50 protein-coding genes (1 of these 50 only partly in view) are annotated in these 56,991 nt (G+C 74.9%); 27 read left to right on the forward strand and 23 right to left on the reverse strand.

Annotated features, from left to right (window positions below; genetic code table 11):
• Positions 1-142 precede the first annotated feature (142 nt).
• Together proC and ACZ6S5_RS14210 are read left to right on the forward strand one after the other, a co-directional pair.
• Positions 143-961, forward strand: a complete 819-nt coding sequence (proC, locus tag ACZ6S5_RS14205) for a pyrroline-5-carboxylate reductase (protein ID WP_466000544.1) — start codon at positions 143-145, stop codon at positions 959-961.
• A 123-nt stretch (positions 962-1,084) separates the two neighbouring features.
• The gene (locus ACZ6S5_RS14210) at positions 1,085-1,435 is read left to right on the forward strand and encodes a DUF2203 family protein (RefSeq protein WP_466000546.1); all 351 of its coding nucleotides are present in this window, start codon (positions 1,085-1,087) and stop codon (positions 1,433-1,435) included.
• A gap of 160 nt (positions 1,436-1,595) precedes the next feature.
• Here ACZ6S5_RS14210 and ACZ6S5_RS14215 read toward each other — a convergent pair whose 3' ends face one another.
• A complete protein-coding gene (locus tag ACZ6S5_RS14215) occupies positions 1,596-2,282 on the reverse strand; it encodes an NADPH-dependent F420 reductase (protein ID WP_466000547.1) in 687 nt (228 codons plus the stop codon).
• A 237-nt stretch (positions 2,283-2,519) separates the two neighbouring features.
• Between ACZ6S5_RS14215 and ACZ6S5_RS14220 the strand changes: the two genes are divergently transcribed.
• Positions 2,520-3,323, forward strand: coding sequence for an SGNH/GDSL hydrolase family protein (locus ACZ6S5_RS14220; protein ID WP_466000548.1), 804 nt, complete (start codon positions 2,520-2,522; stop codon positions 3,321-3,323).
• A gap of 69 nt (positions 3,324-3,392) precedes the next feature.
• Here the strand turns inward: ACZ6S5_RS14220 and ACZ6S5_RS14225 are convergent, their stop codons facing one another.
• The gene (locus tag ACZ6S5_RS14225; protein WP_466000549.1) at positions 3,393-3,881 is read right to left on the reverse strand and encodes a glutathione peroxidase; all 489 of its coding nucleotides are present in this window, start codon (positions 3,879-3,881) and stop codon (positions 3,393-3,395) included.
• A 144-nt stretch (positions 3,882-4,025) separates the two neighbouring features.
• On the opposite strand from ACZ6S5_RS14225, the gene ACZ6S5_RS14230 reads away from it, so the two are divergent.
• The 4 genes from ACZ6S5_RS14230 to ACZ6S5_RS14245 all read left to right on the forward strand — a co-directional run bounded on the left by ACZ6S5_RS14230 (position 4,026) and on the right by ACZ6S5_RS14245 (position 8,935).
• On the forward strand, positions 4,026-5,669 hold the full coding sequence (locus ACZ6S5_RS14230) for a glycosyl hydrolase family 18 protein (protein WP_466000550.1): 1,644 nt from the start codon (positions 4,026-4,028) through the stop codon (positions 5,667-5,669).
• 226 nt (positions 5,670-5,895) lie between these two features.
• Entirely contained in the window at positions 5,896-6,393 is a 498-nt protein-coding gene (locus ACZ6S5_RS14235) for a hypothetical protein (protein WP_466000551.1), read from the forward strand.
• A gap of 114 nt (positions 6,394-6,507) precedes the next feature.
• Positions 6,508-7,914, forward strand: coding sequence for a class II 3-deoxy-7-phosphoheptulonate synthase (locus ACZ6S5_RS14240; RefSeq protein ID WP_466000552.1), 1,407 nt, complete (start codon positions 6,508-6,510; stop codon positions 7,912-7,914).
• A complete protein-coding gene (locus tag ACZ6S5_RS14245; RefSeq protein ID WP_466000553.1) occupies positions 7,907-8,935 on the forward strand; it encodes a threonine aldolase family protein in 1,029 nt (342 codons plus the stop codon). Before ACZ6S5_RS14240 ends, ACZ6S5_RS14245 begins: the two co-directional genes overlap by 8 nt.
• A 138-nt stretch (positions 8,936-9,073) precedes the next feature.
• Here ACZ6S5_RS14245 and ACZ6S5_RS14250 read toward each other — a convergent pair whose 3' ends face one another.
• Together ACZ6S5_RS14250 and pknB are read right to left on the reverse strand one after the other, a co-directional pair.
• Positions 9,074-9,934, reverse strand: coding sequence for a deoxyribonuclease IV (locus ACZ6S5_RS14250; RefSeq protein ID WP_466000671.1), 861 nt, complete (start codon positions 9,932-9,934; stop codon positions 9,074-9,076).
• Positions 9,935-9,942: 8 nt separating this feature from the next.
• On the reverse strand, positions 9,943-11,925 hold the full coding sequence (gene pknB / locus ACZ6S5_RS14255) for a Stk1 family PASTA domain-containing Ser/Thr kinase (RefSeq protein WP_466000554.1): 1,983 nt from the start codon (positions 11,923-11,925) through the stop codon (positions 9,943-9,945).
• A gap of 165 nt (positions 11,926-12,090) precedes the next feature.
• On the opposite strand from pknB, the gene ACZ6S5_RS14260 reads away from it, so the two are divergent.
• Entirely contained in the window at positions 12,091-12,477 is a 387-nt protein-coding gene (locus ACZ6S5_RS14260; RefSeq protein ID WP_466000555.1) for an Rv2175c family DNA-binding protein, read from the forward strand.
• 123 nt (positions 12,478-12,600) lie between these two features.
• On the opposite strand, the gene ACZ6S5_RS14265 is transcribed toward ACZ6S5_RS14260, so the two are convergent.
• The gene (locus ACZ6S5_RS14265; RefSeq protein ID WP_466000556.1) at positions 12,601-13,683 is read right to left on the reverse strand and encodes a polyprenyl synthetase family protein; all 1,083 of its coding nucleotides are present in this window, start codon (positions 13,681-13,683) and stop codon (positions 12,601-12,603) included.
• 9 nt (positions 13,684-13,692) lie between these two features.
• On the reverse strand, positions 13,693-15,132 hold the full coding sequence (locus ACZ6S5_RS14270) for a helix-turn-helix domain-containing protein (protein ID WP_466000557.1): 1,440 nt from the start codon (positions 15,130-15,132) through the stop codon (positions 13,693-13,695).
• Between the two features lie 212 nt (positions 15,133-15,344).
• Here ACZ6S5_RS14270 and metF point away from each other — a divergent pair, with 212 nt between their 5' ends.
• Entirely contained in the window at positions 15,345-16,262 is a 918-nt protein-coding gene (gene metF / locus ACZ6S5_RS14275) for a methylenetetrahydrofolate reductase [NAD(P)H] (protein ID WP_466000558.1), read from the forward strand.
• A gap of 45 nt (positions 16,263-16,307) precedes the next feature.
• The gene (locus ACZ6S5_RS14280) at positions 16,308-16,997 is read left to right on the forward strand and encodes a CDP-alcohol phosphatidyltransferase family protein (RefSeq protein ID WP_466000559.1); all 690 of its coding nucleotides are present in this window, start codon (positions 16,308-16,310) and stop codon (positions 16,995-16,997) included.
• Between the two features lie 22 nt (positions 16,998-17,019).
• On the opposite strand, the gene ACZ6S5_RS14285 is transcribed toward ACZ6S5_RS14280, so the two are convergent.
• From ACZ6S5_RS14285 to ACZ6S5_RS14315, 7 genes are all read right to left on the reverse strand, one after another.
• The gene (locus ACZ6S5_RS14285) at positions 17,020-18,507 is read right to left on the reverse strand and encodes a phytoene desaturase family protein (RefSeq protein ID WP_466000560.1); all 1,488 of its coding nucleotides are present in this window, start codon (positions 18,505-18,507) and stop codon (positions 17,020-17,022) included.
• 12 nt (positions 18,508-18,519) lie between these two features.
• Complete coding sequence (locus ACZ6S5_RS14290; RefSeq protein WP_466000561.1) at positions 18,520-19,644, reverse strand: glycosyltransferase family 2 protein; 1,125 nt, start codon at positions 19,642-19,644, stop codon at positions 18,520-18,522.
• Positions 19,641-20,489: a carotenoid biosynthesis protein gene (locus ACZ6S5_RS14295; RefSeq protein WP_466000672.1), complete on the reverse strand. Its 849-nt coding sequence runs from the start codon at positions 20,487-20,489 to the stop codon at positions 19,641-19,643. The genes ACZ6S5_RS14290 and ACZ6S5_RS14295 overlap by 4 nt, the downstream gene beginning before the upstream one ends.
• On the reverse strand, positions 20,489-21,055 hold the full coding sequence (locus ACZ6S5_RS14300) for a GNAT family N-acetyltransferase (RefSeq protein WP_466000562.1): 567 nt from the start codon (positions 21,053-21,055) through the stop codon (positions 20,489-20,491). The genes ACZ6S5_RS14295 and ACZ6S5_RS14300 overlap by 1 nt, the downstream gene beginning before the upstream one ends.
• The gene (locus ACZ6S5_RS14305; RefSeq protein ID WP_466000673.1) at positions 21,052-21,786 is read right to left on the reverse strand and encodes a monooxygenase; all 735 of its coding nucleotides are present in this window, start codon (positions 21,784-21,786) and stop codon (positions 21,052-21,054) included. Before ACZ6S5_RS14305 ends, ACZ6S5_RS14300 begins: the two co-directional genes overlap by 4 nt.
• A 26-nt stretch (positions 21,787-21,812) precedes the next feature.
• Entirely contained in the window at positions 21,813-22,301 is a 489-nt protein-coding gene (locus ACZ6S5_RS14310; RefSeq protein WP_466000563.1) for a YbaK/EbsC family protein, read from the reverse strand.
• A 77-nt stretch (positions 22,302-22,378) separates the two neighbouring features.
• Positions 22,379-23,107, reverse strand: coding sequence for a TetR/AcrR family transcriptional regulator (locus ACZ6S5_RS14315; RefSeq protein ID WP_466000564.1), 729 nt, complete (start codon positions 23,105-23,107; stop codon positions 22,379-22,381).
• A gap of 83 nt (positions 23,108-23,190) precedes the next feature.
• On the opposite strand from ACZ6S5_RS14315, the gene ACZ6S5_RS14320 reads away from it, so the two are divergent.
• A complete protein-coding gene (locus ACZ6S5_RS14320; protein ID WP_466000565.1) occupies positions 23,191-24,381 on the forward strand; it encodes an FAD-dependent monooxygenase in 1,191 nt (396 codons plus the stop codon).
• Here the strand turns inward: ACZ6S5_RS14320 and ACZ6S5_RS14325 are convergent.
• From ACZ6S5_RS14325 to ACZ6S5_RS14335, 3 genes are read right to left on the reverse strand one after another with little or no spacing between them, the layout of a single operon-like run.
• Positions 24,363-25,175: an FAD:protein FMN transferase gene (locus ACZ6S5_RS14325; protein WP_466000566.1), complete on the reverse strand. Its 813-nt coding sequence runs from the start codon at positions 25,173-25,175 to the stop codon at positions 24,363-24,365. The genes ACZ6S5_RS14320 and ACZ6S5_RS14325 overlap by 19 nt on opposite strands.
• Before the next feature lie 8 nt (positions 25,176-25,183).
• On the reverse strand, positions 25,184-25,681 hold the full coding sequence (locus tag ACZ6S5_RS14330; RefSeq protein ID WP_466000567.1) for an FMN-binding protein: 498 nt from the start codon (positions 25,679-25,681) through the stop codon (positions 25,184-25,186).
• A gap of 20 nt (positions 25,682-25,701) precedes the next feature.
• Positions 25,702-27,099, reverse strand: a complete 1,398-nt coding sequence (locus ACZ6S5_RS14335) for a ferredoxin reductase family protein (protein WP_466000568.1) — start codon at positions 27,097-27,099, stop codon at positions 25,702-25,704.
• A 549-nt stretch (positions 27,100-27,648) separates the two neighbouring features.
• Between ACZ6S5_RS14335 and ACZ6S5_RS14340 the strand changes: the two genes are divergently transcribed.
• From ACZ6S5_RS14340 to ACZ6S5_RS14355, 4 genes are all read left to right on the forward strand, one after another.
• Entirely contained in the window at positions 27,649-28,152 is a 504-nt protein-coding gene (locus ACZ6S5_RS14340) for an SAV_6107 family HEPN domain-containing protein (protein ID WP_466000569.1), read from the forward strand.
• Between the two features lie 151 nt (positions 28,153-28,303).
• Positions 28,304-29,077 carry a hypothetical protein gene (locus ACZ6S5_RS14345; RefSeq protein WP_466000570.1) on the forward strand — a complete coding sequence of 258 codons (774 nt, stop codon included), beginning with the start codon at positions 28,304-28,306 and terminating at the stop codon, positions 29,075-29,077.
• Positions 29,074-30,789, forward strand: coding sequence for a DNA polymerase Y family protein (locus tag ACZ6S5_RS14350; RefSeq protein WP_466000571.1), 1,716 nt, complete (start codon positions 29,074-29,076; stop codon positions 30,787-30,789). Before ACZ6S5_RS14345 ends, ACZ6S5_RS14350 begins: the two co-directional genes overlap by 4 nt.
• 315 nt (positions 30,790-31,104) lie before the next feature.
• Positions 31,105-34,470 carry an error-prone DNA polymerase gene (locus ACZ6S5_RS14355; RefSeq protein WP_466000572.1) on the forward strand — a complete coding sequence of 1,122 codons (3,366 nt, stop codon included), beginning with the start codon at positions 31,105-31,107 and terminating at the stop codon, positions 34,468-34,470.
• Positions 34,471-34,500: 30 nt separating this feature from the next.
• On the opposite strand, the gene ACZ6S5_RS14360 is transcribed toward ACZ6S5_RS14355, so the two are convergent.
• A complete protein-coding gene (locus ACZ6S5_RS14360; RefSeq protein ID WP_466000573.1) occupies positions 34,501-35,220 on the reverse strand; it encodes a sulfite exporter TauE/SafE family protein in 720 nt (239 codons plus the stop codon).
• A 178-nt stretch (positions 35,221-35,398) separates the two neighbouring features.
• Here ACZ6S5_RS14360 and ACZ6S5_RS14365 point away from each other — a divergent pair, with 178 nt between their 5' ends.
• The 5 genes from ACZ6S5_RS14365 (at position 35,399) to ACZ6S5_RS14385 (ending at position 39,305) form a co-directional block, all read left to right on the forward strand.
• Entirely contained in the window at positions 35,399-35,575 is a 177-nt protein-coding gene (locus ACZ6S5_RS14365; RefSeq protein ID WP_466000574.1) for a hypothetical protein, read from the forward strand.
• A 14-nt stretch (positions 35,576-35,589) separates the two neighbouring features.
• Positions 35,590-36,339, forward strand: coding sequence for a methyltransferase domain-containing protein (locus ACZ6S5_RS14370; protein ID WP_466000575.1), 750 nt, complete (start codon positions 35,590-35,592; stop codon positions 36,337-36,339).
• Positions 36,336-37,499 (forward strand): alkaline phosphatase family protein, encoded by a 1,164-nt coding sequence (locus ACZ6S5_RS14375; protein WP_466000576.1) that lies wholly within the window; start codon positions 36,336-36,338, stop codon positions 37,497-37,499. The genes ACZ6S5_RS14370 and ACZ6S5_RS14375 overlap by 4 nt, the downstream gene beginning before the upstream one ends.
• A 38-nt stretch (positions 37,500-37,537) precedes the next feature.
• Complete coding sequence (locus ACZ6S5_RS14380; RefSeq protein WP_466000577.1) at positions 37,538-38,797, forward strand: DNA polymerase IV; 1,260 nt, start codon at positions 37,538-37,540, stop codon at positions 38,795-38,797.
• A 115-nt stretch (positions 38,798-38,912) separates the two neighbouring features.
• Entirely contained in the window at positions 38,913-39,305 is a 393-nt protein-coding gene (locus ACZ6S5_RS14385) for a DUF3040 domain-containing protein (protein ID WP_466000578.1), read from the forward strand.
• 160 nt (positions 39,306-39,465) lie between these two features.
• Here the strand turns inward: ACZ6S5_RS14385 and ACZ6S5_RS14390 are convergent, their stop codons facing one another.
• From ACZ6S5_RS14390 to ACZ6S5_RS14400, 3 genes are read right to left on the reverse strand one after another with little or no spacing between them, the layout of a single operon-like run.
• Positions 39,466-41,937, reverse strand: coding sequence for a transglutaminase TgpA family protein (locus ACZ6S5_RS14390; protein ID WP_466000579.1), 2,472 nt, complete (start codon positions 41,935-41,937; stop codon positions 39,466-39,468).
• Positions 41,938-41,953: 16 nt separating this feature from the next.
• The gene (locus ACZ6S5_RS14395; protein WP_466000580.1) at positions 41,954-43,252 is read right to left on the reverse strand and encodes a DUF58 domain-containing protein; all 1,299 of its coding nucleotides are present in this window, start codon (positions 43,250-43,252) and stop codon (positions 41,954-41,956) included.
• Position 43,253: 1 nt separating this feature from the next.
• Positions 43,254-44,303 carry an AAA family ATPase gene (locus ACZ6S5_RS14400; RefSeq protein WP_466000581.1) on the reverse strand — a complete coding sequence of 350 codons (1,050 nt, stop codon included), beginning with the start codon at positions 44,301-44,303 and terminating at the stop codon, positions 43,254-43,256.
• 392 nt (positions 44,304-44,695) lie between these two features.
• Between ACZ6S5_RS14400 and leuS the strand changes: the two genes are divergently transcribed.
• The gene (gene leuS / locus ACZ6S5_RS14405; protein WP_466000582.1) at positions 44,696-47,536 is read left to right on the forward strand and encodes a leucine--tRNA ligase; all 2,841 of its coding nucleotides are present in this window, start codon (positions 44,696-44,698) and stop codon (positions 47,534-47,536) included.
• Between the two features lie 88 nt (positions 47,537-47,624).
• On the opposite strand, the gene ACZ6S5_RS14410 is transcribed toward leuS, so the two are convergent.
• Genes ACZ6S5_RS14410 through ACZ6S5_RS14420 form a run of 3 tightly spaced genes read right to left on the reverse strand, consistent with a single transcriptional unit; the run spans position 47,625 to position 50,300 of the window.
• Positions 47,625-48,344 (reverse strand): TVP38/TMEM64 family protein, encoded by a 720-nt coding sequence (locus ACZ6S5_RS14410; RefSeq protein ID WP_466000583.1) that lies wholly within the window; start codon positions 48,342-48,344, stop codon positions 47,625-47,627.
• The gene (locus ACZ6S5_RS14415) at positions 48,341-49,063 is read right to left on the reverse strand and encodes a type 1 glutamine amidotransferase (RefSeq protein WP_466000584.1); all 723 of its coding nucleotides are present in this window, start codon (positions 49,061-49,063) and stop codon (positions 48,341-48,343) included. Before ACZ6S5_RS14415 ends, ACZ6S5_RS14410 begins: the two co-directional genes overlap by 4 nt.
• Positions 49,053-50,300, reverse strand: coding sequence for a MurT ligase domain-containing protein (locus ACZ6S5_RS14420; RefSeq protein ID WP_466000674.1), 1,248 nt, complete (start codon positions 50,298-50,300; stop codon positions 49,053-49,055). The genes ACZ6S5_RS14415 and ACZ6S5_RS14420 overlap by 11 nt, the downstream gene beginning before the upstream one ends.
• Before the next feature lie 354 nt (positions 50,301-50,654).
• Here ACZ6S5_RS14420 and mraZ point away from each other — a divergent pair, with 354 nt between their 5' ends.
• The 6 genes from mraZ to ACZ6S5_RS14450 all read left to right on the forward strand — a co-directional run.
• On the forward strand, positions 50,655-51,086 hold the full coding sequence (gene mraZ, locus ACZ6S5_RS14425) for a division/cell wall cluster transcriptional repressor MraZ (protein ID WP_466000585.1): 432 nt from the start codon (positions 50,655-50,657) through the stop codon (positions 51,084-51,086).
• Between the two features lie 207 nt (positions 51,087-51,293).
• Positions 51,294-52,403, forward strand: a complete 1,110-nt coding sequence (rsmH, locus tag ACZ6S5_RS14430; RefSeq protein WP_466000586.1) for a 16S rRNA (cytosine(1402)-N(4))-methyltransferase RsmH — start codon at positions 51,294-51,296, stop codon at positions 52,401-52,403.
• A complete protein-coding gene (gene ftsL / locus ACZ6S5_RS14435; RefSeq protein WP_466000587.1) occupies positions 52,400-52,993 on the forward strand; it encodes a cell division protein FtsL in 594 nt (197 codons plus the stop codon). Before rsmH ends, ftsL begins: the two co-directional genes overlap by 4 nt.
• A gap of 3 nt (positions 52,994-52,996) precedes the next feature.
• Positions 52,997-55,213, forward strand: coding sequence for a peptidoglycan D,D-transpeptidase FtsI family protein (locus tag ACZ6S5_RS14440; RefSeq protein WP_466000588.1), 2,217 nt, complete (start codon positions 52,997-52,999; stop codon positions 55,211-55,213).
• 52 nt (positions 55,214-55,265) lie between these two features.
• The gene (locus ACZ6S5_RS14445; RefSeq protein WP_466000589.1) at positions 55,266-56,828 is read left to right on the forward strand and encodes a UDP-N-acetylmuramoyl-L-alanyl-D-glutamate--2,6-diaminopimelate ligase; all 1,563 of its coding nucleotides are present in this window, start codon (positions 55,266-55,268) and stop codon (positions 56,826-56,828) included.
• A protein-coding gene (locus ACZ6S5_RS14450) for a UDP-N-acetylmuramoyl-tripeptide--D-alanyl-D-alanine ligase (RefSeq protein WP_466000590.1) crosses the window boundary here: on the forward strand, positions 56,825-56,991 show its start. Its footprint extends 1,231 nt past the window's final position; 167 of the gene's 1,398 nt are visible here — the first part of the coding sequence; the start codon lies at positions 56,825-56,827; its stop codon lies off the right edge, out of view. Before ACZ6S5_RS14445 ends, ACZ6S5_RS14450 begins: the two co-directional genes overlap by 4 nt.

The raw sequence follows: 56,991 nt of genomic DNA on the forward strand, positions 1-56,991 counted from the left end.
TCCCCTCATCCCCCCCCCCCACCCCCTCCCCCCCCCCCCCCCCCCCCCCCTCCCCCCCCCCCCCCCCCCCCCCCCCCCCCCCCCCCCCCCCCCCCCCCCCCCCCCCCCCCCCCCCGCCGCGAGGCGAGAGGGGTACGGCGTCATGGCACCCGAGGTGCACACCGTCGCGGTGATCGGCGCGGGCAAGATCGGCGAACTGATGCTCTCCGGGCTGCTCCGCTCCGGCTGGCCGGTGGAGCGGCTGCTCGCCACCGCCCGGCGGCGCAGCCGCGCCGAGGAGCTGACCGCCCGGTACGGCGTACGGGTGGTGGACAACCTCACCGCGGTGGACGAGGCGGAGGTGCTCGCCATCTCGGTCAAGCCGCAGGACGCGGCCGCGCTGCTGGACGAGATCGGCCTCAAGGTGCCCGCCGACAAGCTGGTCATCTCGCTCTGCGCCGGCCTGCCCACCAGCTTCTTCAATCGGCGGCTGCCCGAGGGCACCCCGGTCGTCCGGGTGATGACCAACACGCCGGCGCTGGTCGACGAGGCGATGAGCGCCATCTCCGCGGGCGCCCACGCCACCGGCGCGCACCTGGCGCTGGCCGAGGAGATGTTCAAGCCGCTCGGCGCCACCCTCCGGGTGCCCGAGTCGCAGCAGGACGCGGTGACCGCCCTCTCCGGCTCCGGGCCTGCCTACTTCTACCTGCTGGTCGAGGCGATGATCGACGCCGGCATCCTGCTCGGGCTGCCGCGCCAGGTGGCGCACGAGCTGATCGTGCAGACCGCCATCGGCTCGGCGGTGATGCTGCGCGACTCCGGTGAGCACCCGGTCAAGCTCCGCGAGGCGGTCACCTCGCCGGCCGGCACCACCATCTCCGCCATCCGCGAGCTGGAGAACCACGGCGTACGCGCGGCCATGCTGGCGGCGCTGGAGGCGGCCCGGGACCGGGCCCGCGAGCTGGCCGCCCAGGCCGACTGAGCCGCTCGCACTCCAGTTCGGCGACATCGGGGTGTCCGACGTCGGCCGACACCCCCACCTCGCCGACCCGAAGCTGATCCCGAGGAAGCGGCGACGGGCACGGTCGTGCCCCATACTGGCGCGGTGTTCACTCTCGCCCAGGCGCGTCACCTGGTGGCCACCCTGCGACCACGCGTCGACGAGCTGATCCGGCTCCGGGCCGACCTGGCCGAGCTGCGCGCCGACCTGGCCGATCACGGGGTCAGCGTGCTGGGTGGCCGGGCTGAGCTGAAGTCCCTGGAGGCGCGGCTGCATGCCGTGCTGGAGGATCTCCACCAGCACGACATCCAGGTCAAGGGCATCGCCCCGGTGTTGCTGGACTTCCCCGGCGAGCGCGACGGCCGCGCGGTGCTCTGGTGCTGGCTGGAGGGGGACGACGACGTGCGCTGGTACCACCGCGCCGAGTGCGGCTTCGCCGGCCGCCGCCCGGTCTGAACCTCACCCGCCCCCGGACCGGCGCCGCGGCCCGCTTGATCCACCCGACCCGCCGTAAGCCGGGGCATCCGCGGCCCTCGACGCCCCGACATGCCGCGAACCGGTGTCGAGCAGGCGGTCCGGAGGGCGGGAAGGCCGGCCCACCCTCCGGACCGGACGGTCAGCTGTCGGCGTACCGGCGGGCGGCGGCGAGGGCGGCGCGCAGCTCGGCCGCGTCCACCGGCGCCGGCCGCTCCCAGTCGGCCGGGTCGGCCGCGTAGAGGGCGGCGTACGCGCTGGTGTCGCGCTGGAACCGCCAGCCCTCGGCGAGCGGGCCGACGTCGACCGCGTCGTAGCCGATCGAGTCGAGGAACGTGGTGACGCTGTCCTTGGCCGCCGCGTCGTCGCCGGCGATCGGCAGGGCGCTGCGGTCCGCCGCGCCGGCCGGCCGGGCCAGGGCGAGCAGGTGCCGGAAGAAGATGTTGTTGAAGCCCTTGACCACCCGCGCCTCGGGCAGGTGCCGCTGGAGCAGTTCGCTGGTGGTGGTCGACTCGTCGTCCAGCTCCGGGAACCGGCCGTCCCGCTCCGGGTAGTAGTTGTTGGTGTCGATGACCACCTTGCCGGCGAGCGGCCCGGCGGGCACCTCCCGGTAGGCGCGCAGCGGGATGGTGACCACCACCAGGTCACCGGCCGCCGCCGCCTCGGCCGGGGTGGCCGCCCGCGCCCGCGGGCCCAGCTCATCGACCAGTTCCTTGAGGGTCTCCGGGCCGCGTGAGTTGCTGAGCACCACGTCGTGGCCCGCGGCCACCGCGAGCCGGGCCACGGTGCCGCCGATGTTGCCGCTGCCGATCAGTCCCACAGTCGTCATGTCCGGTGCCAACCGGCCCGCGCCGCCCCGCATTCCCGACCGCGCCGGTGGGTTGTCCGCCCGGATGGTCGACAACGGACAGTGATGGCGGAAACCTTCACAGCTCGGTCATAGGATGGCAATGTTTTGTATCCATTAGGGTCTATCGGCATCCTGTGCGAATTGTTGATCTTCCGTGAGTGTCCTATCTATTGATATCTATCTCCCACCACCACTTCCCACCCCCAGGAGTGCGACGTGCGGAGATCCCGTCTTGCCACCCTCGCCCTGACGTTGGCCTCGTCCCTTGGCGTCATGTTGACGCTGGCCGCCCCCGCCCAGGCCGCCGCCACCGACCGGTACGTCGCGCTCGGCGACTCGTACGCCTCGGGCGTCGGCGCCGACAGCTACACCACGGAGAGCGGGTCCTGCCTGCGCAGCACCAACGCCTATCCGGCGCTCTACGCCACCAACGTCCAGCCGGCCTCGTACCGTTCGGTGGCCTGCTCGGGCGCGACCACGGCGACCGTCATCAACGGCCAGCTCTCCGCCCTGTCGTCGACCACCACGCTGGTCAGCATCACGGTCGGCGGCAACGACGTCGGCTTCTCCAACATCATGACCACCTGCGTGCTCTACGGCGAGACGCAGTGCGTCGCCGCCGTCCAGGCGGCCGAGGACAAGGCCCGCACGGAGCTGCCCGGCAAGCTGGCCAACGTCTACAACGGGATCAAGAGCCGGTCGCCGTCGGCGCGTGTCGTGGTCGTCGGCTACCCGGTCTTCTACCAGCTCGACACCCTCTGCGTCGGGCTCAGCTACAACTCGCGCGCCAAGATCAACGAGGGCATCAACCTGGTCGACGACATCACCCGGTCCGCCGCCACCTCGGCCGGCTTCAAATTCGCCGACGTGCGCTCGATCTTCATCGGGCACCAGCTGTGCAGCTACGGCGAGAAGTGGCTGCACGCGTTGAACTACCTCAACCTGACCATCTCGTACCACCCGACGGCGGCCGGGCAGTCCGGCGGCTACTACCCGGTCTTCAAGTCCGTCGCGGGCTGACCGGTCCCACGCGCGACCGCGCCCACCCGACCGGGTGGGCGCGGTCTTTGGTGTGGGTCGTCGGGTGGATCAGGCCGGCAGCACCTTCTCGATCGCGGCCCGCAGCTCGGGGGAGTCCGGGGTGACCTGCGGGGCGAACCGGGCCGCCACCGTGCCGTCCGGCGCGACCAGGAACTTCTCGAAGTTCCACCGGATGTCGCCGGTGTGGCCTTCGGCGTCCGGCGTGGACACCAGCTCCGCGTAGAGCGGGTGCCGGTCGGGGCCGTTGACGTCGATTTTCTCCGTCAGCGGGAAGGTCACCCCGTAGTTGACCTGGCAGAACTCCTCGATCTCGGCGGCCGTGCCGGGCTCCTGCCCGGCGAACTGGTTGCACGGCACCCCGAGCACGGTCAGCCCCCGGTCGGCGTAGGCGTCGGCGAGGGTCTGGAGGCCGGCGTACTGCGGGGTCAGCCCGCACCGCGAGGCCACGTTGACCACCAGCAGGGCGCGGCCCCGGTACCGCGCGAGGTCCGCCGGGCCGCCGGAGAGGGCGTCGATCCGTACGTCGAAAACGCTCATGCGCCGAGGCTACGCGCCCGGCGGCGGGGGGCGGGGCCGGGCGACCAGAGATCGAAGCATCTACATCTTGACGAAGTGATGACGGCGTGAGTAGCGTCTCAGCATTCAATCAGGAAAGTTTCCTAACTATTGGGGAGACGCCGTATGAAGAGATCGCTCCGCCGGGCCCTCTGGGCCACCGGCGCCGTGGTCGCGCTGGTGGCCGCGGCGATGCCTCTGGCGACCGCCTCCGCCGCGGGCAGCGTGACCGCCACCTTCACCAAGGTGCAGGACTGGGGGACCGGTCACGAGACGAAGGTGACCGTCACCAACGGCACCAGCGCCAGCGTGGACACCTGGCGTATCGAGTTCGACCTGCCGGCCGGCACGACCATCAGCAGCTTCTGGGACGCCGACGTCACCAGCAGCGGCACCCACTACGTGGCGGTCAAGAAGAGCTGGGCCGGGCCGCTCGCCCCCGGGGCCAGCTTCAGCTGGGGCTACAACGGCACCGGCCCGTACGCGGCACCGCTGAACTGCACGGTCAACGGCGGGTCCTGCTCCGGCGGCGGCACCCCGACCACCAGCGCCCCGTCCCCGACCACCTCGCCGACCGCGTCCCCGACCCCCTCGCCCACGGTCTCGCCGACCCCCTCGCCCACCACCCCGCCGCCCACGACCCCGCCGCCCTCGGGCGGGAAGAAGGTCGTCGGCTACTTCACCGAGTGGGGCGTCTACGGCCGCAACTACCACGTGAAGAACGTCCACACCAGCGGGTCGGCCGCCAAGATGACCCACCTGCTGTACGCCTTCGGCAACACCACCGGCGGCCGGTGCACCATCGGTGACAGCTACGCCGACTACGACAAGGCGTACACCGCGGCGGACAGCGTGGACGGCGTGGCCGACACCTGGGACCAGCCGCTGCGCGGCAACTTCAACCAGCTCCGCAAGCTGAAGAAGATGTACCCGAACCTGAAGGTGATCTGGTCCTTCGGCGGGTGGACCTGGTCGGCCGGCTTCACCCAGGCCGCGCAGAACCCGGCCGCGTTCGCCGACTCGTGCTACGCGCTGATCAAGGACTCCCGCTGGGCCGACGTCTTCGACGGCATCGACATCGACTGGGAGTATCCGAACGCCTGCGGCCTGCAGTGCGACGCCAGCGGCCCGAACGCCTTCAAGAACGTGATCAGCGCGCTGCGGGCCAGGTTCGGCTCCAGCTTCCTGGTCACCGCGGCGATCACCGCCGACGGCAGCAGCGGCGGCAAGATCGACGCCACCGACTACGCCGGCGCCGCGCCGTACCTCAACTGGCTCATGCCGATGACGTACGACTACTTCGGCGCCTGGGCGGCCCAGGGTCCGACCGCGCCGCACTCGCCGCTCACCTCGTACACCGGCATCCCGCAGCAGGGCTTCTGGTCCGACGCGGCGATCCAGAAGCTCAAGTCCAAGGGCATCCCGTCCGACAAGCTGCTGCTCGGCATCGGCTTCTACGGCCGGGGCTGGACCGGGGTCACCCAGACCGCCCCGGGCGGGACCGCCACCGGCCCGGCGCCCGGCACCTACGAGCAGGGCATCGAGGACTACAAGGTGCTCAGGAACACCTGCCCGGCGACCGGCACGATCGCCGGCACCGCGTACGCCAAGTGCGGCTCGAACTGGTGGAGCTACGACACCCCGGCCACCATCGGCGGCAAGATGACGTACGCGAACAACCAGGGCCTCGGTGGCGCGTTCTTCTGGGAGCTCTCCGGTGACACCAGCAACGGTGAGCTGATCAGCGCCATCAAGGGCGGTCTCGGCTGAGCCGAGGGCCGACGCACCACCCACCCGGCGGGGAGGGGCCGCACCGGCCCCTCCCCGCCCGCGTCTCCGACCACCGGCCCGCGCCGGGCGGCCGCCGCGTGCCGTCCGGCCGGTCGAGGCGTCCGGGGTGAGGATGGGGAGGGAGGTCGCCGACCGCCGCGCGGGTCGATGTGACACACTCGCGGCTCGGCACGTCTCGATGCCCCGGGCTCGATGGGAGGGACCGATGGGTCAGCCGCACCGGAGGGTGGCCACCGGCGCTGCCCTGCTCGCGCTCCTACCGGTCGCCCTGACCGGCTGCGGCCTCACCGGCGGGGGCGATTCCGGCGGCGGTGCCGGCTCCGGCGCGCCGCAGAAGGCCCCGGCCGAGGAGGCCGCCGCCAAGAGCCGGGAACGGGTGCAGGCGTACCTCGACGCGATGGCCGCCAAGGACGTCGACGCCGGCCGCAGCCAGCTCTGCGCGCCCGCGCAGGCCGCCTTCGACGCCGATGCCACCGGCCCGAACGGTGACTTCGCCGACCACTTCACCGTGCCGGCGGCCACGATCACCGACGTCCGGTCCGGCCCGCACGGCCAGGAGGTCAGCACGGCCGTGACGGTCGCCGTCAGCGGCCGCAAGGCCACCCGGCCGCTGCTGTTCACCGTCACCCGCAGCGGGGCCGACTGGTGCATCGACGGCGAGGCGCCGGGCGGCAACACCCCGGAGCCGGCCACCACCCCGTGACCCGCCACCCGGGCTGACCTGCGTTCCCACCCCGGTGTGGCGGGCGTCTCCCAGTGGCCGGAACCCTCCCCCTCGGCGGCGGGTCGCCCCGGCGGTCGCCGTACGCTTTCTGTCATGCGCCATGAGTGGCATCAACTGAGTCACCCCGCGGTGGGCAGCCCGAGCCTGCAGACCAGCCGTCCGACCGTCGACTCCGCCGAGGACGCGGCCCTCGGCCTGGACCGCTGGCGGGACCTGCCCCGCGCCCAGACCCCGCCCTGGCCGGACCCGGTCCGGGTCGCCGAGGTCTGCAAGGTGCTCGACACGGTGCCCTCGGTGGTCGCCCCGTACGAGGTCGACCAGCTCCGGCAGCGCCTCGCGCTGGTCTGCGAGGGCAAGGCGTTCCTGCTCCAGGGCGGGGACTGCGCGGAGACCTTCGCCGACAACACCGAGAGCCACCTGCTGGCCAACGCCCGCACGCTGCTCCAGATGGCGATCGTGCTGACCTACGGCGCGTCCCTGCCGGTGGTGAAGGTGGCCCGGGTCGCCGGCCAGTACACCAAGCCCCGGTCGCTGCCCACCGACGCGCGCGGTCTCCCCGCGTACCGCGGCGACATGATCAACTCGCTGGAGGCCACGCCGGAGGCGCGGGTCGCCGACCCGCAGCGCATGATCCGGGCGTACGCCAACTCGGCCGCCGCGATGAACATGCTCCGGGCGTACCTGGCCGGCGGGCTGGCCGACCTGCACGCGGTGCACGACTGGAATAAGGACTTCGTCCGGCAGTCGCCGGCCGGCGAGCGCTACGAGGCGATCGCCCGGGAGATCGACCGGGCCATCGCGTTCATCCGGGCCTGCGGGATGACCGACGACGAGGCGCTGCGGACGGTCACCCTCCACTGCTCCCACGAGGCCCTCGCGCTGGAGTACGACCGGGCGCTCACCCGGATCTCCGGCAACCGGGCGTACGGCCTCTCCGGGCACTTCCTCTGGATCGGTGAGCGCACCCGGCAGATCGACGGCGCGCACATCGACTACATCTCCCGGATCGCCAACCCGATCGGCGTGAAGCTCGGCCCGACGACCACCCCGGACGAGGCCATCGAGCTGTGCGAGAAGCTCAACCCGGACAACATCCCCGGCCGGCTCACCCTGATCAGCCGGATGGGCAACCACCGGGTCCGGGACGCCCTGCCGCCGATCGTCGCCAAGGTCACCGCGGCCGGCGCCAAGGTGGTCTGGCAGTGCGACCCGATGCACGGCAACACCCACGAGTCCTCGAACGGCTACAAGACCCGGCACTTCGACCGGATCGTCGACGAGGTGCTCGGCTACTTCGAGGTGCACCGCGGCCTGGAGACCCACCCGGGCGGGCTGCACGTCGAGCTGACCGGCGAGGACGTCACCGAGTGCCTCGGCGGCGCCCAGGGCATCGAGGACCTCGACCTGCCCGACCGGTACGAGACCGCCTGCGACCCGCGACTGAACACCCAGCAGTCGCTGGAGCTGGCCTTCCTGGTTGCGGAGATGCTGCGTGGCTGAGTTTGTTGATCTGCGTTCGGACACCGTGACCCGGCCCACCGCCGGGATGCGGGAGGCGATGGCCGCCGCCGAGGTCGGCGACGACGTGTACGGCGAGGACCCCACCGTCGCCGCGCTGGAGGCCGAGGTCGCCGCGCTCTTCGGGCACGAGGCCGCGCTCTTCGCCCCGACCGGCTCGATGGCCAACCAGATCGCCCTCCAGCTGCTGGTGCCGCCCGGGGACGAGCTGCTCTGCGACGCCGACGCGCACGTCGTCACGTACGAGATCGGCGCGGCGGCCGCGTACGGCGGGATCTCGTCGCGGACCTGGCCGGCGGTCGGCGCGGAGATCGACCCGGACGTGGTGGCCGGGATGGTCCGCCCCGACGGCTACTTCGCGGTGCCGACCCGGGCGATCGCCGTCGAGCAGACCCACAACCGGGGCGGCGGTGGGGTGATCCCGCTGGCGACCCTGCGCGAGCTGCGCCGGATCGCCGACGAGCACGAGCTGGCCCTGCACTGCGACGGTGCCCGGATCTGGCACGCGCACGTCGCCGACGGCGTCCCGCTGCACGAGTACGGCGCGCTCTTCGACACCCTGTCGGTGTGCCTCTCCAAGGGCCTCGGCGCGCCGGTCGGCTCGGTGGTGGTGGGCAGCGCGGAGAAGATCGCGCGGGCCCGGTTCGTCCGCAAGCGGATGGGCGGCGGCATGCGGCAGGTCGGCCTCCTCGCCGCCGCCGGCCGGTACGCCCTGGCGCACCACGTGCGGCGGCTCGCCGAGGACCACGCCAAGGCGGCCCGGCTGGCCGAGGCGGTCGCCCCGTTCGGGGTGCTGGCCACCCCGGTGCGGACCAACATCGTCCCGCTCGACCTGACCAAGCACCCGCTCGACGCGAAGGCCCTGGCGGCCGCCGCCCGGGCGGAGGGCCTGCTGATCTCGGTGCTCGGCCCCCGTACCGCCCGCCTGGTCACCCACCTCGACGTGTCGGACGAGGCCGTCGACCGGGCCGCCGACATCCTCGCGGCCACCCTCCGCGGCTGACGGCATGTGCGGCAGCGCCGCGTCGGCCGCCGCGCCCTTGTTGATCAAGAAGTTTGCGTCGAAGTCCGCTGGCCGGGTGACGCAAACTTCTTGATCAACGCCATGGGTGCGGCGCGGGGTGCCCTGGGTGGGGATCGGTCAGGGGTGGAGGCGCTTGAGGGCGGCGATGTCGGCGGCGTGGCCGACGTGCTTCTCCGTGGGGGTCTCCACCAGCACCGGAACGCCGGCGGTGGCCGGGTGGCGCATCAGCTCGGCGAACGCCGGCTCGCCGATGGTGCCCTTGCCGATGTTCTCGTGCCGGTCCCGGGTCGAACCGCACAGGTCCTTCGAGTCGTTCGCGTGCACCAGCTTCAACCGGTCCGCTCCCACCGTGGTGACCAGGGTGTCCAGCGTCGCGGTCATCCCGCCCTCGGCGGCCAGGTCGTGCCCGGCGGCCCAGGCGTGGCAGGTGTCGAAGCAGACGCCCATCATCGGGTGCCGCTCCACCGCGTCCAGGTAGGGGCCCAGGTGCTCGACCCGGCTGGCCAGCGACCGGCCGCCCCCGGCGCTCGGCTCCACCAGCAGCATCGGTCCGCCGGCCGCCGCGGTCTCCTCGAGCAGCGGCAGCAGGGCCTCGCGTACCTGCCGCATCGCCGCCTCGGCGTGCCCGGCGTCCACCGCGCTGCCCGCGTGGAAGACCACCCCCTCGGCGCCGATCGCCCGGCCCCGGCGCAGCGCGTGCGCCAGGGTCTGCGCCGACCGCTCGACCGTGGCCGGGGTGGGGGAGCCCAGGTTGACCAGCAGCGAGGCGTGGATGAAGACCGGCACGCCGCGCTCGCCGCAGCCGTCCCGGAACAGCGAGTCCTGCGCCGGGTCGCCCGCCGGCAGGGCCCAGCCCCGTGAGTTGGCGACGTAGACCTGCACCACCTCGGAGGCGGCCGCGTCGACGTACGGCAGCGCCGCCTTCGCCAGGCCGCCGGAGGTGAGGGTGTGCGAGCCGACCCGCCGCCGCGCGCTCAACGGGCCGCTCACAGGCAGGTCACCGTGACCGTGGTGCCGGGGGGCACCGGCGTGTTCTCGCCCGGGTTCTGGAAGCGGGCCACCCCGTTGGGATTGAGCTGGATGTTGACCGGGAAACCCTGGCTCTCCAGCACCTGCTTGGCCTGCTGGCACGGCATGTCGACGACCCGGGGCACGACCACCTGCGCCGGGCCCTTGCTGATCTCCAGCTTGACCTGGGCGCCCTTCTCCACGCCGGTGCCGTCGGCCGGGCTCTGGCCGAGCACCTCGTCCTTGGGCTTGTCGGAGTCCTTGTACGTCTCGACCGGGGTCAACCCGAGCTGGGCGAGGATCCCCCGTGCCTCGTTGATGTTCTTGCCGACCAGGTTCGGCACGCTGATCGGCGCGCGGCCCTTGCTCAGCACCAGGGTCACCTTGGCGCCCGGCTTGACCACCGTGCCCACCTTCGGGTTGGTGTCCAGCACCACCCCGGCGGGCAGCTCGTCGCTGTACCGGGCGGCGCCCTTCACCGGGACCAGCTTGGCGTCGGTCAGCTGGGTCTTGGCCAGCTCGAAGTCCTGGCCCACCACGTCCGGCACCGGCAGCTGCTCCGGGCCGAGGGAGAGGGTGAGGGTGATCGTGCCGCCCTTGAGGATCCGCGCCGCGGAGGCCGGGTTCTGCCCCAGCACGCTGTCCTTGGGGACCTTCTCGTCGTAGTGCGGTTCGGCGTAGCGGACGGTGAAGCCGCCCCGGGCGGCCTGCGCCTGCGCCTCGGCCTTGGTCAGGCTGACCAGCTGCGGGGCGACCGTGTAGCGGCCCACCCCGAACCACCAGCCGCCGACCGCGGCCACCAGGCCGAGCACCACGGCCGCCGCGGCGACCGCCAGCCGGCCGCGGGGGGAGCCCATCACCCGGGTACGCACGCCGGTCAGCCGGGAACCGAGGCTCTCGTCCTCGGTGGCGGCCCGGCGGCGGTGCGGGCGCGGCCCGCCCCCCTCCGGCAGCCGGGCCCAGGCCGGGCGGTCGGCCGGCCGGACCGCCGCCACCACCATGGTCGGCTGGGACACCGGGGCGGTGTCGTCCACCCGGCGCAGCACCGCGGTGTGCGAGTTGGAGTTGCCCAGATCGTCCCGCACCACCTGCACCTCGGCCAGCAGCGCGCCGGCGTCGGTGGGCCGGGCGCCCGGATCCCGGCGGGTGGCCCGGCCGACCAGGTCGTCGAGGACCTTGGGCAGCCCCGGGACCAGCGTCGAGGGGGCGGGCACGTCCCGGTCGACGTGCTGCCACGCGACTTCCACCGGGCGGTCGCCGTCGTACGGCACCCGGCCGGTGAGCATCTCGAACAGCACGATGCCGGCCGAGTAGACGTCGGTGCGCGGGTCGGCGCGGCCCTCGGTGACCAGCTCCGGGGCGACGTACGCCACGGTCGCCATCAGCTGGTTGCCGTTCTCCTCCTCGGCGCTCGCCTCGACCGCCCGGGCCAGCCCGAAGTCGGCCACCTTGACCACGCTGTCCACCAGGTTGGCGGGGCCGCCGGTGGGCGCCTCGGCGACCAGCACGTTCTCCGGCTTGACGTCACGGTGCACCAGGCCGGCCCGGTGTGCGGCGGCGATCGCGGCGAGCATCTGCTCGGCGATGGCCAGCGCCTCGTCCGGGTCGAGCCGCCGCCGCTCGATCAGCACGTCGCGCAGGGTGCGCCCCCGCACGTACTCCATCACCAGATAGGGGAGGCCGGCGTGGGTGCCCTGGTCGTAGACCGCCACCACGTTGGGGTGGGTCAGCCGGGCGATGGTCTTCGCCTCGTCGGTGAACCGCGTCACGAACCCGGCCAGGCGGGCCCGGGCCTCGGGCGCCTGGGTCGGATGAATGATCTTGACCGCCACGGTGCGCTCCAGGCGCTCGTCGGTGGCGGTGTACACGGTCGCCATGCCGCCACGGGCCACGCGACCGCGGATGCGGTAGCGCCCGTCGATCAGCGAGCCCAGCAACGTGTCGGCGACCTGTGTGTCCATCGGCAGGAAGTCTATGTGTCCATCGGGTGAAGGTTGAACAGGATGCTACAGCGGGGGTGCGACCCGGCGGTCCCGACGCGCACGCGGGACCCTCCGACCAGGGCCGTCCCGCGCCGGACGGGGTGCCGGTGCGAGGACCGGCGCGGCACGTGGCAGGGTGGTCGGGTGACCGATTCCGTACCCGCCGACCAGGCCGCCGCCGGCCTGCCCGGGCCCACCGATCCGGCCGGCTGGCTGACCCTGCCGGACGTGGCCGAGCGCCTCGACCTGTCGATCAGCAAGGTGCACCAGATGATCCGGGACCGCGAGCTGATCGCGGTACGCCGGGACGGCGTACGCCGGGTGCCGGCCGACCTGGTGGCCAACCGCACCGTGCTCAAGCACCTGCCCGGCGTGCTCAACCTGCTCGCCGACGCCGGGTACGACGACGAGGAGGCGCTGCGCTGGCTCTACGAGGAGGATTCCACCCTCCCCGCCGGCACGCTCGCCGCCACCCTCGCCAGCGACCAGGCCCGCGAGGTCAAGCGCCGCGCCCAGGCCCTCGGCTTCTGACCCACCCAGCGCCCCCTCCGCGGGGCCCTCGTCGATCATGAGGTTGGCGGCGCCGATGGAGATCCACTTCGCCGCCAACCTCATGATCGACCGTCGGTGGGCGGGGCGGGCGGGGGCGGGGGGTCAGTCGGTGCGGCGGGTGGCGGCGATGGCCAGGTCGACCAGGGCCTGCCGGGCCTCGGTGTCCAGGTCGACCGTGGTCAGGGCGGCCAGGGCGCTCTCGGTCAGCGCGGCGATGCGCCGCTCGGTACGCTCCAGCGCCCCGCTCGCCGTGATCAGTTCGCGCAGCCGGGTCACCCCGTCGGCGTCCAACCCCGGATCGCCGAGCCCGCCGAGCAGCAACTCCCGGCCGGCCTCGTCGAGCGCCTCCAGGGCCGCCGCCACCAGGTAGGTCCGCTTGCCCTCGCGCAGGTCGTCGCCGGCCGGCTTGCCGGTGCGCTCCGGGTCCCCGAAGACGCCCAGCACGTCGTCGCGGAGCTGGAACGCCTCGCCCAGCGGCAGCCCGTACGCCGAGTACGCGGCGTGCACCTCGGCCGGCGCGTCGGCCAGCGCGGCGCCCAGCAGCAGCGGCCGCTCGACCGTGTACTTCGCCGACTTGTAGCGGGCCACCTTGCCGGCCCGCTCCCGCGAGGTGTCCCCGGTGGCCTGGGTCAGCACGTCCAGGTACTGCCCGACGGTCACCTCGGTGCGCATCTCGTCGAAGACCGGCCGGGCCCGGGCCACCGTACGTGGATCGAGGCCGGACGAGTGCAGCAGCTCGTCCGACCAGACCAGGCAGAGGTCGCCGAGGAGGATCGCCGCCGCGTCCCCGAACCCGTCCGGGTCGCCGCCCCAGCCCGCCGCCCGGTGTCGGGCCGCGAACCGCCGGTGCACCGCCGGCTCGCCGCGCCGGGTGTCGGAACGGTCCATCAGGTCGTCGTGGATCAGGGCGCTGGCCTGCACGAACTCCAGCGCCGCCAGGGCGCTCACCACCTGGTCGGAGTCGACCCCGCCGGCGCCCCGGTAGCCCCAGTACGCGAAGGCCGGGCGCAGCCGCTTCCCGCCGCCCAGCACGAACGCCTCGATCGCCTCGGCGACCGGCACCAGGCCGTCGTCGACGGCCGTCAGCCAGCCCCGCTGGCCGGCGAGGAACTCGGTGAGCGACTTGTCGATCCGCTGGCGCAGGCCGGCGCGGTCGACGGGGGAGACGGGAGCAGCGTGGGTCACGCCAGAACGCTAGCCGGTCCCCACCGGTCCCGTCGTGTCGCCGGGTCGGCGTGGCGCGCGGGGGGTGGCCCGGGAGTGTCGCGACCGGGGCGCGCCGGGCCGGTTCTCCGGCCGCAGCGGCAACCAGGGGCGGGCCGCGGCGAGCAGGTCGGCGTACCGCCGGGCCGCCGGCTCGTCGCGGTGCGCGGCCAGCCGGCGGCGGACCTCGGTGAGCTGGCCGACCGCCCGGGGCGAGCCGGACCGGACCGCGTCGAGCAGCGCGGCGCCGGCCACCGCGCAGGCCGCCTCGACGTCGCCGAGCTGAAGGTGCCCCCGAGCCAGCCAGCCGCCGTAGACCGCCGCCCGGCGGGGGCGGCCCGGAGCGTCCGCGACCGGTGCCAGCAGCGGCATCGCCGGCCCGGGCCGGCCCAGCGCGACCAGGGTGCGACCGGCCAGCGCGGCCAGCTCGGCCGGGTCGAGCCAGTAGAGCCAGGGCGGCTCCCGGCCCGGTGCGGGATCCCCGGTCCGCCCGGCCGCGTCAAGGGCCCCCCGGGCGGCCCGGGACCGCCCGGCGAGCGCGGCGGCGAACGCCACCCGGTGCAGCAGCAGCGCCCGCAACCCGGGTGAGGCGGCGTCCCGGCAGCCCGCGTACCCGGCGCGGGCCAGCGCCAGCGCCCCCGCCGGGTCGCCCACGCCGGCCAGCAGGTGGCTCGCCGAACCGAGCACGTGCCCGGCGAACGCCCGATCGGCGGCGGCCGCCGCGCGCAGCGCCAGCCGGTAGGCGTCCAGGGCGCCGGTCACGTCCCCGGCGTCGGCGGCGAGCCAGCCGGCGAGCTGGGCGGACTCGGCCAGTTCCGGCAGCAGTCGGCGCCGGCCGGCGGGCCCGGTGGCCCGGTAGACCCGGACCGCGCGGTGCAACCGGCGGGCGCCGTGCCCAACCAGGTCCGCCCCGCCCAGCAGGTCGTCCCAGCGGCGCAGTTCGGTCAGATCGTCCCCGGGCCGCCCGGCCGCTCCCGGCCTGCCCGGTGTCCGCCCGTCCGCTCCCGACCCGTCCGGTATCGGCGCTTCGTCGGGCGTCACCGGGACGGCCGCGGCGAGCGGGCCGCCGAGCGACGCGCCGTCCGGGTCGGCCGCCCAGCGGTGGGCCAGGGTGAGCAGGGCGATCCGGGAACGGGCGCCGACCCGGTCGACCGCCGCCGGCACCGTGCCCAGCCGGCGGCTGTGCGCCGCCGCGTCGACGAGCAGGCCACCCGGCACGCCGAGAACCACCGCGAGCCAGCCCAGCCAGAAGTCGCCGGGGAGCCGGCGCTGACGCTCCCAGCGGGAGACCTCGTGCCGGGTCAGCGCCGGCACGCCGGAGGTGGCGCAGAGCGCCGCGGCGAGCCGCTGCTGGCTCCAGCCGCGCGCGGACCGCAGCTCGGCCAGGAGCGGCCCGAGCGGGCGCGGGTCGGCGGGCGGGAACGGGCTCATCGGTCCTCCGGCGGGTTTCGGCGCGGTGACGGCGCGGGTGCCCGGCGCGCCGCCGATCGTGCTGACCCCCGCGCGGGCCCCCGGGCGCCGGCCGCCGGCCGGTCCCACCGCGCTGCCCCGTTTCTACCCCTGGGGTACGACGCTCCGCCGTGCCGTGCTCGCGGGCTGGGAATGTCCTGGGTACGGCGGGACGCGGCGACTACAGTCGGGGCGTGGCGCTCGGTCTTCCCTCCGTCCTCCCCAATCCGCAGCCGGCGATCGGGGAGCTGATCCGCGACGGCCAGCCGACCTTCTCCTTCGAGTTCTTCCCGCCGAAGACCCCGCAGGGGGAGCGGCTGCTCTGGCAGGCCATCCGCGAGCTGGAGTCGTTGCGCCCCTCGTTCGTCTCGATCACCTACGGCGCCGGCGGCTCGACCCGGGACACCACGGTCTCGGTGACCGAGCGGATCGCCACCGAGACCACCCTGCTGCCGATGGCGCACCTGACCGCGGTCAACCACTCGGTCGCCGAGCTACGGCACGTCATCGGCCGGCTGGCCTCGGTCGGCGTCCGGAACGTGCTGGCCGTCCGCGGCGACCCGCCGGGCAACCCGGGCGGCGAGTGGGTCCGGCACCCGGAGGGCGTGCGGTACGCCGAGGAGCTGGTCCGGCTGATCCGCGACGCCGGCGACTTCAGCGTCGGAGTGGCCGCCTTCCCGTACAAGCACCCGCGGTCCCCGGACGTGGCCAGCGACACGGCGCACTTCGTCCGCAAGTGCCGGGCGGGAGCCGCGTTCGCGATCACCCAGATGTTCTTCGACGCCGACGACTACCTGCGGCTGCGGGACCGGGCGGCGGCGGCCGGCTGCGACACCCCGATCCTGGCCGGGGTGATGCCGGTGACCCAGATCGGCACCATCGAGCGGTCCGTGCAGCTCTCCGGCGCGCCGTTCCCGCCCGCGCTGGCCGCGCGGTTCGAGAAGGTGGCCGACGACCCGGAGGCGGTCCGGCGGCTCGGCATCGAGCAGGCCAGCGAGATGTGCGCCAAGCTGCTCGACGAGGGCGTGCCGGGGATCCACTTCATCACCCTCAACCGGTCCACCGCCACCCGTGAGGTCTGGCAGCACCTGCGGGCCGACGCACGGGTGTGACCACCCGGCCCGCGACACCCGCCCCGCCCTTCTACGGTTGATCCCGTGGTGGGCACACAGCTGAACTGGGACCAGTACGCGACCGCGTGGGCGCGACTGCACGGCGGCTTCGACCCCCGGGCGGCGGCCCCGGTGGTCCGCGCGTGGCTGCGCTTCGCCTACCACGTGGGCTACCTCCTGGGCCGGCTCCGGGTCGGCCCGACCGCGGTGACCGTGGTCGGGGTGCTGCTCTGCTTCTGCGTACCGCTGCTGGTCGGGCGGGAGGGCGACGGGCCGTTCCTCGGCGCGCTGTTCGTGCTGCTGGCCGCCGTGGCGGACAGCGTCGACGGCGCGGTGGCGGTGGCCACCAACCGCACCACCCGGCTCGGCTACGTCTACGACTCGGTCGCCGACCGGCTCGGCGAGGCCGCCTGGCTGATCGCGTTCTGGCTGCTCGGCGCGCCGGGCGCGCTGGCGGCCGCGGCCGGTGGGCTGTCCTGGCTGCACGAGTACGTCCGGGCGCGGGCGGTCTCGGCCGGGATGCGGGAGATCGGCGCGGTCACCGTGGGGGAGCGGCCGACCCGGGTGTGCGTGGCCCTGGTCGGACTGCTGGTCACCGGGCTCACCGGGCTGATCGACGCCGACCTGATCGCCGGCACCATCACGATGACGACCACGGTCTGGGTGCTGCTGGCCGGGTTCGGCCTCGGGCAGCTCCTCTCCGCCGTCCGCCGCGCCCTGATCGACGCCGGCTGACCGCCGCCGATCCGCCGGGCCGCTACCAGGCGACGCCGATCTCGTCGGCGACGATCTGCGCGGACAGGGTGACCATGGGGAGGCCGCCGCCGGGATGGGTGGAGCCGCCGACCAGCCACAACCCCGCCGCCGGGCCCCGGTTGGCCGGGCGGAGCAGCCCCCCGGCCGTGCCGTAGATGGCCCCACCCGGCGCGCCGGTGGCGGCGCCCAGGTCGGCCGGGGTACGGATCTCCCGGAACGCCAGCCGGTCCCGGACGTCCACGCCCCGCTCGGCGAGCACGTCGAGGATCCGGTCGGCGTACGCCTCGGCGAGCCCCGGCCGGCGCCAGTCGACCGCGCCCGCGGCGGTGCCGTGGCGCGCGGCGTTGACCAGCACGAACCACGCCTCGTGCCCGTCCGGCCGGACCGTCGGGTCGTCGGCCACGGTGACGAAGACCGTCGGGTCGAGGGCCGGCCGGGCCCGGACGCCCCGCCCCGGGTCGCCGAAGACCGCGTCGAACTCGGCGTCGTGGTCGCGGGGGAAGAACACGTTGTGGTGGGCCAGCCCGGAGTCCCCGCGTACGCCGAGCAGCAGCACGAAGCCGGCCAGGCTGCGGTCGGTGAGCCCGGCCAGCCGGCGTGGGCTGGGCAGCAGGTTCCGGTAGAGGGTGAGCGCGTCCACGTTGGCCACCACCACGTCGGCCGGGACCGGCGCGGCCACCCCGGCGAGGCGTACCCCGTGCACCCGGCCGCCGGTGGCGTCGATCCGGGTGACCGTGGTGCCGGTCTCCACCACCACGCCCAGGTCCAGGCAGCGCGACAGCAGCGCGTCGGCGAGGGTGCCCAGCCCGCCGCGCAGGTACCAGCCGCCGAACGCCAGCTCCGCGTAGGGGACGGCGACCAGGGCGGCCGGGGCGCGACGCGGGTCGGCGCCGGTGTACGTGGCGTACCGGTCGAGCAGCATCCGCAGCCGCGGGTCGGACAGGTGGCGGCGGCCGAGGCCGCGCAGGGTGCGGCCGGGGCCGATGGCGGCGAGGTCGCCGAGCCGCCAGGCCAGCGCGGCCAGGTCCCGCGGGGAGTCGATGGCCCGGCCGAGGATGTCCCGGTGCGACGCCGCCCAGACCCGGGTGGCCCTCCGCCAGAGCCGCTGCCAGTCCGCGGCGGCCCGGTCGCCGAGGGCCGCGCCGATCCGGGCGGTGAACTCGGCCGGGTCGGCGCAGGAGTCCAGGGTCGGCCCGCCACCGGGAAAGACGTGCCGGACGATCGGGTCCAACGGCACCAGGTCCAGGTATTCGTCGAGCTTCGCCCCGGTCGCCTCGAACAGGTCGTGGAAGACCTGGGGCAGAGTGACCAGGCTGGGACCGGTGTCGAACCGGTACGTTCCCTCCGGGGTGTCGTGGGCGTACCGGCCGAGCTTGCCGCCGACCGTGTCGGCCTGCTCGAACACGGTGACCTCGTGTCCGGTGACCGCCAGCCGGGCGGCGGTGGCCAGGCCGCCCACGCCGGCGCCGATGACCACGATCCGCGCCATGACGTGCCCCTCCTAGCTGACCGGGCGACCCCGCCAGGTGAGCCGGCGTCGCTTCCGCAGATGGTACGACCGCAGGGTCAACCATCCGAGGACCGCGATGGATACGGGGTGTGCCAGCGCGTCGGGCCAGCCGCGCCCGCCGGTGGCCCGCGCGGTGACCACCCGCCCGGCGACCCCGAGCAGGTATGCGACGAGCGCAACCATTGACACCAGTGGCGCCGTCGGGGCGAGCACCACGGCGATCAGCGGGGGAGCGGTGTAGAGCAGGAGCAGCAGGGCGATCACCAGGGCGGCGGCGACCGGGTGGCCGAACGACGCCCAGAGCGACTTGCTGTAGCCGTCACGCAGCTGTGGCCAGGTCTCGTACATCCGGCAGGTGGCCAGCCGGGAGCCGTCGGCGAGGGCGATCCGGCCACCGGAGCGCTTGACCGCCCGGGCCAGCTCGATGTCCTCCAGAACCTTGTCGGCCACCGCCGCGTGCCCGCCGGCCCGCAGGTAGCCGGCCCGGTCGACGACCAGGAACTGGCCGCCCGCCGCCGCGAGGGACGGCCGCGGCGAGCGTTCCATCGCGCGCAGCGGCAGGAAGGTCAGCCACAGCCACTGCAGCAGCGGCTGCACCAGCCGGTCGGCCACCGTCCGCACCACGATCCGGGGGTACGGCGACAGCAGCGCCGCGTCCGCCGCGCGCAGCTCGGTCACCGCGGCCGCCACGGCGTACGGGTCGAGCACCACGTCGGCGTCGACGAAGGCGAGCACGGTCGGCGCCGGGTCGGTCCGGGTGGCCAGCTGCCAGCAGGCGTGTGGCTTGCCGAGCCAGCCGGGCGGCGGGGCCACCCCGGTGAGCAGGGTGAGCCGCCGGTCGTCGCCGGCCACCGTACGCACCACGGCGGCGGTGCCGTCGGTCGAGCCGTCGTCGAGCACCACGATCCGCAGGTCTGGTACGCCCCGCTGGGCGAGCAGCGCGCGCAGGCAGGGGGTCACCCGGGCGGCCTCGTCGCGCAGCGGCAGCAGCACCGCCACCGCCTCGGTCACCTCGACCGGGCCGGCGGCGGGGCGGCGCAGCCAGCGGGTGGCGTTGACCAGGGTGTGCGCGGTGAGCGCTGCGACCGCGACGGCCAGGGCGAGGGTGGCGCTCATGCCGGCGCGTCAACGCCGGGGCGGGTCGCCGGCTCCACCGCCCGGAGCGGGGTGCCGGCGCGCCGGGCGCGCAGCAGCGTCACGGCCAGCGGCACGGCGGTCACCGCCATGCCGGCCGCGCCCCAGGCCGCCGAGGCGGGCAGCCGGAGGAAGACCGCGTGTGCCAGCACGCTGGAGGCGTACGTCCACAGGTAGAGCGCGAACATCGGCTCGTCCCGCCCGTCGACGCGGTCCGCGGCCGGCCCGGCGAGCGGGCGCAGCGCGGTCATCAGCAGCACCGCGAAGAGCAGCCAGCCGAGGTAATTGCTGGCCGGGACGCCGGACAGGCCGGGCAGCGCCGGAGTGGCATCCCGCCAGACCCAGTAGCCCTCGGCCACCATCTGCGGGTCGAGGAAGAGGTCCCAGGCGGCCAGCCCGACCGCCGCGAGGGCGATCCGGCCGAGGCGGCGAACCCGTCCGGGTGCCGCCCGGCCTGCGGCGGGTCGGGTGAGCCGGACCGCGGCGAGCCAGGCCGGCCAGGCCATCCAGGTCCAGGCCAGGGGGATGATCAGCGGCACTCCGGCCAGCTTCGGCCCCAGCTCGCCGGAGTAGTCGTAGCTGCCGAACGGGACGCCGGTGGCCACCCCGAGCGCCTCGACCGCGAAGCCGCCGCCGGTGGCCACCGCGATCAGCGCGAGCGCGGCGCGCGGCCCCCGGCTGAGCAGGGCGTGCCCCACGGAGAGCAGGTAGCCGAGCAGTACCGTGGCCACGGTCAGCCCGGCCCGGGGGGCGCCGGCGGTGAGCGGGTAGCAGATCTGGGCGAGGACCAGGACGGCCAGCAGCGCCCAGGGCAGCCGGCGCCGGATCACGGGGTGGCCGGGCCGGGGGCCGGCGGGGGCAGCGGCAGGTCCCGGCCGAGCACCCCGAACGGCCGTTCGTCGCCGGGGAAGTGGAAGTGGCGCAGGACGTCGACGAAGCCGAACCGGCGGTACAGCCGCCAGGCGCGGGACTTCTGCTCGTCCGCCTCGGGGGTGGAGAGCAGGGTGGTGGTGCCTTCCGCCATGGTGAGCAGGGCGCGCAGCTGGCCGGCGCCGAGGCCGTGCCCCTGCGCGGGCGGCCGGACGTGCAGCTCGACCACCTCGAAGCAGTGGGTCAGCCAGCGCTGCCGGGACTCGGCGTCCAGCGCCCGGTGCACCTGGTCGTGCCACCACTGGCCGGCGGCGCCGAGGTAGCCGTACCCGAAGCCGACCAGGTGCCCCTCGCTGGTGAGGCTGGCGACGGCGCGGAAGCCGGGCCGGCGGACGTGGGTGGCGATGTAGCCGCGCCGCGCCTCCAGCAGGTCGGTGCGGTAGCCCATCGCCTCGCCGTAGACGGCCACCACGTCGTCCAGCCGCCGGACCAGATCGTCCGGGGTCCAGCGCACCAACCTCATCCGTGTCCTCTCGCCGTTTCCGGGTCGACCTCGGCCGCCCAGCCCAGCACCGCACGGTCGCCGACCACGGCACGCACCGCGAACCGGGCGAACAGCTCCTCCGCGTACCACCCCTCGGTGGGGGTCCGCGTGATCGCGGCGCGGTGCTCCGGGTGACGGTACGCGAACGCGACCAGGTCCGCCGGGGCGCGCCACACACTCACCGTGCCCTGCCAGCCCAGCGGGGCCTCGCCGACGCCGAACCGGGCGAGCAGCCCGGGCGCGGCGTGCAGGGCGGCGGCGACGGGGGGGATCGCCCGCCAGAAGGTGGCCGCCCGGCGGGCCCGCAGCCGGGCCCGGGTCAGCGCCAGCACGGGCCCGTCGACCGGGCCGCCGGACGGCTCGCCGAACGGCCGCCGGCCGGACCACTCGCCCCGGCTGGTCAGCGGGCGCAGCTCCACCCGGGCGGCGGCGCGCGCGATCCGGGCCCAGGAGCGCCCGACCGGCGAGGCGTCGAAGCCGGCCGCGGCGGCGGGGGAGTCCCAGACCACCAGGGCGGCCCAGCGGGTCGGGTCGGCGTCGCCCGGGCCGAAGCCGGTGCCGGTCCCGGTGCCGAGCAGCTTGGCGAACCGGACGCCGGGCAGGCGGCGCAGCCGCCACGGGTGGGTCGCCATCCGCCGCAGCGCCCCGGGCGCCGCCGTCCGGGGGATCCGCCACACGTGCAGCGTGACCAGGCCGGGAACGGTGCTCATGCCGCTGAGCTGAGCGGTTCGCTCGCTCACGCCACCTCGGCCGGCGTGCCGGCGGTGATCCGCAGCAGCTCCGCGTACGTGGTGGGGAAGACCGCCTGCGGCACGCCGCCGGCCGCCCACACCTCGTCGTACTCCGCCAGGGCGGTGTCCACCAGGGTGCGCAGCGGCCCGGGGTGGCCGACCGGGGCGACGCCGCCGATCACCTGTCCGGTGTGCCGCTTGACGAACTCCGGGGTCGCCCGGCGCAGCCGGGTGACGCCGAGGGTCGCGGCCAGCCCGGCGGTGTCCACCCGGTGCGCGCCGGAGGTGAGCACCAGCAGTGGCGCGTCGTCGGCGTCGAAGATGAGCGAGTTGGCGATGGCGCCGACCTTGACGCCGAGCGCCTCGGCCGCCGCCGCGGCGGTGTGCACCGCCTCGGGCAGCAGGCGGACCTGGCTGACCCCGCCGGAACCGTCCCGCGCGCCCGCGTCGTCGAGCGCCTGCTGCACCGCCTGCACGTTCGGGTGTGACTGCATGCCGGTCATTCTCCCCGCCGCGTCCGGTCCGGCACCCCCGCCCCACCCGCCGAGGTCGGCGGCGGCCAACTTCATGATCAGCGAGCTGGGCGGCCGGCGGCGCGGGTGGTGATAAGGGCCTGGATGCCGTCGAGGATGCGGGCCAGGCCGAAATCGAGGGCCTGGTCGCCGGGGGCCTCGGTGGGGATCGCGCGCAGCGCGGCGTCCAGGGCGGGGAACCGCTCCTCCCGGCCGCGTACCAGCACCGTGAACGCGGCCTCCCGGCCCTGCTCCGGGGCTGTGCCGGCGGCCGAGTGCTGGGCCAGGTTGCGGGCGTGGCCGACCAGGAGTACCGCGACGTCCAGCTGCTCGCCGGCGGTGAGCCCGGTGCCGGCGAGGGCCGCGACGACCCGCTCCAGCCAGGCCAGCTCGTTCGGGCCGGGCACCCGCGGCATGATGGTCGCGGCGTGCGCCCACGGGTGGCGGCGGAACCGGTCGAACAGCTGCCGGGCCCAGTCGTCGAGCTGGCCGCGCCAGTCGGCGTCGGCCGGGGGCGGGGGCGGCTCGCCGATCGCCGCCTCCAGCATCAGGGCGACCAGCTCGGTCTTGCCGGGCACGTACCGGTAGAGCGCCATCTTGGTGACGTCGAGCGACTCGGCGACCCGCTGCATGATCAGCCTGTCGAGCCCCTCGGCGTCGGCGATCGCGACGCCGGCCCGGGCGATCGCGTCCAGGGTGAGGGTGGGGCGGGGTCCGCGCCGGGGCCCGCTGGGGGTGCCCCACAGCAGCTCGTACAACCGCCGCTTGTCGACGCCACCGGTCTCCACACGCACCCCTCTTGTTCGTGGACCACAGCCGTGTCTACAGTAATCTGTATCCAAGAGACACAGTTTCGTTTCCGGGGGTGGACATGTCCTCTTCACTGCGCGGCTTCCGCGTGCTCGTCTCCGGCGCCGGGGTGGCCGGCCCGGCGATGGCCTGGTGGCTGGCCCGGTACGGGGCCGAGGTCACCGTCGTCGAGGCCGCCCCCGCGTTGCGGACCAGCGGCTTCGCGGTCGACTTCCGGGGCCCGACCCACCTCGGCGTGCTCGCCGCCATGGGGGTGCTCGACGAGTTGCGTGCGGTGCAGACCCACGCCGGCGCGATGAGCCGGGTGGACGAGCACGGCCGGGAGATCTTCCGGCTGCCGGCCGAGTTCGCCGGGGGCGAGCTGGAGGTCCGCCGGCGCGACCTGTCCCGGATCCTGTACGAGCGCGGCGCCGACCGGGTGGAGTACCGGTTCGGCGACCGGATCGTCGCGCTCACCGAGACCGCCGACGGGGTGCGGGCCGAGCTCGCCCGGGGCGGCGACCGCACCGTCGACCTGGTGGTCGGCGCGGACGGCATGCACTCCGGGGTGCGCCGGCTCGCCTTCGGCCCGGAGTCGGCGTACCTGACCCACCTCGGCTACCACCTGGCCGGCTGGGACCTGCCCAACGACCTCGGGGCGGACGTCGTCCCCCGGCAGTACAACGTGCCCGGCCGGATGGCCAGCGTCTCCGCCGACCCGCGCGAGCCGGACCGGGCCACCGCCTTCGTGGTCTTCGCCGGGGCCGGGCAGGACCACGACCGGCTCGACGTCGAGTGGCAGAAGGCACTGATCGCCGACGCCTTCACCGGCCTGGGCTGGCACGTGCCGCGGCTGCTGGCCGGGCTGCGCGCCGCGCCGGAGCTGTACTTCGACGCCATCGCCAAGGTGGCGGTGCCCCGCTGGCACACCGGCCGCAGCGTGCTGCTCGGCGATGCGGCGTGGGGCGTCACCCTGGGCGGGATGGGGGTCGGCACCGGCCTCGTCGGGGCGTACGTGCTCGCCGGCGAGCTGGCCCTGGCCGACGGCGACCACCGGGCCGCGCTACCCGCGTACGAGCGGCGGATGCGCGGGTACGCGGCCCGTTGGCAGCGCGGCGCCAACCCCGGCCACTTCCTCGCCCCGGCCAGCGGCTGGGGGCTGTGGCTGCGGGACCGGCTGCTGGCCGCCCGCCCGGTGCAGTCGATGCTGATCCGCAGCACCGGCGCGCTGGCCACCGAGGCCGACCTGCCCGACTACGCGGCGCGGGTCTGAGTCGCCGGCCGGGAACCGGGCCAGTTCGGGGTGGCCCGGACCCGCCCCGCGGCGTCCACCAGCAGGGCGGCGTACCCGTCCAGGGTGGCCAGCCAGTCCAGCGCGTCCGCGCCCCGGGCGACGGCCGCGGTCGCGTACACGTCGGCCCAGAGCAGCTCGGGACCGACCACGGTGACCGACCGGACGGCCTCGGCCGGCCGGCCGGCGCGCGGGTCGGTGATGTGCGCGCCGCGCCGCGCGGTGCCCGAGGTGGCGACGGCGCCGTGCGCCCGCTCGACGACGTCGAGCATGCGTTCGGGGCGGTCCGGGTCCTCGATCCCGACCCGCCAGGCCGGCCGGCCCGGCGCGGTCCGCAGCAGCACGTCCCCGCCCGCGTTGAGGCAGAGGTCGTGCCCGGGCAGGTCGGCCAGGTGCCGCGCGGCCCGCTCCACCGCCCACCCCTTGACCAGGCCGGACGGGTCGAAGCCGGTGCCGCCGCCGGGCAGCGGCAGGCGCCGCGCGTCGAACCACCCGCCGGTCCGCAGGCGGGCCTCCTCGCAGCGCGCCACCACCTCGCGCACCAGCGGGTCGGCGGTGGCCGGGTCGGGCAGCGCGCCGCCGAGGCGGCCCAGCACGCTGTCCGGCCGGTACGTGCTGAACACCGCGTCCATCCCGCGCAGCTCGGTGAAGACCCGCTCCACCCGCTCCGCCACCGCGTCGGCGCGCACCTCGGGCCCGCGCAGGTGCACGCTGACCGGCAGCCCCATCACCTGCACCACCCAGGCCCGGCGGTCGAGTTCCACGGTCAGGTTCATCGCGTCCCTCACTTCAGGTGCGCCGCGTCGATCGCGGACTGCAGCGATTCCCGGTAGCCGTCGCTGGTCACGGTGGCGCCGGAGACGGTGTCGATCCGGGCGCTCTGCGCGGCCAGGGCCTCCTGCCGCAGGATCGGCACCGCGTAGTCGTTGATCTCCTGGTCCCGGTGGTTGTTGTCGGGCACCTGCACCGTGGTGACGTCGGTGATCTTCCCGTTGGAGACGCTGATCTTCACCTGCACCGGCCCCCACCGGGTCTGTGCCACCGACCCGGTGGCCGTGCCGCTGCCGCTCGACGTGCCGCTGCCACCGCTCGACGTGTCGCCGCTCGACGAGCCCGATCCGTCGTCCGTGCCGGTCCAGGAGCTGCCGCTGCCGGCCGAGCCGTCCGAACCCGAGGCGATCGCGCTGGTCTCCCCGCCCGCGCCCATGGTGCTGGTCTTGTAGCTGAACAGCAGCACCAGCGCGGCCACCGTGGAGAGCAGCCAGATGGTGATCCGTCGCACGGATCCTCCTTTCGCGCCTGTCACCAGGCGAAGCGTTCGTGGTGGGTGTGCGCGTCCGGGACGCCCGCCGCGCGGGTCGCGGCGCGGGCGGCGTCGACCCAGCCGTCCGGTCCGCAGAGGAAGACGTCGTGGGCGGCGATGCCGGGGGAGAGCCGGCGCAGGGCCTGCGCGTCGGACATCCCCTCGGCGTACGCCGGCAGCCAGTTCGGGCGCGCCGCCCGGGGGCCGACCAGGTAGTGCACGACCAGCCCGCGCTCCGCGGCGAGCCGGTCCAGCTCCGCCCGGAAGGCCAGGTCGTCGGAGGTACGCGCGCGGTAGAGCAGCACCGCCTCGCCGGGGGCGTAGGGCAGTTCCCAGAGCAGCGCCAGCAGCGGGGTGATCCCGACCCCGCAGGCCAGCATGGTGATCCCACCGCCCCGCCAGTGCTCCCCGGTCAGCCGCCCGTACGGCCCCTCGACCAGCACCTTCGTGCCGGGGCGCAGGGTGGTCACCCGGGAGCTGTCGTCGCCGAGGTCCTTGACCGTGATCCGCATCAGGTCCCCGTTCGGCGGCGCGGACAGCGAGTACGGGTGCGCCCGGGACCAGCCGGGGCCGTCCAGGAACCGCCAGAGCAGGAACTGCCCGGCCCGGGCGGGCAGCCGGTGCAGGTCGCGCCCGCGCAGCCAGACCGAGGTGACCCCCGGCGCCTCGGGGACCACCGCGGCCACCTCGATCCGGTGCCGCAGCGACCGCCAGGCGGGCAGCCCCAGCCGGTAGACCAGCACGCTGGCCAGCGCCAGCAGGTAGACGGTCCACCAGTAGGCGCGGGCCAGCGGCGAGGCGAGGAAGTCGGCGCCGGTCCAGAGCTGGTGCGGCAGCGCCAGCGCGATGCCCAGGTACGCGTACAGGTGCAGCAGGTGCCAGGACTCGTAGCGCAGCCGGCGGCGCGCGGCGCGCACCGAGGTCACCACCACCAGCACCAGCAGCGCCAGCGCCGCGGTGGCCAGCAGCATCCCCGGGTACGTGACGACCAGGTCCCAGGTCTCGGCCAGCACGCCCTGCCGGGCGGTGCCGGCGTAGCCGAGGACGGTCAGCACCACGTGGGCGAGGAGGAGGTTGAAGGAGGTGAAACCGGCGAGCCGGTGCCAGCGGGCGATCCGGTCCTGGCCGAAGCTCCGCTCGATCAGCGGCACCCGGGCCATCAGCACCACCTGGATGAGCATCAGGTCGGCGCTGACCAGGCCGGCGAGCCGACCGAGCGAGGTGAGCCCGGTGGCCACCCCGCCCAGCAGCTCCTGCACCCCACGGTCGGCGGTCCAGAGGGCGGTGACGACCAGCAGGCTGAGCACCGCGAGGCTGCCGGCGACGTCCGCCCACCAGGCGGGGACCGCCGGCAGGCCGCGGCGCACGGCCCGTCGGTCGGCCACGGCGGCGGTCACCGCAGGTTCTTTTCGGTACGGCTGACGTTCATGACCTCAACCTTGGGGTGGGGAGTTCTGTGCCCCCTTTGCGGATGCTGTGCCCCGGCTGAGAATCCGAACCCCCTTCGGTGTGTCCGCGGCGGCGCGCCGGCCCGGGGGCGATCGGCGCCGTCGGCGCGTCACACGTTGCATTTTCGTCGGTGGGGAGGTGTACTGTCGGGGTAGTTAGAACGAGTGTTCGATTCAGTCGTACGCTCGTTCCAACGCCCGGGAGAGGTGTTTCGCGGCGCCGGCTCCCGGGAGGTGCGGTTTCGCGGACCGCACCGGGCTCCGGACAGTCGCGAGTCCGGGCCCGTCAGGCAGGATCGTCGCCCGCCGCCCACGACCCCCGGGCGGCGGGCGACGAACCCGCCGGTACGCCGGCCGGGTGTGGTGTGGGGAAGCGTCCACACCCGGCCGGCCCCCACCCGGTGCGTCTTCCTCCGCACCGCCCGCTCCGGGCGTTCCCACTGGCGGATCCGATCCGTCGCGCGGCCCGCCCGCCCCGGCCCACGCGGAGGAGAGACCATGCCGACCAGTCCGGCCCAGGCGCCGACGGTGCCCGCGCACGTGCTGCCGCACCGCACCCCCGCCCAACTGCTCGTGGTGGCCCGCCACGGGCTGGTCGAGGCCACCCGGACCCGTCCCGACGGCCTCCGGTACGCCGCCGCCCACCTCGCCGCGCTGCGCGCCGCCGCCGCCCTGCTCGCCGCCCGCGCCCGCCCCGCACCCACCCGGCGCAACCGGATCACCAGCGTCTGGGTGCTGCTCGCCGCCGTCGCCCCCGAGCTCGACGAGTGGGCCGGCTACTTCGCCGCCGGGGCCGGCAAGCGGGCCGCCGCCGAGGCCGGCATCCCCCGGGTGGTCACCGCCCGGGAGGCCGACGACCTGCTCCGTGCCGCCGAACAGTTCGTGACCGTGGTGGAGACCGCGCTCGGCCTGGCCCACCAGCCGACGCTCGACGGCCTGCACCGGCCCCTCCGGCTCGGCGTGTCCGACGCCACGCCGCGACCCGGAGCAGCCGCCGCCTGAGTCGTGGCGTCCGGCCGCCACCACCGGCGGGACCCCGGGTGGTGGCCGGACGCCGCTTGGCGTCACCCGGCGCACTGTCCTGATCCAGCACTCAGCACACCCAGCACCTGACGGGGGACGACCCCGCGCGACACGACGGGGGGTAGGTCCGATGGCGGGCCGCATGGTGGTCGGTTCCGCCGCACTGGCCGAGCTGGTGCGCCCGGCGAGCGCGCCGGACCCGGCGGGCGGCCACCGGGTGCTGCCCGTCCGACGCGAGTTGACCGGGCTGCTGCCCCACCGTGGGCTGCGGCGCGGCAGCACCATCGCGGTCGGCGTCGGGCAGCCCCGGCGCAGTGGCGGGACCTCGCTGATCCTCGCCCTGCTCGCCGAGGCGTCCCGGGCCGGCTCGTGGTGCGCCGTGGTCGGGGTGCCCACCTTCGGGGCGGGCGCGGCGGCCGAGGCCGGGATCGCCCTGGACCGGCTCGCCCTGGTGCCGAACCCCGGCCCCGAGTGGCCCACCGTCGTCGCCGCGCTCATCGACGGGGTGGACGTGGTGGTCACCGCCGTGCCGGCCACGGTCTCCGCCTCCGTCGCCAACCGGCTGGCCGCCCGGGCCCGGCAGCGCGGCAGCGTGCTCGTCCCGTACGGCCGGTGGGACGGCGCGGACGTCACGCTCCAGGTGGTCCGCGGGGTCTGGGAGGGGCTCGGGGCGGGTCGGGGCCGGCTGCGCCGCCGGGAGGTGACCGTCTCGGCGCGCGGGCGGGGCGCCGCCGCCCGCCCCAAGGAGATCAAGGTCTGGCTGCCCGGCGACGAGCTGACCCGGGTCATCCCCCGGGCGGCCGGGGTCGCCGTCACCGCGCAGGCCACTCCGCCCCGGCGGTTCCGGGTGGTGGCGCCCGCCGGGGCGGCTCCCCGCTCCCTCACCGTGGTCGGGCCGGCATGACCGGTTCGCCGGTGCGGACCCTGCTGCTGTGGTGCCCGGACTGGCCGGTCCTCGCCGCCGAGATCGTCGACGGGGTGCCGGCCACCGAGCCGGTCGTGGTGCTGCACGCCAACCGGGTGGTCGCCTGCTCCGAGCGCGCCCGTGCCGAGGGCGTCCGCCGCGGGCTGCGCCGCCGCGAGGCGCAGGGGCGCTGCCCGCAGCTCATCGTCGTCGACCACGATCCCGGCCGGGACGCCCGGGCGTTCGAGCCGGTGGTGGCCGCCGTCGAGGAGGTGGCCGCCGGGGTGGAGGTGCTCCGGCCCGGGGCCTGCGCACTGGCCGCCCGGGGACCGAGCCGTTACCTCGGCGGCGAGGAGGCGGCGGCCGAGCGGATCGTCGAGCACGTCGCCCAGAGCTGCGCGGTGGAGAGCCAGGTCGGCATCGCCGACGGGGTCTTCGCCGCCGGGCTGGCCGCCCGGGAGGGGCGGATCGTGCCGCCCGGCGGGAGTCCCGGCTTCCTGGCCGCGCTGCCCGTCGAGGCGCTCGGCCGGCCGGCCCTGGCCGACCTGCTGCGCCGGTTGGGGGTCCGCACCCTCGGCGACTTCGCCGCCCTGCCCGCCGGCGACGTGCTGGCCCGGTTCGGGTTCGACGGGACGCTGGCCCACCGCCTGGCGGGGGGCCGGGACCACCGGCCGCTCGCGGTCCGGCAGCCGCCGGCCGACCTGGCCGTCACCGCCGACTACGACGAGCCGCTGGACCGGGTCGACGCGGCGGCGTTCGCGGCCCGGATGCTGGCCGAGCAGCTGCACGAGCGGCTCGCCGGGTACGGGCTGGCCTGCACCCGGCTCGGTATCGAGGCGGTCACCGCGCACGGTCAGGAACTGCACCGGGTCTGGCGGCACGACGGCCTGCTCACCGCCGCGGCCATCGCCGACCGGGTCCGCTGGCAGTTGGACGGCTGGCTCTCCGGCAGCAACGGCCGGGGTGGCGCGCGCCCGACCCGTCCCACCGCCGGGATCATCCGGCTGCGGCTGGTGCCGGACGGGGTGCTCGCCCAGGCCGGCCTGCAACCCGGGCTGTGGGGCGAGACCGGCGAGGAGCGGGAGCGGGCGCACCGCGCGTTGAGCCGGGTGCAGGGCATCCTCGGCCCCGAGGCGGTGGTCACCGCCGTGCTCGGCGGCGGGCGCTCCCCGGCCGACCAGGTACGCCTGGTCCCGTGGGGCGACGAACGCCAGCCCGCCCGCCCCGGCCCACCGCCCCTGCCGGCCGGGCCCGACAGCCAGCCCTTGATCAACTCAGGATGGGCGCAAACCGTGGCATCCCCCGCCCCGGACAGCCCGACTCGCCGCACAGCGAGTGGATCACCGGCGGCGGGCGGGGCGGCGCGGTCCGGTGGGGCGGCTGTCCCGCCGTGGCCGGGGCGGCTGCCGCCGCCGGCGCCGGCCGTGGTGCTGCCCACCCCGCTCCTCGCCACCGTGCACGACGCCGCCGGGGAGCCGGTCGTGGTCAGCGCCCGGCTGGCGGTGAGCGCCGCGCCCGCGCGGCTGGTCGTCGGCACCGGCCGACCGGCCGAGATCGTCGGCTGGGTCGGCCCGTGGCCGGTGGACGAGCGCTGGTGGGCGCCGGCCGAGGCGCGCCGCCGGGCCCGGTTCCAGGTCTGCCTGGCCGACGGCGCCGCCCTGCTGCTCGCGGTCGAGGGCGGCCAGTGGCTGGTGGAGGCGATCTATGACTGAGCGGCGCACGACCATGCCCGGGCGGACGCCGGCCGGGCTGCGCCGTGGCCCGGTGCGCCGGCCGCGGTACGCACGACCCGCCGGACGCTACGAACTTGATGACACAAACGGATCGCCGCGCCGGATCGCCACTCGCACCCCCGGGGCCGGCACCGCCGGCACCGTGATTCATCCACGTCATCAAGTTCGTAGGCGACCGCCAGTCATCTGCCGTCCGGTCCGCACGACCGGCGCGAAAGACCTCGGAAAATTCGGGCCCTGCCAAGGGCCGGAATCTTCCAGGATCTCGGCACGCCCTGGGCGCGAGGTGGGGCGGTGAGCTTCCACAACCCGAAGATGCCCTGGTCGGAGTTGGAACAGGTGCTCTCCGGGCGGGCCGGCAAGGGGCGGGCGAAGGGCGAGCGGCACCTGCACGTGGTGGATCCCCTCGCGGTCGACGCCGACGGCGGGGACTCCCCGGCGTGGAGCCGCAAGCGGCAGCAGTACGAGGCCCCCGAGCTGCCCCGGCCGGACGGCTCGGTGCCCTACGCGGAGCTGCACGCGCACTCCAACTTCAGCTTCCTCGACGGCGCCAGCCACCCGGAGGAGCTGGCCGAGGAGGCCGCCCGGCTGGGGCTCACCGCGCTCGCCGTCACCGACCACGACGGCTTCTACGGGGTGGTGCGCTTCGCCGAGGCGGCCCGCGCGCTGCACCTGCCCACCGTCTTCGGCGCGGAGCTCTCCCTCGGGCTGCCCGGCCCGCAGAACGGCGAGCCCGACCCGCTCGGCCGGCACCTGCTGGTGCTCGCCCACGGCCACGAGGGGTACGCCCGGCTCGCCGCCACCATCTCCCGGGCCCAGCTGCGCGGCGGCGAGAAGGGCCGCCCGGTCTACGGGGAGCTGGAGGAGGTCGCCGCCGAGCTGCGCGACCACGTGCTGGTGCTCACCGGCTGCCGCAAGGGGCATGTGCCCGCCGCCCTGCTCACCGAGGGGATCGACGCGGCCGCCCGGGAGCTGGACCGGCTCACCGCGCTCTTCGGCGCCGAGACGGTGGCGGTGGAGCTGACCGACCACGGGCACCCGGCCGACGCGGACCGCAACGACGCCCTGGCCGAGCTGGCCGCCGCCGCCGGGCTGCCCACCGTGGCCACGAACAACGTGCACTACGCCACCCCGGGGCGGCGGCGGCTGGCCACCACCCTGGCCGCGGTCCGGGCCCGGCGCAGCCTGGACGAGATCGACGGCTGGCTGCCCGCCGCCGCCACCGCCCACCTGCGCAGCGGCGCGGAGATGGCGGCGCGGTTCGCCGCGTACCCGGGGGCGGTGGCCCGGGCCGCCGAGTTCGGCGCGGAGCTCGCCTTCGACCTGCAACTGGTCGCGCCGCAGCTGCCGGCGTACCCGGTGCCGCCCGGGCACACCGAGATGAGCTGGCTACGCCACCTGACGCTGGCCGGCGCCCACGAACGCTACGGGCCGCCCGAGGCGCATCCCGAGGCGTACGCGCAGCTGGAGCACGAGCTGCGGATGATCGACGAGCTCGGCTTCCCCGGCTACTTCCTGGTGGTCTACGACATCGTCACGTTCTGCCGGGAGCAGGACATCTACTGCCAGGGCCGGGGCTCGGCGGCCAACTCGGCGGTCTGCTACGCGCTGCGGATCACCAATGTGGACGCGGTCCGGCACCGACTGCTCTTCGAGCGCTTCCTCGCCCCGGAGCGCGACGGCCCGCCCGACATCGACGTGGACATCGAGTCCGACCGCCGGGAGGAGGTGATCCAGCACGTCTACGCCCGGTACGGCCGGGAGCACACCGCCCAGGTCGCCAACGTCATCTCGTACCGGCCGCGGTCGGCGGTGCGGGACGTGGCCAAGGCGTTCGGCTTCTCGCCCGGGCAGCAGGACGCCTGGAGCAAGCAGATCGACCGCTGGGGCTCGGTCGCCGCGGTCGACGTCGAGGACATCCCCGAGCAGGTCGTCGCGTACGCGAACGAGTTGCAGACGTTCCCCCGGCACCTGGGCATCCACTCCGGCGGCATGGTGATCTGCGACCGGCCGGTGATCGAGGTCTGCCCGGTGGAGTGGGGGCGGATGCCCGGCCGCAGCGTGCTCCAGTGGGACAAGGACGACTGCGCCGCCGTCGGCCTGGTCAAGTTCGACCTGCTCGGCCTCGGCATGCTGTCGGCCCTGCACTACGGCTACGACATGATCGGGATGAGCCTCGACCTGGGCGACATGACCCTGGACGACCCCGAGGTCTACGACATGCTCTGCCGGGCCGACTCGGTCGGGGTGTTCCAGGTGGAGAGCCGCGCCCAGATGGCCACCCTGCCCCGGCTCAAGCCCCGGGAGTTCTACGACCTGGTGGTGGAGGTGGCGCTGATCCGCCCCGGCCCGATCCAGGGCGGCTCGGTACACCCGTACATCCGGCGCAAGAACGGCCAGGAGCCGGTGACCTTCGCGCACCCGCTGATGCGCAACGCGCTGGAGAAGACCCTCGGCGTGCCGCTGTTCCAGGAGCAGCTAATGCAGCTCGCCATCGACCTGGCCGGCTTCGACGCGGCCGGGGCCGACCAGCTGCGCCGGGCGATGGGGGCGAAGCGCTCGGTGGAGCGGATGGCGCAGATCGCCGACCGGCTCTACGCCGGGATGGCCGAGCGGGGCATCACCGGCGAACTGGCCGACGACGTCTACCGCAAGCTCACCGCCTTCGCCAGCTACGGCTTCCCGGAGAGCCACGCGATGAGCTTCGCCTACCTGGTGTACGCCAGTTCCTGGCTCAAGCGCTACCACCCGGCCCCGTTCCTGGCCGCCCTGCTGAACGCCCAGCCGATGGGCTTCTACTCGCCGCAGACCCTGGTCGACGACGCCCGCCGGCACGGCGTCGAGGTACGCCGCCCGGACATCAACGCCAGCGGCGCCAAGGCGGTGCTGGAGTCCACCCCGGAGACCCGGTGGGGCAGCCAGCCCGGCGAGCCGCCGCACGCCTGGGGGCTGGGCGGCCCGGCGGTCCGGCTCGGCCTGGGCGGCGTACGCACCCTCGGCGACGACGTGGCCGAGCGGATCGAGGCGGAGCGGACGGCCCACGGGCCGTACCGGGACATGCCGGACCTGGCCCGCCGGGTCGGCCTGACCGCCGCGCAGCTGGAGGCGCTGGCCACCGCGGACGCCTTCGCCTGCTTCGGGCTGACCCGGCGGCAGGCCCTCTGGGCCGCCGGCGCGGCGGCCCAGGACCGGCCGGGCCGGCTGCCCGGCACGGTGACCGGCACGGCCCCGCCCACCCTGCCCGGGATGGAGGCGGTGGACCGCCTGGTGGCCGACGTCTGGGCCACCGGCCTGTCCCCGGAGAGCCACCCGGCCCGGTTCATCCGCGACCGGCTGGACGCCCTGGGCGCGGTGCCGATCGCCCGGCTCGGCCGGGTGGAGCCCGGGCAGCGGATCCGGGTCGGCGGGATCGTCACCCACCGGCAGCGGCCGGCGACCGCGGGCGGGGTCACCTTCCTCAACCTGGAGGACGAGACCGGGATGCTCAACGTCACCTGCTCGCCGGGGCTGTGGCAGCGCTACCGGCGGGTGGCCCGGACCAGCGCGGCCCTGGTGGTGCGGGGGCGGTTGCAGCGGCACGAGGGGGTCACCAACCTGGTCGCCGACCGGCTGGACGCGATCGACCCGCCGGTCACCCCGGCGTCCCGCGACTTCCGCTGACGCGTCGCGGCCAACCCCGGCCGGCGGGCGTCACCCGGCCAGGCCGACCAGCGCCACGCCGGCGCTGCCGAGCAGCCCGACCAGCACGACCCGCCGGAACAGCACCGGGTCGAGCCGGTGGAACAGCCGGTTGCCCAGCCACCAGCCCAGCGGCACGGCGGGCAGCGCGACCAGGGCCGTGCGGACCACGTCGGCGTGCAACTGGCCGGTGGCGGCGAACCCGGCCAGCCCCATCAGGCCGGTGCCGGCGAAGGTGGCCGCGATGGTGGCCCGGAAGGTGCGCGGGTCGTAGCCGAGCGAGTGGAAGGCGGCGACCAGCGGCGGCCCGTTGGTGCCGGTGGCGGCGGTGAGCGCGCCCACCAGCACGCCGATCACCCCGAGCCCGACCGGGCCGGTGCGGATCCGGGCGCCCGACCAGACCAGCGCGACGCAGCCGAGCACCACCCCCGCGATCACCGCGCTGAGCAGCCGCTCCGGGGCGCGGGCGAGCACCAGCAGGCCGATCGGCAGCCCGAGCAGGGCGGTCCCGACCAGTGCCAGCGCCACCCGCCAGCGGGCGAAGGCGCGCTCGCGTACCGCGGCGATCAGGGTCGACCCGATGCTGGTCAGCGCGGAGACCACCACGGCGCTGCGCGGGTCCAGCGTGGCGGCCAGCAGCGGGACGGTCACCAGCGCGTACCCGAAGCCGCTGACCGCCTGCGCGACGGTGCCGAGCAGCACGATGCCGAAGACGGTGAGCAGGACGACCACCCGGTCAGCCTGAGCCGGTCGACGACGGTCCGGCAACAGGGCCACCGGGCGGAGATGTTCGCCACATCGGGCCGGCAGCGGGCATGGCGTCGGCCACATCACCGTTTCACCGGTCGGTGGGCCGGAGATACGGTCCGCCGGCGTGGGCAGAGCGGCCCACGCAGGAAAGGTGGAAACGATGACGGGGAGCAACACCCACCGTGGCGTCGCGAACGCCCGACGGACCCGACTCGGTGCGGACTGGGTCCCGGCGCACGACACCGAGGTGCACGAATATCCGGTGACGGACGGGCCGGTCGCCAACCCCCGCCGCTCCCACGCCGAGGAGGACCCCGCCGGAGGCGGCGAGTCCTGACCCTACGGGCGTGGGTGACTAGGCTCGGCGGGGTGGAGCAGACCCGAACCCTGACCCCCCGTACCGCCGTGATCTGGGCGGTGCTCCGGGCCGAGCTGGACCGGCGGACCGGCGCGCAGCTCACCGTGCTCGACGTCGGCGGCGGGACCGGCGGCTTCGCCGTCCCGCTCGCCGAGGCCGGCCACCGGGTCACGGTGGTCGACGCCAGTCCCGACGCGCTCGCCGCGTTGACCCGCCGGGCCGCCGAGGCCGGGGTCGCCGACCGGGTACGCGCTGTCCAGGGCGACGGCGACGCGCTCGCCGGGCTGATCGAGCCGGCCACCGTCGACCTGGTCCTCTGCCACTCGGTGCTGGAGGTGGTCGACGACCCGGCCCCGGTGGTGGCCGCGCTGGCCGCCGCGCTGCGCCCCGGCGGCGGCGCCAGCGTCCTGGTCGCGGGCCGGGCAGCCGCGGTGCTCGCCCGGGCGATGAGCGGCCACCTCGACGTCGCCGCCGCGCTGGCCGCCGACCGGGACGGCAGCGCCGGCCCCCGCGACACGCTGCGCCGGCGGTACGACGCCGAGACCGCCACCGAGCTGCTCACCGCCGCCGGGCTCGCCGTCGAGGAGATCCACGGGGTACGCGTCCTGGCCGACCTGCTGCCCGCCGCCGTGGCCGACGGCCAGCCGGCCGCCCTCGTCGAGCTGGAACGGGCCCTGGCCGCCCGGCCGCCGTACCGGGACCTCGCCGCCCAGCTGCACCTGTTCGCCCGCCGCCCGGCATGACCGGCCCGGTGGTGGGTCCGTTCGACCCGGTCGCGCCCCGCTACGCCGGCGGCAGCCTCGCCGACGTGCTGCCCAGCGCTTGCGCGCTGCTCGGCGTGCCCGGGGCCGCCGACCTGCTCGGCCTGGCCCCCCGGCTGGCCGGGGTGCGCCGGATCGCCGTGCTGCTGGTCGACGGTCTCGGCTGGTACCAGATCCCCACCGCCGCGCCGTACGCCCCGACGCTGGCCGGCCTGACCGCCGCGGCCGGCGTCCCGCTCACCGCCGGCTTCCCGTCGACCACCCCGACCAGCCTGGTCAGCCTCGGCACCGGTACCGCCTCCGGCGCGCACGGGGTGCTCGGCTTCACGGTCCGGGTTCCCGGGACCGACCGGGTGCTCAGCCACATCGAGTGGGCCGGGGACCCGGAGCCGCTGCGCTGGCAGCCCGTCCCCACCTGGTACGAGCGGGCCCGCGCCGCCGGGGTCGCGGTGACCGTGGTGAGCCGCCCCGAGTACGCCGGCAGCGGCCTCACCCTCGCCGCCAACCGGGGCGGCGACTACCGGGGCGCGTCGGACGTCGACACCCTCGCCGCGCGGATGCTCACCGCGCTCGCGGCCGGCGCCGGGCCGGCGCTGGTCTCCGGCTACCACCCCGACCTGGACCAGCGGGGGCACCTCAGCGGCGTCGACTCCCTTCCCTGGCGGCTCGCCGCCGCCGACGTCGACCGGCTGCTCGCCCGGCTGGTTGACGGGCTGCCCCCGGACGCCGCGCTGCTGGTCACCGCCGACCACGGCCAGCTCAACGTGCCTGACGGGCACCGGATCGACCTGGACACCGATCCGCGGCTGCGGGCCGGCGTCCAGGTGGTCGCCGGTGAGCCGCGGGTCCGCTATCTGCACGTGGAGCCCGGCGCCACGGCCGACGTGGTGGCCGCCTGGTCGGCGGTCCTCGGCGACGCGGCCCGGGTGATCAGCCGGGACGAGGCGGTGGCCACCGGCTGGTTCGGGCCGGTGCCCGAGGAGCACCTGAGCCGGATCGGCGACGTGGTGGTGATCTGCCGGGGCACGTACGCCGTGGTGGCCACCCGGTCGGAGAAGCCGATGGTGTCGCGGCTGGTGGCGTACCACGGCGCCGACACCGCCGCCGAGATGACCATCCCGCTGCTGGTGGTGCGGGGCTGACCGGCCGGGTTGTCGGACCCGGCCGCTAGCCTGCGGGGATGGGCCGCAGCCAGTCGTTGCCCCGGGGCGGTGATCCGCGCTTCGGGCCGGACGCCGACGACACCGACTGCCCGATCCTGCACGTCGACATGGACGCCTTCTTCGCCTCCGTCGAGGTGCGCCGCCGCCCCGAGCTGCGCGGCAAGCCGGTCGTGGTGGGTGGGATCGGGCCGCGCGGGGTGGTCAGCTCGGCCAGCTACGAGGCCCGCCGCTACGGCGTCCGCAGCGCCATGCCCACCGCGCGGGCCCGGGCGCTCTGCCCGCACGCGGTCTACCTGCCGCCCGACTTCAGCCAGTACTCGCCGGCGTCCCGGGCCCTCATGCAAATCTTCCGGGACGTCACCCCGCTGGTCGAGCCGCTCTCCCTGGACGAGGCGTTCCTCGACGTGACCGGCGCCCGCAAGCTGTTCGGCCGGCCCGCGCGGATCGCCCGGCTGATCCGTCGCCGGGTCGCCGAGGAACAGCAGCTGACCTGCTCGGTCGGGGTGGCGCCGAGCAAGTTCGTGGCCAAGCTCGGCTCGACCCGGGCCAAGCCGGACGGCCTGCTGGTGGTGCCCGCCGCCCGGGTGCTCGAGTTCCTGCACCCGCTGCCGGTCGACGCGCTCTGGGGGGTGGGGGAGCGCTCCGCCGAGGCGCTGCGCCGGCTCGGCCTGCAGACCGTGGGCGCGCTGGCCGAGGCGCCGATCGGCCTGCTCCGCCGGGCGGTCGGCGAGGCCGCCGCGACCCACCTGCACGAGCTGGCCTGGGGGCGGGATCCGCGCCGGGTCTCCCCGGAGCAGGTGGAGAAGTCGATCGGCGCGGAGGTGACCTTCGACGTCGACGTGACCGACCCGGCGGAGATCCGCCGGGCCCTGCTGGCCCTCGCCGAGAAGGTCGGCGCCCGGCTGCGCGCGGCCGGGCAGGTCGGGCGGACCGTGTCGCTCAAGGTCCGGCTGGCCGACTTCCGCACCGTCAGCCGGTCGCGCACCCTCACCGTGCCCACCGACACCGCCCGGGAGGTGTTCGACACGTCCTGGGCGCTGTGGTCCGCCCTGGCCCCCGGTGAGCCGGTCCGCCTGGTCGGCGTACGAATGGAGGGGCTGGCCGGCGCGCAGGAGACGCCGCGCCAGCTCGCCCTGGGCGAGCCGGAGCGCGGCTGGCGGGAGGCGGAGGCCGCGGCGGACGCGGCGGCCGCCCGATTCGGGCGGTCCGTCATAGGTCCGGCCAGTCTTCTCGGCAGGCGTGATCCGCGGCGAGTCGAAAAACCGACCCGGCCGTAGGTCGTCCCGCTTTCCGACGCGCGAGGGCACTCGTAGACTTGACGGCAAGCAGCCGGTTGGCTGCCACGGTCTGTCGGCCCGCCCGGGCCGACCCACCTGACCGGGGAGGAGTGCCGTGCCGCTCTCGGAGCACGAGCAGCGGCTGTTCGAGCAGATCGAGCGGTCGCTTGCCGAGGACCCCAAGTTCGCCTCGGCCGTGCGCGCCAGCGACCCGCGTTTCCACGCGCGGCGTCGCGTGCTCGTCGCTGCCGGCGTGGTCATCGTTGGTCTGGCCCTGCTGGTCTACGGTGCCGTGATCAAGATGACCCCGGTGGCCGTGGCGGGCTTCGTCGTCATGCTGGCCTCACTGGGCTACGCGGTGCAGTCGCACCGCCGCTCGCAGTCGCCCGACCTGCACGTGGTGGGGGGCACGACCAGCCGTCGGACCCGCGGCCGGACCGGCCGGCGGGGTTCCTTCCTCGACCGCATGGAGGACCGCTGGCGGCAGCGCCCGGAGGGGCACCGCTGACCACGTCCTGCCCCTGACGGCGACCGGCCCGCGCGCACGCCGGTCGCCCCTGCGCACCCGCGGTCCAGCAGCACTGGTTCCCGGAAAGAGTGGCTGTCCAGGCCCGGATAGCCACTCTTTCCGTGAATCTGCGCGCATCGCGGGACCGTCGTCCCGCCCGTCAGCGGGCCGGGCGGCCCGCCAGGAGGCGACGCGGATTCCAGCGGAGCAGCCGGTCGCGCATCCGGCCGGTGGTGGTGACCAGCAGGGCGGACCGGTCCGCCGCCGCGGTACGCCAGCGCAGCAGCACCGACGGCGGCAGCAGGGCCGCCATGATCCGGGTACGCCGGTCGGCCCGGGCGGCCAGCGTGGTGCGTACCGACCGCAGGGCCGGGTGCAGCGCCTCGCCGGTGAGCGGGTCACGCGCGTACCGGGCCCGCTCCTCGGCCCGGCCGAGCAGCCGCACCCCGGTCATCGCCCCGGTGTCCTCGGCGAGGCTCTCCCGGACCAGCCGCTCGGCGGTGGCCCGGGGGGTCTCCGTCCGGTCGACGCGTACCTGGTAGTCCACCAGCGTGTCGAGCAGTTCGTCCCAGGCGGCGTGGGCGTCCGCGCGGGCCCGCTCGGCGTCCACCCCGACGGTGACCTCCCGGGTGCCGCCCCGGGGACCGGGCACCGCGCTGAGCACGGTGGCGGCCGGGGTGAGCGCCCGGGCCCGGCGGCGCCGGCGCAGCGCCGACCGGCGTACCGCCGGCACGGCCAGCAGCACCAGCAGCGCGAGTGCCGCACCGCCGAGCCACCACGGCCAGACCGGCGACTGCTGGTTCGGGCCGTCGGCGCCGACGTTGAGCCCCTGGTCGGCGTCCTTGTCCAGCCGGTCCGGATCGTTCGGGCCGGCCGAGGGGTCGACCGGAGCCGCGGAGGGGTCCACCCCGGGCGTCGACGGATCATCCTCCGGGGCGTTGGTGTCCGGCGCCCAGGTCGAGCGGACCGAGCCCTGGACGGCCGCAAAGGGGGTGGCGTCGAACGGCACCCAGCCGATCCCACCGAAGTAGACCTCGGTCCACGCGTGCAGGTTCCGGTTGGTCAGCACGTACGTGCGGCCGTCGGAGTTGCTGCCGTTGGTGAAGCCGAACGCCACCCGGGCCGGGATGCCGGCGGCCCGGACCAGCCAGGCCATCGCCGCGGCGTACTGCTGGCAGAAGCCGACCTTGGTGGTGAGGAAGTCGGTGATGTCGTCGCCGCTGGTGCCACCCTTGGTGGAGAGCGAGTACGTGAAGCCGTTCTCCACCGAGAAGTAGTCGTAGATCGCCCGGACCTTGTCGTAGTCGTTCTGCCGGCCCTTGACGAGCTGGGCCACCAGCTTGTCGACCGCCTGCACGGACGGCGTGACGGTCTGCCCGCGCAGCACCGCATCGTCGGCGGGCAGGGACGGCGCCGCGCGCAGCACCTGCGGGCTGTACGTCGAGCGGATGTAGTCGAACGCGTAGCGCTTCCCCCGGGAGTTCTCCCGGTTGGAGAAGAAGATCTGCAGGTTCGGGTCGTAGAACCAGCTGCCGCTGAGGTCCTCGGTCTTCACCGGCTCGGCGTAGACCGGCAGGAGGGGCATGTTGAGGTTCTTCGTCACCTCGACGGTGGCCCGGTAGCGCTGCTGGTCGATGCCGCGCCCGCCGCGCTCCGTCGGGTCCGGCAGGTTCCGGGTGACCGACCGTCCGCTGGGGACGCGGACCCGGAAGCCGTCGGGGCGCAGCTCGTCGGCCACCCCGAACCGCAGGTAGAACGGGGCCGGCTCGTTGGTGGTCACCTTGACCAGCTCGGTCACGTCGGACTGGTTGAGCTGGCCGCTGAGCGCGGCGAACAGGTCGATCCGGCCCGGGCTGCCGCCCTGCCCGGGCCGCCCGGTGCCGTCGCCCGTGCCGTTGGCGACCGTGTTCATCAGCCCGCCGGTCATCCCGGGCACGGCCAGCGGCACCGCCACGGCGAGGACCACCCCGACCACGGCCAGCCGGCGGCCCGCCGCGGCGAGCGGCGACGCTTCCCAGACGTCCACGTCGCGGCCCTCGCCGGTGAACCGGCGGCCGAACCGGCGGACCCGGTCGACGTTGTCGGTGACCAGCAGCCAGAGGAAGCCGCAGGCGCCCACCACGAACGGGGTGGCCGGGACGCTGTCCACGTAGACCGCCACCGGCACCGAGTAGATCGCCAGCATCGGCAGGCCGGCCAGCGCCGGCCGGCGCAGCCCGACGGTCAGCACGTCCACCACCACGGCCACGCCACCGATGCCGAGCACGGTGAGGAAGAGCAGCGAGTCGACGTCCGGGACCTTCACCCCGTACGAGCGCATGTCCTGCACGGAGTCGCCGAGCAGCTCGGCGAAGTGGGCGAAGGTCGCCGGGGTCGGCACGAACGCCAGCAGCTCGGTGCCGCCCGGGAAGATCCAGGTCAGGCCGAGCGTGAGGCCGGCCAGCATGGCGAGGACCTGGCCCCACAGGGGAGCGCGGGCCAGCCGGCTCAGCGCGGCGGCGCCGGCCACCACCGCGACCACGATGGCCGCCTGGACCAGCCACGTCCAGCGCTGGAAGATCGCCGACAGCGGTGCCGCGGCCAGCAGGGTCGCCGCCGCGGCGACGAAGCCGAGGTTGCGGTGCGCGGTCACGGGTCCACCCTTCCGGTCATCGCATGCCTCCGGCGACGGTCTCGGCCAGGGCCGCCCGCAGCGCGAAGCCCTGCGAGCCGCGGGCCGCCTGCGGCCAGAGCACCGGCAGCCGGTTGCCGTGCTCCACCCCGATCACCCGCCAGCCGCTCTGCAGCAGCGCGAGCGCGGCGGCGCCGTGCGCGTGCTCCGCCTCGGCCCGGGCCTTCGCCGGGAGGTTGAGCCAGGTGGTGCTGTCGAGCAGGAAGCCCACGCAGGTGGCGCCGTTGCCGCGCAGGCCGGCCAGCAGTTCGGCCTCGGCGGTGCTCAGCGTGCCGAACAGCGCGATGATCAGGCCGCCGTCGGCCCGCTGCCGGACCTGCTGCACCAGCGAGGTGATGTCACCGCGCTTGGCCAGGTGCACCTGGGCGAGGTGGTCGAGGAGCAGGCCCTCGCCGCCGGCCTCGGTGGCGTCCACGTCCGCGCCGTCGCCGGTGACCAGGCGCAGTTTGTAGCCGGCCTGCCGCAGGTGCACCGCGATGCTCGCGGCGGCCGAGACCGCCCACTCGAAGCTCGCCGTCGGGCCGTCGCCCCGGTGGCCGTAGGCCCGGGTGTCCAGCAGCACCGTGGCCCGGCTCTCCCAGGGCTGCTCCTCCCGGCGCACCATCAGCTCCCCGGTGCGGGCGGTCGACTTCCAGTGCACCCGGCGCAGGTCGTCGCCCATCCGGTACTCCCGGGTGGCGGCGTCGTCCTCGCCGTGCACCGCCACCGAGCGGGCCCGACTGTCGCCGCTGCCCGCGTACTCCCCGGGGAGGCGGACCGACGGCAGCGGGGTGACCTGGGGGATCACGGTGAGGTGGTCGGTGCTGGGGAAGGCCCGGCTGAGCTCGCACAGCCCGAACGGGTCGGTCAGCCGGATCACCAGCGGCCCCACCTCGTACCGGCCGCGCACGTCGGCCCGGACGGTGTACGCCACCGAGCTGGCCTGGTGCGCGCCGAGGCGCTCCAGCACCACCCGCGGCCGGCTGCCCAGCGCGTACGGCAGCCGGTCCTCGAGCAGCAGGGTGCCGGTGGGCAGGCGGGACAGGTTCTGCAGCCGCAGCACCACCCGGGAGCTGGCCCCGACCGGCACCCGGTGCGGTTCGAGCGAGCGGTTGCAGGCCAGCTTGTAGCGGCTGCGCCCGACGTAGGCCGCCGCGAGCAGGGGCAGGATGGCGAGCAGGACCGCCACCCGCAGCAGGTCCTTCTCCCCGAGGATCGCGGCGGAGATCGCGGCGGCGACCGCGGCCGCCAGGAAGGAGCGGCCCCGGGTGGTCAGCCCGCGCAGCCCGTCGCGCACCTCACGGCCTCCGCGGCTCGTACGGCCCGTGCCCGTTGTTCCCGGGCCGGGTGTCGTACGGTGAACGCTTGCGGTCGTGCGGCAGCGGCAGCCGGTGCACCAGCTCGGCGACGATCGCGTCGGTGGTGCGGCGGGCGAGCTGGGCGTCGGCGGTCGGGATGATCCGGTGCGCCAGCACCGGCACCGCGAGCACCTGCAGGTCGTCCGGGAGGACGTAGTCCCGGCCCTCCAGGGCGGCCACGGCGCGGGCGGTGCGCAGCAGCTGGAGGGTGGCCCGCGGGGACGCGCCGAGCCGCAGGTCGGGCGCCTCGCGGGTGGCGGTGACCAGGCCGATCGCGTACTGCTTGACCGCGTCGGCGACGTGCACCTGCCGGACGTGGCCGATGAGCCGGCGGACGGTGGCCGCGTCGGAGACCGGGCGCAGCTCGTCCAGCGGGTCGGTGGCGCCGTGGCCGTCCAGCATGGCTAGCTCGGCGCCGGCGTCCGGGTAGCCCATCGCGATCCGGGCGGTGAACCGGTCGCGCTGCGCCTCCGGCAGCGGGTACGTCCCCTCCATCTCGATCGGGTTCTGCGTCGCGATCACCATGAACGGGGTCTGCAGCTGGTAGGTCACCCCGTCGACGGTGACCTGTCGCTCCTCCATGCACTCCAGCAGTGCCGACTGGGTCTTCGGCGAGGCCCGGTTGATCTCGTCGCCGACCACCAGGTTGGCGAAGACCGCGCCGGGCCGGAACTCGAAGTCATGCGTCTCCTGGTTGTAGACGCTGACGCCGGTGACGTCGCTGGGCAGCAGGTCCGGGGTGAACTGGATGCGCCGCACCGAGCAGTCGATCGAGCGCGCGAGGGCCTTGGCGAGTTTGGTCTTGCCGACGCCGGGCACATCCTCGATCAGCAGGTGACCCTCGGCGAGCAGGACGGCGAGGGCGAGCCGGACGGTGGCCGTCTTGCCCTCGATGACCTGTTCGATGTTGGTCACGATGGCCTCGCTGGCGGCGCGGAACTCGTCGTGCGGCAGCAGACCGCCCACCTCGTCCCAGGTCTGTTGTGTCACGGGCCTCCTCCTCGTCGCCTGGACGGCAGCTCTGTATAGAGCACCTGGACCCGCCGTTGGGTTCGCGACGCCGAGCCTCGTCTGCCGCAAAAATCTCACTGGCCTCTCAGGCTAACCATGTTTGTCCCAGTCGCCGACCCCCGCAGGCGGTCGGTCGGTTACGCCCGGAATATTCGCCGGACCGGGGGAACGTCCCGTCCTGTGGTGCGGGCGAGATAGTCGGTGGGCAGGAGGGGTACACTGCCCGCATGGCTGGAGTCTTCCTGCTTCTTACCGAGCCGTGCTGATGCGCTGAACGCGCGACAGCACGGCCGCCCCTCCTGCGCGAGGGGCTTTTTTGTGCCCGCAGCAGACCTCCCCATATCCGACATGACCCGCGCCGAGGAGACGCCATGAGTGAGGCAGCCGCACCGGCGACCGACATTCCCCCGTTCCGGTACACCGCTGCTCTGGCCGACGACATCGAGCACCGCTGGCAGGACACCTGGGCGCGGGAGGGCACCTTCCACGCGCCGAACCCCAGCGGCCCGCTGGCCGACCCGGGCCACCCCCGGGCGGGCGCCGAGAAGCTGTACGTGCTGGACATGTTCCCGTACCCCTCGGGCGCCGGCCTGCACGTCGGCCACCCGCTGGGCTACATCGGCACCGACTGCTACGCCCGCTACCAGCGGATGGCCGGGCGCAACGTGCTGCACGCGATGGGGTTCGACGCGTTCGGCCTGCCCGCCGAGCAGTACGCGGTACAGACCGGCACCCACCCGCGGACCACCACCGAGGCGAACATCGAGCGGTTCAAGGAGCAGCTGCGCCGGCTGGGGCTGGCCCATGACGAGCGGCGGTCGGTGGCCACCATCGACACCGAGTTCTACCGCTGGACCCAGTGGATCTTCCTGCAGATCTTCAACTCCTGGTACGACGCGGACGCGAAGAAGGCCCGGCCGGTCGCGGAGCTGATCGCCGAGTTCGAGGGGGGCACCCGGCCCACCCCGGACGGCCGGCCGTGGGCCGAGCTGACCGTGGGCGAGCGGCGGAAGATCGTCGACGACCACCGGCTGGCGTACGTGTCGGAGGCGCCGGTGAACTGGTGCCCGGGGCTGGGCACCGTGGTGGCCAACGAGGAGGTCACCGCCGACGGCCGCTCCGAGCGGGGCAACTTCCCGGTCTTCAAGCGGAACCTGAAGCAGTGGATGATGCGGATCACCGCGTACGGGGACCGGCTGCTGGAGGACCTGGACGCCCTGGACTGGCCGGAGCCGATCAAGCTGCAGCAGCGCAACTGGATCGGCAGGTCGACCGGCGCGCACATCGACTTCCCGACCGACGCCGCCCCGGTGCGGGTGTTCACGACCCGGCCGGACACCGTCTTCGGCGCCACCTACATGGTGCTGGCCCCCGAGCACGCACTGGTCGACGTCCTGGTGCCGGCCGCCTGGCCGGAGGGGACGAAGGACGCCTGGACCGGCGGGCACGCCAGCCCGCGGGCCGCCGTCGAGGCGTACCGGAAGGCCGCCGCCGCCAAGACGGACGTGGAGCGGCAGGCGGAGACCAAGGAGAAGACCGGCGTCTTCGTCGGCGCGTACGCCACCAACCCGGTCACCGGCGGCCGCATCCCGATCTTCATCGCCGACTACGTGCTGGCCGGCTACGGCACCGGCGCGATCATGGCGGTGCCCGCCCAGGACGAGCGGGACTGGGCCTTCGCCGAGGTCTTCGACCTGCCGATCGTGCGCACCGTGCGGCCGTCGGCGGGCTTCGACGGCAAGGCGTACACCGGGGACGGCCCGGCGATCAACAGCGCCGCGCCCGACCGCGGCCTGGACCTGAACGGCCTGGGGGTGGCCGACGCCAAGGCCCGGATCATCGAGTGGCTGGAGGCCAACGGGCGCGGGGCCGGTGCGGTCACCTGGCGGCTGCGCGACTGGCTGTTCTCCCGGCAGCGCTACTGGGGCGAGCCGTTCCCGATCGTGTACGACGAGAGCGGCGCGCCGATCGCGCTGCCCGAGTCGATGCTGCCGGTCGAGCTGCCCGAGGTGGACGACTTCTCGCCGAAGACGTTCGACCCGGAGGACGCCGAGTCCGACCCGGAGACCCCGCTGTCCCGCCGGCGCGACTGGGTGGAGGTGGAGCTGGACCTGGGTGACGGGCCCCGGCGCTACACCCGGGAGACCAACGTGATGCCGCAGTGGGCCGGCTCCTGCTGGTACGAGCTGCGCTACCTGGACCCGAACAACCAGGAGCGCTTCGCCGACCCGGCGAACGAGGCGTACTGGATGGGCCCGCAGCGCCCCGGCGACTGCGGCGGCACCGACCTGTACGTCGGCGGCGCCGAGCACGCCGTGCTGCACCTGCTGTACGCCCGCTTCTGGCACAAGGTGCTGTACGACCTGGGCCACGTCTCCTCGTTCGAGCCGTTCCGCAAGCTGTTCAACCAGGGCATGATCCAGGCCTGGGCGTTCACCGACGCCCGGGGCGCGTACGTGCCGGCCGAGGAGGTCGTGGAGGTCGACGGCCGGTTCTTCCACGGCGAGACCGAGGTCAACCGCGAGTACGGCAAGATGGGCAAGTCCCTGAGGAACGTCGTCACCCCGGACGAGATGTGCGCGGCGTACGGCGCGGACACCTTCCGGGTGTACGAGATGTCGATGGGTCCGCTGGAGGTTTCCCGCCCGTGGGAGACCCGCGCGGTGGTCGGCTCGTACCGGTTCCTGCAGCGGGTCTGGCGGGCGGTCGTCGACGAGCAGACCGGCGAGCTGCGGGTCACCGACGCGCCGGCCGACGAGGCGACCCGGCGGCTGCTGCACAAGGTCGTCGACGGGGTCCGCGGCGACATGGAGGGGATCCGGTTCAACACCGCGATCGCCAAGCTGATCGAGCTGACCAACGCCCTGACCCGGCTGCCCGAGACCCCGCGCGAGGTGGCCGAGCCGCTGGTGCTGATGGTGGCCCCGTTCGCCCCGCACATCGCCGAGGAGCTGTGGCGCAAGCTGGGCCACGAGACCCTGCTGGCGTACGCGGACTACCCGACCGCCGACCCGGCGCTGCTGGTCGCCGAGACCGTCACCTACCCGGTGCAGGTCAACGGCAAGGTGCGCGGCCGGGTCGAGGTGGCCGCCGACGCGGCCGAGGACGACGTCCGGTCGGCCGCGCTGGCGGCGGTGGCCGGCTCGCTGGGCGGCAAGGAGCCCCGCAAGGTCATCGTGGTGAAGGGCCGGATGGTCTCGGTCGTCGCCTGACCGTGGCCGCTTCGCCGCAGGCGCGTCCCGGGCTCGGGGCGCGCCTGCGGCCTACCCGGCGCCGCGCGGCCTCGACCGGCGGGGCATCTCAGCTCGGGCCGAGCCGGCGCTGCCGCTCCGCCCGCCACCAGCGCCCGATGATGACCACGCTGGCGATCAGGCCGAGGCTGGCCGGGGCGGCGGCGTACCAGTTGACGCTCCCGGGGGAGCTGACCGCGGCGCCGATCGCCGCGTACCCGAAGGCGGTCGGGGCGGCGGCGATCACGCTGCCGGCCAGGAACGGCAGCACCCGCGCCCCGGTGGTGCCGTAGCCGTAGCTGACCAGGCCGAATCCGGCGATCGGCAGCAGCCGTACGGTGATCACGCCGAACACGCTCTGCCGGGCGAACCAGCCGTCCAGCCGGGCCAGCCGGCCACGTACCCGTTCGGCGACGAAGTCCCGGCCCAGCAGGCGGCCGACGGCGAAGCCGAGCGCCGCGGCCAGCAGTGCCGCGCCCAGCGAGTACGCGGCGCCGGGCAGCGGCCCGAAGATCGCCCCCGTGGCCAGCGTGACGAAGGTCCGCGGGACCAGCGCCACCAGCAGCAGCGCCCCGACGAGAATCGCCGCGACCGGGGCGTACCCGCCGAGGGAGCGGGCGAGCCGGGGCAGCTGGGCCGGGTCGGGCCGGGGCAGCAGCAGCAACGCCACGCCGAACCCGGCGAGGAGCAGGAGCAGCAGCGCGAACCGGCGCGCCGACGGCTGCCGGAGCAACCGGACGAGCCGCCGGGACGCCGGTCGTCGCCGCCACGGTCGGGCGGCGCCGCTCACTGCCGGACGGCGGCGGCCACCGCGGCGCGGCGCTCGGACCGGAGCCGCTCGGCCCAGGTGTCGTCGAGCGCGGGGAGCTGGTGGATGCCGGTCGCCCAGCGCAGCAGCAGGTCGGCCAGGGCCGGGTTACGGGCCAGCGCCGGGCCGTGCGAGTAGGTGCCGAGCAGCTTGCCCCGCCACGCGCCCTCGGTGGTGCCGTCGTTGCCCACCCCGGCGCTCACCCGGGCCACCGGCGACACGCCCGGGCCGAGGTGGGTCCGCCCGCCGTGGTTCTCGAACCCGGTCAGGTAGGGGATGCCCAGCCGCGGGTCGGCCTCGCCGGCCAGCTCGCCGACCGCCCGGGTGGGACCCCGGTCGGAGGAGATGTCCAGCAGCCCCAGCCCGGTGCACTTCGTGCCCTTGGCGAAGAACGAGGTGCCGAGGAGCTGGTAGCCGGCGCAGACGCCGAACACCACCGAGCCCTGGGCCACCGCCCGGTGCAGGCCGCCGTCGGCCATCAGCCGCTGGGCGCCCAGCGCCTGCGGCCCGTCCTCACCGCCGCCGATCAGGTAGATGTCGGCGGTGGCCGGCAGCCTCTCGTCGGAGCGGACCTCCAGCACCTCGACCGGCATCCCGCGCAGCTGGGCGCGGCGGGCCAGGATCAGGGCGTTGCCCCGGTCGCCGTAGGTGGAGAGCAGGTCGGGGTAGATCCAGACGATGCGCAGGCTCTCAGTTGACACGGTCCAGCTCCGCTCGGATGTCCTGGAAGGCGGTGTAGTTGGCGATGACCTCCAGGCGGCCCGGTGGCACCGCCCGGATCGCCTCGTCGAAGCTGCGGACGTGCTGGAACGGCACGCCGTTGACGTCGAGCCGGACGGCCAGGTCGTACGCCCGGTCGCCGGTGATCAGCACCTGCCGGCCGCGCAGCGGCGCGAAGTCGACGTCGAAGAGCCAGGAGGTGTCCAGCCCGTCGGGGTCCCGCGCGTTGATGGAGAGCAGTGTCGGCGCCACGTCGGCCATGTCGAACGCCTCCAGCCAGCTGGCCGGGTTCTTCGCCAGCAGCAGCCGGATGTTGCGCCCGTCCCGGTCGACCTGGGCGTAGCGGCCGGCGACCGAGGTGACCACGCCGAGCCGGGAGACCGCATCGACCGGCCGTACGCCGAACTCGGCGGCGACCGCCAGCGCGGTGGCCGCGTTGCCGAGATTGACCTTGCCGGGGAGCTGGAGCCGCACCTTGTGCCAGGCGCCGGTGGGGTCGAGCACCCCGTCGTCCTCGACGGTCCACTGCGGTCCCGGGCGGCGCAGCGGGCAGCCGGTGCACCACCACTGCTCACCTGAGCGCTGGATGCTGGAGCCGCACTCCGGGCAGACCCAGGAGTCGTCGTGCCAGCGCTGGCCGGCGCTGAACCAGGTGACGTGCGGCGGGAAGTGACCCTGGGCCGGGTCGGCCGGCGGGGTGGCCGCCCAGACGACCATCGGGTCGTCGGCGTTGGCGACCACCCGCACGTCCGGGTGCCGGACCAGCGCGGCGCGCCAGAGCTGCGCCATCATGGCGACCTCCTTGGCCCGGTCGAGCTGGTCGCGGGAGAGGTTGAGCAGCGCCACCACGTGCGGATCGGTGGCCTCGATCACCTGGGCGAGGTAGTGCTCGTCGACCTCCAGCACCGCGTACGGGGTGCTGCCCGCCTTGGCCAGGGCGGAGGTGTGGCCGGTGGGCATGTTGGCGCCGAAGGAGTTGGTGGCCACCCGGCCGAGCACGCCGACGGCGGCGGTGGTGAGCCGGGTGGTGGTGGTCTTGCCGTTGGTGCCGGACACCAGGGCGATGGCGCGACCCGCCGAGAGGTGGGCCAGCAGTTCGGGGTCGATCTTGAGGCCGATCCAGCCGCCGATCACCGAGCCGTCGCCGCGGCCCGCGGCCCGCGACAGCGCCGCGGCGGTCCGCGACACGGAGCTGGCCACCTTCGCCCGCATGGGCATCTTCGCGTCCGTCACGCGAGCGAGGTTACCGGACCTCGGAGCCCACCAGATCGCCGCCGACAGCGATCCGTTCGGCCGAGGCTGCCCGGCGGACGGCCATCGGGCGCTCGGCCGGACGGAGTCGATCAATGTCGGGTAGCGGACCGGCCCGGGGGCGCGCCACCCCCTCCACTCCGCCCCACCCCCTTTGACGTGCTCTTTTGCGCGCGGAAACGCCGCGCCACGCGGGCGTTTCTGGTTGCAGGTGGAGGGAAGTGGAGTAGAGTGGGGCGCGATGGTGAGGCCGGGAGGGCCACACCGGCCCGGGGGGTCAGCGGCGCCGCGAACGCCGCTCAGGGCGAGGGGGTTGGGCCGATGTTCCTCGGCACCCACACTCCGCGCCTGGACGACAAAGGCCGGTTGATCCTGCCGGCGAAGTTCCGGGATGAGCTGGCGGGGGGTGTCGTGATCACCAAAGGGCAGGAGCGCTGCCTCTACGTCTTCCCGATGCCCGAGTTCCAGCGGATCGCCGACCAGTTGCGTGCCCAGCCGATGACCAGCAAGGCGGCCCGGGCCTACAGCCGGGTCTTCTTCGCCGGCGCGCACGACGAGGTCCCGGACAAGCAGGGGCGGGTCACCATCCCCGCGCACCTGAGGTCCTACGCCGCGCTCGACCGGGATCTGGTCGTGATCGGCGCGAGCACCCGGGTGGAGATCTGGGACAAGGCGGCCTGGGAGGCCTACCTCACGGAGAGCGAAGACGACTTCGCCGACATCGAGGAGGGGGTGCTGCCCGGCGGTCTGTAGGGCGTGACGGCGCCCGACGTACTGCGAGATCTCCAGCCGCTTTCGAGTTCCTGGCACCCCTTCCCCGGTGCCAGGCGCACGATCCGATACGGAGGGCCGCGGCCTCCGGCGGGCGAGAGCGGATGGGGATCTGGCGGTATGACGAGGCGTCGTGACGACAACGGACGCGACATGGACGGAAGTGGGTCTCAACCAGTGGGGGTCGACATGGGGGAGCTACGCGGCACGCATGTGCCGGTGCTGCTCGAGCGGTGTCTCGAGTTGCTCGCCCCCGCGCTGGGGCGGACCGGACGCACCGTCCACGTCGACGCCACGCTGGGCCTGGCCGGCCACGCCGAGGCGGTGCTCGAGGCGCACCCGAACACGGTGCTGATCGGCCTGGACCGGGACACCGAGGCGCTCGCCCACGCGCGGGTCCGGCTGGCCCGGTTCGCCGACCGGATCCACCTCGAGCACGCCGTCTACGACGAGCTGCCCGAGGTGCTCGATCGGCTCGGCTACCCGGCGATCGACGGGATCCTGTTCGACCTCGGCGTCTCGTCCCTGCAACTGGACGCGCCCGACCGCGGGTTCGCGTACGCGCAGGACGCGCCGCTGGACATGCGGATGGACCAGACCCGGGGGGTGACCGCCGAGGAGGTGGTCAACACCTACTCCCACCCGGATCTGGCTCGGGTGCTGCGGGTGTACGGCGAGGAGAAGTTCGCCGGGAAGATCGCCTCGGCGATCATCCGGGAGCGCGAGCGCGCCCGGATCACCTCGTCGGCGCGACTGGCCGAACTGGTCCGGGAGAGCATTCCGGCACCAGCCCGGCGAACCGGGGGACACCCGGCAAAGAGAACGTTTCAGGCTTTACGGATCGAGGTAAACAGGGAACTGGCAGCGCTGGAGACGGCGCTGCCGGCCGCCCTGGACAAGCTCACCGTGGGCGGCCGCATGGTGGTCCTGTCCTACCACTCGCTGGAGGACCGGCTCACCAAGCAGGCGCTCGCCGACCGGGTCCGCAGCAAGGGCCCGGTCGACCTCCCGGTCGAACTGCCCGGGTCGGGCCCGACGTTCCGGCTGCTCAGCCGGGGCGCCGAGCTCGCCGGGGAGGCCGAGGTCGCGGCCAATCCGCGCGCCGCCTCGGTGCGGCTGCGGGCCGCGGAACGGCTCGACCCGGAGGCGGCCCGGCAGGGGCGTACCGACCGCGAACGGTACCGCCGCCGGGTGAAGGCGATGCACCAACCGGGGACGGGGTCACCGGGGTCCGTGCCGGACCCGGGTTCGGCTCCAGGGGACGGGAACGGGACGGACGAAGAGGGGGAGGGGACATGAACGTCGACAAGCGCGACGGCCGGGACGCCGTCGCTCAGCGCGCACCGCGGTCGGGGGGCCGGACCACGGCGCAGCGCAGCACGCGGACCACGACGGCGGGGGCCGACCGGCCCGACCGCCGGGAGGAGACTCGCGCCCGGGGGGCGCGCGAGTTCGCCACCCAGGGCAGCGCCGCGCTGCGGCCGGCCGAGCGCACCCGGACCACCGGCGCCACGTCGCCGCGGCTGCGGGTCGCCCCGCCGCCGCCGGTCCGGGTGCCGCGGGCCCCGTTCGCCGGGCTGATCGTGGTGCTGGTGGTCGGCGGGGTGCTCGGCATCCTGGCGGTCAACACGAAGATCAACGAGAACGCGTTCCGGCTGGAGAAGCTGCAGCAGCAGCAGGCCAAGCTCGACGTCGACGAGCAGGAGCTGAAGAAGGAGATCGCCGAGCAGAAGGCCCCGGGCAACCTCACCGCCAACGCCCGCAAGCTCGGCCTGGTCGAGTCCGAGGACCCGGCCTACATCCGGCTGCCGGACGGGAAGACGATCGGCATTCCGCACCCGGCGGAGGGTGCGCCGTCCATCACCAGCCAGCAGGGCAACGGGGGCTGAGCGGTGCCGCCGAGATCGGAGGATCCGCGCCGGGACGCCACGGGCTCCCGGCGCGGCTCGTCCCGGGGTGGCGAACCGCGGGAGCCCGGCGTCGGCGGCATCTCCGACGCCCGGGCGTACACCCCGCGGGGGCGGACCATCCGGGAGGGCGGCGCGGCCGCCCGGACCGGCGTCGGCGGGGGCGCCGAGCAACGGCGTACCCCGCGCAGCAGCCGCTCCGGCGACCCGTTCCGGCCGGCGTTGCAGGTGCTCGACGGCGGCCGGGCCGCGACCACCCGCGCCGGCCGCCGGGAGACCGCCCCCGGGGGCCGGTCCGGCGTGGTCCGCACCGTGTCGGCCCGGCCGGTGCGGGAACCCTTCGACGACGACGAGCCGCCGGCGCCGCGACGCCGGCCCGGCCCGCGTCGCCCGGACCGTCGGCCGGCCGCCGCCCGGCGGCCGTCGCGCAAGCCGCGCCGCCCGCCGAAGCTGGCCGACCCGCGCCGCCGGCTGCGGCTCGGCACGCTGCTGGCCCTGACGCTCTTCGCCGCCATCGGCATCCGGCTGGTCTTCCTGCAGACCGTCACCACCCCGGCGTACGCGGACGGCGGGCTGCCCAGCCGGCTCGCCACGGTCGAGCTGCCGGCCCCGCGCGGGGCCATCTACGACCGCACCGGCGCCCCGCTCGCGCACAGCGTGGAGGCCCGGTACGTGTTCGCCGACCCGACCCGGGTCAAGGACCGGTTCGCCACCGCCAAGCTGCTCTCCCCGCTGCTCGGGGTGCCCGTCTCCGAACTGGCCGACCGGATGAAGGAGCGCACCCTCCCGGGGACCACCACCAAGTCGCAGTTCGAGTACCTGGCCCGCGGTGTCGACATCGACAAGGCCAAGCAGATCGTGGCGCTGGACCTGGCCGGCATCGGCGTGCACCGGGACGAGCGGCGCGAGGTGCCCGGCGGTGACCTGGCCGCCAACCTGATCGGCTTCGTCAGCCAGGACATGGTCGGGCTGGAGGGCCTGGAGGCCCGGTACGACGACGTGCTGGAGGGCCAGCCCGGCAAGAGGACGTACGAGGTGGGGCAGGGCGACCTGGCCGCGCCGATCCCCGGTGGCTACAGCCTGACCACCCCCGCCAAGCCCGGCGGGTCGCTGGAGCTCACCATCGACCGCGACCTGCAGTTCATGACCCAGCGCATCCTCTCCACCCAGATGGCCCGGACGAAGGGCAGCGTCGGCGCCGCGGTGATCCTCGACGTGCCGACCGGTGAGGTGCTGGCCCAGGCCAGCTACCCCGGCTACAACGCGGCCGACCCGGAGAAGGTCAACTCCCCGAGCGACCGGGAGGACGCCGCCACCAGCTTCATCGTCGACCCGGGCTCGATCCACAAAGCGATCACCTACGGCGCCGCCCTCCAGGAGGGCGTGATCACGCCGGACACCGCGTTCCCGGTGCCGAACACCATCCGCGAGGGCGACACGGTCTTCAGCGACACCCACCCGGCGAACGGGCGGAAGATGAGCATCCCCGGGATGCTCGCCTTCTCGTCGAACGTGGGGACCATCGAGATCGGCGACAAGCTGGGCCGGGACCGGCTGATCGACTACCAGAAGCGGTTCGGGCTCGGCCAGGCCACCGGCGAGGGCATGCCCGGCGAGGCACCCGGGCGGCTGCTCCCCGCCGACCAGTGGAGCGGCTCGTCGTACGGGTCGGTGCCGATCGGGCACAGCGTGGACGCCACCCCGTTGCAGATGGCCGCCGCGTACAACGCGATCGCCAACAACGGCACGTACGTCCAGCCGCACCTGATCAAGAGCGTGATCGGCCCGGACGGGAAGAAGAAGACGTCCCCGCCGCCGGTCACCCGCTCGGTGCTCAGCCCACAGAACGCCGCCGCGCTGCGCACCATGCTGGAGGCGGTCACCACCGTCGACGGCCCGGACGGGCGGGCCACCGGCCTGGCCGCCGCCGTGCCCGGCTACCGGGTGGCCGGCAAGACCGGCACCGGCCTGCGGTACGACAACGGCGTGCGGCAGCCCGGCGAGGTCGGCTCGTTCATCGGGATGGCCCCGGCGGAGCACCCGAGGTACGTGGTCGCGGTCTTCGTCTGGAGTCCGGGCGGCGAGGGCGGCGCGGTGGCCGCGCCGGCCTTCCGGAAGATGATGGGCTTCACCCTCCAGCACTACCGGGTGCCGCCGTCGGTGACCGACCGGTCCCCGAAGTTCGAGGTCTTTCCGCGCTGAGCGGGGACGGCGGGACATCATCGGTGAGTGGCGACGAACCACCGGGGCGGCTGTGCGGTCGGAACCGGACGACCGGGTAGGGTCTGACGCCGTGCCCGGCAATCCACGTCCCCGTACCGTGAATCCCGTCCGGCTCGGCGACCTCGCCGCCCGGGTGGCCGCCCCGCCGCCCGAGGGCGCGGCCGAGGTGGCGGTCACCGGAGTGACGCACGCCAGCCAGGAGGTCCGCCCCGGCGACCTGTACGCGGCCCTGCCCGGCGCCCGGCGGCACGGCGCCGAGTTCGCCGCCGGCGCGGCCGAGGCCGGCGCGGTGGCCGTGCTCACCGACCCGGCCGGCGTCGAGCTGGCCGCCGCGGCGGGCCTGCCGGTGCTGGTGGTGGACGACCCCCGGGCGGTGCTCGGCGACGTCGCCGCCGCCGTCTACGGCGACCCCACCGCCGGCCTGCTGGTGATCGGGGTGACCGGCACCGCCGGCAAGACCTCCACCAGCTACCTCATCGAGTCCGGGCTGCGCGCCGCCGGGCACACCACCGGCCTGATCGGCACGGTGGAGACCCGCCTCGGCGACCTGGTGATCGACAGCGTACGGACCACCCCGGAGGCGACCGACCTGCACGCCATGCTCGCCGTGGCCCGGGAGCGCGGGGTCGACGCGGTGGTCATGGAGGTGTCCAGCCACGCCCTGGCCATGGGCCGGGTCGGTGGGGTGCGCTTCACCGTCGGCGGCTACACCAACTTCGGCTCCGACCACCTCGACTTCCACGCCGACGAGGCGGACTACTTCGCGGCCAAGGCCAAGCTCTTCGACGGGCGCTGCCAGGTCGAGGTGCTCAACCACGACGACGCGGCGCTGCGGCCGCTGGTCAAGCCGGCGACCGTGACCTACTCGGCGGCCGGCGACCCGACCGCCACCTGGTGGGCCGACGGGGTCGACGGCGAGGGCTACGCCCAGCGCTTCACCGCGCACGGCCCGGGCGGGGTGACCCTGCCGACCGGCGTGGCGCTGCCCGGCCGGCACAACGTGGCCAACGCGCTGCTCGCCATCGCGATCCTGGTGGCCGCCGGGGTCGACCCGGTCACCGCCGCCGCCGGGGTGGCCGCCTGCGGCGGGGTGCCCGGCCGGCTGGAGCTGGTCAGCGGCGACGCGCCGGTGCGGGGCGTGGTCGACTACGCGCACAAGGCGAACGCCATCGAGGCGGTCCTGGTGGCGCTGCGGGGCCTGACCGCCGGGCGGCTGATCTGCGTGGTGGGCGCGGGCGGCGACCGGGACCGGGGCAAGCGGCCGATCATGGGCGCCACCGCGGCGGAGGGCGCCGACGTGGTGCTGGTGACCGACGACAACCCGCGCACCGAGGACCCGGCCGCGATCCGGGCCGAGGTGCTGGCCGGCGCGTTCGCGGCGGACACCCCCGCGCGGATCATCGAGGTGCCCGGCCGGCGGGCCGCGATCGAGGAGGCGGTCCGGGTGGCCGAACCGGGTGACGTGGTGGCGCTGCTGGGCAAGGGGCAGGAACGCGGCCAGGAGATCAACGGCGAGGTGCTGCCGTTCGACGACCGGGTGGAGCTGGCGGAGGCGCTGCGCGCCCGCTTCGGCGACCTGGTGGGGCAGCGATGATCCCGCTGAGCCTGGCCGAGGTCGCGGCGGCCGTCGGCGGCCGGCTGGTCGCCGCCGACCCGGCCGCCCGGGTCACCGGCACGGTGGAGTTCGACTCCCGCAAGGTCACCCCGGGCGGGCTCTTCGTCGCCTTCCCCGGCGAGAAGGTGGACGGGCACGACTA

The sequence above is a fragment of the Micromonospora sp. NPDC051924 genome (assembly GCF_055586005.1).

Bases quoted from the DNA above. Each gene is read 5' to 3' on its own strand.
- proC (WP_466000544.1), top strand. From the start codon at position 143: ATGGCACCCGAGGTGCACACCGTCGCGGTGATCGGCGCGGGCAAGATC.
- ACZ6S5_RS14215 (WP_466000547.1), bottom strand. From the start codon at position 2,282: ATGACGACTGTGGGACTGATCGGCAGCGGCAACATCGGCGGCACCGTG.
- ACZ6S5_RS14225 (WP_466000549.1), bottom strand. From the start codon at position 3,881: ATGAGCGTTTTCGACGTACGGATCGACGCCCTCTCCGGCGGCCCGGCG.
- ACZ6S5_RS14230 (WP_466000550.1), top strand. From the start codon at position 4,026: ATGAAGAGATCGCTCCGCCGGGCCCTCTGGGCCACCGGCGCCGTGGTC.
- ACZ6S5_RS14235 (WP_466000551.1), top strand. From the start codon at position 5,896: ATGGGTCAGCCGCACCGGAGGGTGGCCACCGGCGCTGCCCTGCTCGCG.
- ACZ6S5_RS14240 (WP_466000552.1), top strand. From the start codon at position 6,508: ATGCGCCATGAGTGGCATCAACTGAGTCACCCCGCGGTGGGCAGCCCG.
- pknB (WP_466000554.1), bottom strand. From the start codon at position 11,925: ATGGACACACAGGTCGCCGACACGTTGCTGGGCTCGCTGATCGACGGG.
- ACZ6S5_RS14270 (WP_466000557.1), bottom strand. From the start codon at position 15,132: ATGAGCCCGTTCCCGCCCGCCGACCCGCGCCCGCTCGGGCCGCTCCTG.
- ACZ6S5_RS14285 (WP_466000560.1), bottom strand. From the start codon at position 18,507: ATGGCGCGGATCGTGGTCATCGGCGCCGGCGTGGGCGGCCTGGCCACC.
- ACZ6S5_RS14290 (WP_466000561.1), bottom strand. From the start codon at position 19,644: ATGAGCGCCACCCTCGCCCTGGCCGTCGCGGTCGCAGCGCTCACCGCG.
- ACZ6S5_RS14300 (WP_466000562.1), bottom strand. From the start codon at position 21,055: ATGAGGTTGGTGCGCTGGACCCCGGACGATCTGGTCCGGCGGCTGGAC.
- ACZ6S5_RS14305 (WP_466000673.1), bottom strand. From the start codon at position 21,786: ATGAGCACCGTTCCCGGCCTGGTCACGCTGCACGTGTGGCGGATCCCC.
- ACZ6S5_RS14310 (WP_466000563.1), bottom strand. From the start codon at position 22,301: ATGCAGTCACACCCGAACGTGCAGGCGGTGCAGCAGGCGCTCGACGAC.
- ACZ6S5_RS14320 (WP_466000565.1), top strand. From the start codon at position 23,191: ATGTCCTCTTCACTGCGCGGCTTCCGCGTGCTCGTCTCCGGCGCCGGG.
- ACZ6S5_RS14325 (WP_466000566.1), bottom strand. From the start codon at position 25,175: ATGAACCTGACCGTGGAACTCGACCGCCGGGCCTGGGTGGTGCAGGTG.
- ACZ6S5_RS14340 (WP_466000569.1), top strand. From the start codon at position 27,649: ATGCCGACCAGTCCGGCCCAGGCGCCGACGGTGCCCGCGCACGTGCTG.
- ACZ6S5_RS14345 (WP_466000570.1), top strand. From the start codon at position 28,304: ATGGCGGGCCGCATGGTGGTCGGTTCCGCCGCACTGGCCGAGCTGGTG.
- ACZ6S5_RS14350 (WP_466000571.1), top strand. From the start codon at position 29,074: ATGACCGGTTCGCCGGTGCGGACCCTGCTGCTGTGGTGCCCGGACTGG.
- ACZ6S5_RS14365 (WP_466000574.1), top strand. From the start codon at position 35,399: ATGACGGGGAGCAACACCCACCGTGGCGTCGCGAACGCCCGACGGACC.
- ACZ6S5_RS14375 (WP_466000576.1), top strand. From the start codon at position 36,336: ATGACCGGCCCGGTGGTGGGTCCGTTCGACCCGGTCGCGCCCCGCTAC.
- ACZ6S5_RS14380 (WP_466000577.1), top strand. From the start codon at position 37,538: ATGGGCCGCAGCCAGTCGTTGCCCCGGGGCGGTGATCCGCGCTTCGGG.
- leuS (WP_466000582.1), top strand. From the start codon at position 44,696: ATGAGTGAGGCAGCCGCACCGGCGACCGACATTCCCCCGTTCCGGTAC.
- ACZ6S5_RS14420 (WP_466000674.1), bottom strand. From the start codon at position 50,300: ATGCCCATGCGGGCGAAGGTGGCCAGCTCCGTGTCGCGGACCGCCGCG.
- mraZ (WP_466000585.1), top strand. From the start codon at position 50,655: ATGTTCCTCGGCACCCACACTCCGCGCCTGGACGACAAAGGCCGGTTG.
- rsmH (WP_466000586.1), top strand. From the start codon at position 51,294: ATGGGGGAGCTACGCGGCACGCATGTGCCGGTGCTGCTCGAGCGGTGT.
- ftsL (WP_466000587.1), top strand. From the start codon at position 52,400: ATGAACGTCGACAAGCGCGACGGCCGGGACGCCGTCGCTCAGCGCGCA.